General features: G+C 72.2%; 45 protein-coding genes and 1 pseudogene (1 of these 46 only partly in view). 21 read left to right on the top strand and 25 right to left on the bottom strand.

Annotated elements, in window-relative coordinates; genetic code table 11:
• Positions 1-1,060 carry the 5' portion of a YibE/F family protein gene (locus ACZ6WH_RS21095; RefSeq protein WP_469729896.1) on the bottom strand. It extends 338 nt beyond the left edge of the window, so only the first 1,060 of its 1,398 coding nucleotides appear in the window; it begins with the start codon at positions 1,058-1,060; its stop codon lies beyond the left edge, outside the window.
• Between the two features lie 220 nt (positions 1,061-1,280).
• Here ACZ6WH_RS21095 and thiC point away from each other — a divergent pair, with 220 nt between their 5' ends.
• Complete coding sequence (gene thiC, locus ACZ6WH_RS21090) at positions 1,281-3,086, top strand: phosphomethylpyrimidine synthase ThiC (RefSeq protein ID WP_469729895.1); 1,806 nt, start codon at positions 1,281-1,283, stop codon at positions 3,084-3,086.
• 129 nt (positions 3,087-3,215) lie between these two features.
• On the opposite strand, the gene ACZ6WH_RS21085 is transcribed toward thiC, so the two are convergent.
• The 3 genes from ACZ6WH_RS21085 to ACZ6WH_RS21075 form a co-directional block, all read right to left on the bottom strand.
• A complete protein-coding gene (locus ACZ6WH_RS21085; protein ID WP_469729894.1) occupies positions 3,216-4,310 on the bottom strand; it encodes a hypothetical protein in 1,095 nt (364 codons plus the stop codon).
• Between the two features lie 243 nt (positions 4,311-4,553).
• Positions 4,554-5,834, bottom strand: a complete 1,281-nt coding sequence (locus ACZ6WH_RS21080) for a metallophosphoesterase (RefSeq protein ID WP_469729893.1) — start codon at positions 5,832-5,834, stop codon at positions 4,554-4,556.
• Positions 5,835-6,083: 249 nt separating this feature from the next.
• Entirely contained in the window at positions 6,084-7,184 is a 1,101-nt protein-coding gene (locus ACZ6WH_RS21075) for a LacI family DNA-binding transcriptional regulator (protein WP_399716818.1), read from the bottom strand.
• 414 nt (positions 7,185-7,598) lie between these two features.
• Here ACZ6WH_RS21075 and hisC point away from each other — a divergent pair, with 414 nt between their 5' ends.
• Positions 7,599-8,678 carry a histidinol-phosphate transaminase gene (gene hisC, locus ACZ6WH_RS21070; RefSeq protein WP_469729892.1) on the top strand — a complete coding sequence of 360 codons (1,080 nt, stop codon included), beginning with the start codon at positions 7,599-7,601 and terminating at the stop codon, positions 8,676-8,678.
• 83 nt (positions 8,679-8,761) lie between these two features.
• On the opposite strand, the gene ACZ6WH_RS21065 is transcribed toward hisC, so the two are convergent.
• The gene (locus tag ACZ6WH_RS21065) at positions 8,762-9,130 is read right to left on the bottom strand and encodes a cyclophilin-like fold protein (protein WP_469729891.1); all 369 of its coding nucleotides are present in this window, start codon (positions 9,128-9,130) and stop codon (positions 8,762-8,764) included.
• 300 nt (positions 9,131-9,430) lie between these two features.
• Here ACZ6WH_RS21065 and ACZ6WH_RS21060 point away from each other — a divergent pair, with 300 nt between their 5' ends.
• The 5 genes from ACZ6WH_RS21060 (at position 9,431) to ACZ6WH_RS21040 (ending at position 18,903) form a co-directional block, all read left to right on the top strand.
• Positions 9,431-10,939 (top strand): cytochrome ubiquinol oxidase subunit I, encoded by a 1,509-nt coding sequence (locus ACZ6WH_RS21060; RefSeq protein ID WP_469729890.1) that lies wholly within the window; start codon positions 9,431-9,433, stop codon positions 10,937-10,939.
• Between the two features lie 9 nt (positions 10,940-10,948).
• On the top strand, positions 10,949-11,950 hold the full coding sequence (gene cydB / locus ACZ6WH_RS21055; protein WP_469729889.1) for a cytochrome d ubiquinol oxidase subunit II: 1,002 nt from the start codon (positions 10,949-10,951) through the stop codon (positions 11,948-11,950).
• A 37-nt stretch (positions 11,951-11,987) separates the two neighbouring features.
• Positions 11,988-15,530: a thiol reductant ABC exporter subunit CydD gene (gene cydD, locus ACZ6WH_RS21050; RefSeq protein WP_469729888.1), complete on the top strand. Its 3,543-nt coding sequence runs from the start codon at positions 11,988-11,990 to the stop codon at positions 15,528-15,530.
• 225 nt (positions 15,531-15,755) lie between these two features.
• On the top strand, positions 15,756-17,435 hold the full coding sequence (locus tag ACZ6WH_RS21045; RefSeq protein WP_469730014.1) for a sensor histidine kinase: 1,680 nt from the start codon (positions 15,756-15,758) through the stop codon (positions 17,433-17,435).
• A gap of 214 nt (positions 17,436-17,649) precedes the next feature.
• The gene (locus tag ACZ6WH_RS21040; protein WP_469729887.1) at positions 17,650-18,903 is read left to right on the top strand and encodes a M23 family metallopeptidase; all 1,254 of its coding nucleotides are present in this window, start codon (positions 17,650-17,652) and stop codon (positions 18,901-18,903) included.
• Between the two features lie 78 nt (positions 18,904-18,981).
• On the opposite strand, the gene ACZ6WH_RS21035 is transcribed toward ACZ6WH_RS21040, so the two are convergent.
• Positions 18,982-19,827 (bottom strand): Cof-type HAD-IIB family hydrolase, encoded by an 846-nt coding sequence (locus ACZ6WH_RS21035; RefSeq protein ID WP_469730013.1) that lies wholly within the window; start codon positions 19,825-19,827, stop codon positions 18,982-18,984.
• Between the two features lie 233 nt (positions 19,828-20,060).
• Between ACZ6WH_RS21035 and ACZ6WH_RS21030 the strand changes: the two genes are divergently transcribed.
• From ACZ6WH_RS21030 to pspAB, 3 genes are all read left to right on the top strand, one after another.
• Positions 20,061-20,969, top strand: coding sequence for an LLM class flavin-dependent oxidoreductase (locus ACZ6WH_RS21030; RefSeq protein WP_469729886.1), 909 nt, complete (start codon positions 20,061-20,063; stop codon positions 20,967-20,969).
• A 154-nt stretch (positions 20,970-21,123) separates the two neighbouring features.
• Positions 21,124-22,023: a zinc metalloprotease HtpX gene (htpX, locus tag ACZ6WH_RS21025; RefSeq protein ID WP_469729885.1), complete on the top strand. Its 900-nt coding sequence runs from the start codon at positions 21,124-21,126 to the stop codon at positions 22,021-22,023.
• Between the two features lie 63 nt (positions 22,024-22,086).
• The gene (gene pspAB / locus ACZ6WH_RS21020) at positions 22,087-22,650 is read left to right on the top strand and encodes a PspA-associated protein PspAB (RefSeq protein ID WP_469729884.1); all 564 of its coding nucleotides are present in this window, start codon (positions 22,087-22,089) and stop codon (positions 22,648-22,650) included.
• Positions 22,651-22,759: 109 nt separating this feature from the next.
• Here pspAB and ACZ6WH_RS21015 read toward each other — a convergent pair whose 3' ends face one another.
• From ACZ6WH_RS21015 to ACZ6WH_RS21000, 4 genes are all read right to left on the bottom strand, one after another.
• The gene (locus ACZ6WH_RS21015; protein WP_469729883.1) at positions 22,760-23,218 is read right to left on the bottom strand and encodes a hypothetical protein; all 459 of its coding nucleotides are present in this window, start codon (positions 23,216-23,218) and stop codon (positions 22,760-22,762) included.
• Positions 23,219-23,230: 12 nt separating this feature from the next.
• On the bottom strand, positions 23,231-24,190 hold the full coding sequence (locus ACZ6WH_RS21010) for a MerR family transcriptional regulator (protein WP_469729882.1): 960 nt from the start codon (positions 24,188-24,190) through the stop codon (positions 23,231-23,233).
• Between the two features lie 219 nt (positions 24,191-24,409).
• Positions 24,410-26,209 (bottom strand): SDR family oxidoreductase, encoded by a 1,800-nt coding sequence (locus tag ACZ6WH_RS21005; protein WP_469729881.1) that lies wholly within the window; start codon positions 26,207-26,209, stop codon positions 24,410-24,412.
• The gene (locus ACZ6WH_RS21000; RefSeq protein ID WP_469729880.1) at positions 26,206-27,090 is read right to left on the bottom strand and encodes a M24 family metallopeptidase; all 885 of its coding nucleotides are present in this window, start codon (positions 27,088-27,090) and stop codon (positions 26,206-26,208) included. Before ACZ6WH_RS21000 ends, ACZ6WH_RS21005 begins: the two co-directional genes overlap by 4 nt.
• A gap of 257 nt (positions 27,091-27,347) precedes the next feature.
• Between ACZ6WH_RS21000 and ACZ6WH_RS20995 the strand changes: the two genes are divergently transcribed.
• The 4 genes from ACZ6WH_RS20995 to ACZ6WH_RS20980 are packed head-to-tail and all read left to right on the top strand — an operon-like array spanning position 27,348 to position 30,967.
• The gene (locus ACZ6WH_RS20995; RefSeq protein ID WP_469729879.1) at positions 27,348-28,379 is read left to right on the top strand and encodes an ABC transporter ATP-binding protein; all 1,032 of its coding nucleotides are present in this window, start codon (positions 27,348-27,350) and stop codon (positions 28,377-28,379) included.
• On the top strand, positions 28,372-29,283 hold the full coding sequence (locus tag ACZ6WH_RS20990; RefSeq protein WP_469729878.1) for an ABC transporter permease subunit: 912 nt from the start codon (positions 28,372-28,374) through the stop codon (positions 29,281-29,283). The genes ACZ6WH_RS20995 and ACZ6WH_RS20990 overlap by 8 nt, the downstream gene beginning before the upstream one ends.
• An 11-nt stretch (positions 29,284-29,294) precedes the next feature.
• Positions 29,295-30,191 carry an ABC transporter ATP-binding protein gene (locus tag ACZ6WH_RS20985; RefSeq protein WP_432864532.1) on the top strand — a complete coding sequence of 299 codons (897 nt, stop codon included), beginning with the start codon at positions 29,295-29,297 and terminating at the stop codon, positions 30,189-30,191.
• A gap of 47 nt (positions 30,192-30,238) precedes the next feature.
• Positions 30,239-30,967 carry an ABC transporter permease subunit gene (locus ACZ6WH_RS20980; protein WP_469729877.1) on the top strand — a complete coding sequence of 243 codons (729 nt, stop codon included), beginning with the start codon at positions 30,239-30,241 and terminating at the stop codon, positions 30,965-30,967.
• Positions 30,968-30,991: 24 nt separating this feature from the next.
• Here ACZ6WH_RS20980 and mltG read toward each other — a convergent pair whose 3' ends face one another.
• Positions 30,992-31,861 carry an endolytic transglycosylase MltG gene (gene mltG / locus ACZ6WH_RS20975; protein WP_469729876.1) on the bottom strand — a complete coding sequence of 290 codons (870 nt, stop codon included), beginning with the start codon at positions 31,859-31,861 and terminating at the stop codon, positions 30,992-30,994.
• Positions 31,862-31,895: 34 nt separating this feature from the next.
• Here mltG and ACZ6WH_RS20970 point away from each other — a divergent pair.
• Positions 31,896-32,561: pseudogene (locus ACZ6WH_RS20970) on the top strand (adenosylcobinamide amidohydrolase); the annotation flags it as partial.
• A 53-nt stretch (positions 32,562-32,614) separates the two neighbouring features.
• Here the strand turns inward: ACZ6WH_RS20970 and ACZ6WH_RS20965 are convergent.
• The 11 genes from ACZ6WH_RS20965 to ACZ6WH_RS20915 form a co-directional block, all read right to left on the bottom strand.
• The gene (locus ACZ6WH_RS20965) at positions 32,615-33,925 is read right to left on the bottom strand and encodes a CynX/NimT family MFS transporter (RefSeq protein ID WP_469729875.1); all 1,311 of its coding nucleotides are present in this window, start codon (positions 33,923-33,925) and stop codon (positions 32,615-32,617) included.
• A 142-nt stretch (positions 33,926-34,067) separates the two neighbouring features.
• Entirely contained in the window at positions 34,068-34,778 is a 711-nt protein-coding gene (locus tag ACZ6WH_RS20960) for a FadR/GntR family transcriptional regulator (protein ID WP_432857006.1), read from the bottom strand.
• Positions 34,779-34,955: 177 nt separating this feature from the next.
• The gene (locus ACZ6WH_RS20955; protein ID WP_432857009.1) at positions 34,956-35,777 is read right to left on the bottom strand and encodes an HAD family hydrolase; all 822 of its coding nucleotides are present in this window, start codon (positions 35,775-35,777) and stop codon (positions 34,956-34,958) included.
• On the bottom strand, positions 35,774-37,051 hold the full coding sequence (serS, locus tag ACZ6WH_RS20950) for a serine--tRNA ligase (protein WP_361553150.1): 1,278 nt from the start codon (positions 37,049-37,051) through the stop codon (positions 35,774-35,776). Before serS ends, ACZ6WH_RS20955 begins: the two co-directional genes overlap by 4 nt.
• A 632-nt stretch (positions 37,052-37,683) precedes the next feature.
• Positions 37,684-38,610, bottom strand: coding sequence for a prephenate dehydratase (gene pheA, locus ACZ6WH_RS20945; RefSeq protein WP_469729874.1), 927 nt, complete (start codon positions 38,608-38,610; stop codon positions 37,684-37,686).
• 150 nt (positions 38,611-38,760) lie between these two features.
• Complete coding sequence (efeB, locus tag ACZ6WH_RS20940) at positions 38,761-40,065, bottom strand: iron uptake transporter deferrochelatase/peroxidase subunit (protein WP_469729873.1); 1,305 nt, start codon at positions 40,063-40,065, stop codon at positions 38,761-38,763.
• Positions 40,065-42,179, bottom strand: coding sequence for a copper resistance CopC/CopD family protein (locus tag ACZ6WH_RS20935; protein ID WP_469729872.1), 2,115 nt, complete (start codon positions 42,177-42,179; stop codon positions 40,065-40,067). Before ACZ6WH_RS20935 ends, efeB begins: the two co-directional genes overlap by 1 nt.
• A 13-nt stretch (positions 42,180-42,192) precedes the next feature.
• Positions 42,193-42,651, bottom strand: a complete 459-nt coding sequence (locus ACZ6WH_RS20930) for a copper chaperone PCu(A)C (RefSeq protein ID WP_469729871.1) — start codon at positions 42,649-42,651, stop codon at positions 42,193-42,195.
• Entirely contained in the window at positions 42,648-43,307 is a 660-nt protein-coding gene (locus ACZ6WH_RS20925) for an SCO family protein (protein ID WP_469729870.1), read from the bottom strand. Before ACZ6WH_RS20925 ends, ACZ6WH_RS20930 begins: the two co-directional genes overlap by 4 nt.
• Positions 43,308-43,438: 131 nt before the next feature.
• Complete coding sequence (locus tag ACZ6WH_RS20920; RefSeq protein WP_469729869.1) at positions 43,439-44,233, bottom strand: YcnI family copper-binding membrane protein; 795 nt, start codon at positions 44,231-44,233, stop codon at positions 43,439-43,441.
• Between the two features lie 125 nt (positions 44,234-44,358).
• A complete protein-coding gene (locus ACZ6WH_RS20915; protein ID WP_469729868.1) occupies positions 44,359-45,282 on the bottom strand; it encodes a hypothetical protein in 924 nt (307 codons plus the stop codon).
• 662 nt (positions 45,283-45,944) lie between these two features.
• On the opposite strand from ACZ6WH_RS20915, the gene ACZ6WH_RS20910 reads away from it, so the two are divergent.
• The 3 genes from ACZ6WH_RS20910 (at position 45,945) to ACZ6WH_RS20900 (ending at position 49,875) form a co-directional block, all read left to right on the top strand.
• The gene (locus tag ACZ6WH_RS20910) at positions 45,945-46,430 is read left to right on the top strand and encodes an ATP-binding protein (protein ID WP_469729867.1); all 486 of its coding nucleotides are present in this window, start codon (positions 45,945-45,947) and stop codon (positions 46,428-46,430) included.
• Positions 46,431-46,739: 309 nt separating this feature from the next.
• Positions 46,740-48,998 carry a tetratricopeptide repeat protein gene (locus ACZ6WH_RS20905; protein ID WP_469729866.1) on the top strand — a complete coding sequence of 753 codons (2,259 nt, stop codon included), beginning with the start codon at positions 46,740-46,742 and terminating at the stop codon, positions 48,996-48,998.
• Between the two features lie 154 nt (positions 48,999-49,152).
• Positions 49,153-49,875 carry a TetR-like C-terminal domain-containing protein gene (locus ACZ6WH_RS20900; RefSeq protein WP_469729865.1) on the top strand — a complete coding sequence of 241 codons (723 nt, stop codon included), beginning with the start codon at positions 49,153-49,155 and terminating at the stop codon, positions 49,873-49,875.
• A gap of 135 nt (positions 49,876-50,010) precedes the next feature.
• Here ACZ6WH_RS20900 and ACZ6WH_RS20895 read toward each other — a convergent pair whose 3' ends face one another.
• Positions 50,011-51,486 (bottom strand): aminopeptidase P family protein, encoded by a 1,476-nt coding sequence (locus ACZ6WH_RS20895; RefSeq protein WP_469729864.1) that lies wholly within the window; start codon positions 51,484-51,486, stop codon positions 50,011-50,013.
• 238 nt (positions 51,487-51,724) lie between these two features.
• A complete protein-coding gene (locus ACZ6WH_RS20890; RefSeq protein WP_469729863.1) occupies positions 51,725-53,215 on the bottom strand; it encodes a PP2C family protein-serine/threonine phosphatase in 1,491 nt (496 codons plus the stop codon).
• A gap of 30 nt (positions 53,216-53,245) precedes the next feature.
• Between ACZ6WH_RS20890 and ACZ6WH_RS20885 the strand changes: the two genes are divergently transcribed.
• From ACZ6WH_RS20885 to ACZ6WH_RS20875, 3 genes are all read left to right on the top strand, one after another.
• On the top strand, positions 53,246-53,509 hold the full coding sequence (locus ACZ6WH_RS20885) for a hypothetical protein (protein WP_469729862.1): 264 nt from the start codon (positions 53,246-53,248) through the stop codon (positions 53,507-53,509).
• Positions 53,510-54,222: 713 nt separating this feature from the next.
• Positions 54,223-54,951 carry a bifunctional DNA primase/polymerase gene (locus tag ACZ6WH_RS20880; RefSeq protein ID WP_469729861.1) on the top strand — a complete coding sequence of 243 codons (729 nt, stop codon included), beginning with the start codon at positions 54,223-54,225 and terminating at the stop codon, positions 54,949-54,951.
• Positions 54,952-55,520: 569 nt separating this feature from the next.
• The gene (locus tag ACZ6WH_RS20875; protein ID WP_469729860.1) at positions 55,521-56,381 is read left to right on the top strand and encodes a hypothetical protein; all 861 of its coding nucleotides are present in this window, start codon (positions 55,521-55,523) and stop codon (positions 56,379-56,381) included.
• Positions 56,382-56,565: 184 nt separating this feature from the next.
• Here the strand turns inward: ACZ6WH_RS20875 and ACZ6WH_RS20870 are convergent, their stop codons facing one another.
• On the bottom strand, positions 56,566-57,534 hold the full coding sequence (locus tag ACZ6WH_RS20870) for a DUF5926 family protein (protein WP_469729859.1): 969 nt from the start codon (positions 57,532-57,534) through the stop codon (positions 56,566-56,568).
• Positions 57,535-57,671 lie beyond the last annotated feature (137 nt).

Raw genomic sequence — 57,671 nt, 5'->3', positions numbered from 1 at the left:
GCATCGCCGCGCCGTAGATCCGCCGCCGGCTCGCCGTCGGGTCGGCGTCCCGCAGTTCCCACACGGCCGCGGTCTGGGTGACCGTCACATCGTCCAGCACGCCCAGTGACCCGATGATGATCCCGGCCAGCAGCAGACCGCGGATCTCGATGCCCGGGAAGAGGCTGTGCACGAGACCCGTCTGGTCGTCGGTGTTGCCCGTCAGCTGCGCCCAGCCGGTGAACACCGATCCCAGCAGGCCGATGAGCAGCAGCGACGCGAGCGTGCCGAGCACCGCGACCGATGTCCGGGCGGTCAGCCCGTGGCACAGATACAGCGCGATGAGCATGATCGCGCTGCCTCCGATCACCGCCACGAGCAAGGGATTCGACCCTTGCAGGATGGCGGGCAGGATGAACATCGTGAGCACCGCGAAGCTCGCCGCCAGCGCGACCAGCGCCAGGATCCCGCGCAGCCGGCCGACGACGACCACCGCCAGGGCGAACACCGCTGCCAGCACCCACATCGGGAACGAGCGGTCCACGTCGGTGACGGAGTACTGCAGGTTCCGCGGCGCCTTGGGCGCGTACGCCACCACGACGCCCTGGCCCTCGGTGTAGCGGCGGGAGGCGTCCGGAGTCACCACGGTCTTGAAGCGGTGCCCGGTGTCCTTGCCGCTGGTGACCTCGATGGTCGCCTGCTCGCAGCTCTGCGCCTGCTGCTGCCCACCGCCGGACGAGCCGGACGGCTGCTGTTGCTGTTGCATCTGTTGCTGCTGCTGGGCATTGACGTCCGCGCAGTCCACCTTCGTCAGGCGGACGACACGCGCGGTCTGGGTTTCCTGGTCGAAACCCACCCCGGACGGCTTGTGCGAGGGCGCGCCGCCGGGCCACAGGGCGATCAGCCCCACGCCCACTGCCAGGGCGAACGGGATCAGTACCGCGGCGATGACCTTGCGCAGATGCCGGGAAACGGGGGCCGTGGGGCCATGGCTGTGTCCATGGCTGTGGCCGTGTCCTTGCGGGGTGCCGGACGCAGGGGAATGGCCGTGCGGCTGGTGCTCGGGCTCGTTGGAGGTCACCGCCCGATCATCCAACAACTCACCGGGCCCCCTGTTCACCACGCGGCATCGGCCGCTACCGTGGTGGCACCTTTGCAATCGCGGGAGCTCGGAGCACCGGGCTGAGAGGGCGCTGATCTCCGTCCCAGCGAGGTTTCACGTGAAACCTCAGCAGACGGAAACCGCTGCGTCGACCGCCGAACCTGTTACCGGGTAATGCCGGCGTAGGGAGTGGGTCTTCATGACTCTGCAGGATGCACGCATGCCCTCCGAGCCCAACGAGCGGGCCGAGTCCGCGGGCGAGGCGACCGACGCTGCCGAGACGCAGCAGATCGGCTGGCACAAGGGCTACATCTCCGGTTCGCGCCCCGACCTGCGGGTGCCGGTCCGGAGGGTGCACCTCACCAATGGCGAGCACGTGACGCTTTACGACACGTCAGGGCCTTACACCGACCCTCAGATCGAAACCGACGTCCGCCGCGGCCTCGCGCCGCTGCGGGAGAATTGGATCATCGCCCGCGGCGACACCGAGGAGTACGCGGGCCGGCCGATGCGTCCGGAGGACGACGGCCTCAAGCACACCTCGCCGCGCGGCGGCCTGAAGAACCTCGAAGCGGTCTTCCCCGGCCGGCCCCGGCAGCCACGCCGGGCCCGGGACGGCGCCGTCTCGCAGCTTGCCTACGCGCAGCGCGGCGAGATCACCGCGGAGATGGAGTACGTCGCGGTCCGCGAGAACTGCACGCCCGAGTTCGTGCGGGACGAAATCGCGGCGGGCCGCGCGGTGTTGCCGGCCAACGTCAACCACCCGGAGATCGAGCCGATGATCATCGGCAAGAACTTCCTGGTGAAGGTCAACGCCAACATCGGCAACTCCGCGGTGACCTCCTCCATCGAGGAGGAGGTGGAGAAGATGACCTGGGCGACCCGCTGGGGCGCCGACACGGTCATGGACCTCTCCACCGGGCGCAACATCCACACCACCCGCGAGTGGGTGCTGCGCAACTCCCCCGTCCCGATCGGCACCGTCCCCCTCTACCAGGCCCTGGAGAAGGTCGACGGCAAGGCCGAGCACCTGACCTGGGAGATCTACAAGGACACCGTCATCGAGCAGGCCGAACAGGGCGTCGACTACATGACGGTCCATGCCGGCGTGCTGCTGCGGTACGTACCGCTCACCGCCCGCCGCAAGACCGGCATCGTCTCCCGCGGCGGTTCGATCATGGCGGCCTGGTGCCTGGCGCACCACAAGGAGTCGTTCCTCTACGAGAACTTCGAAGAGCTCTGCGACATCCTCGCGTCGTACGACGTGACGTTCTCCCTCGGAGACGGGCTGCGCCCCGGTTCCATCGCGGACGCCAACGACGAGGCGCAGTTCGCCGAGCTGAAGACGCTCGGCGAGCTGAACACGATCGCCAAGGCACATGGCGTACAGACCATGATCGAGGGCCCGGGACACGTCCCGATGCACAAGATCAAGGAGAACATCGACCTCCAGCAGGAGATCTGCGAGGAGGCGCCGTTCTACACGCTCGGCCCGCTGACCACCGACATCGCGCCCGCGTACGACCACATCACCTCCGGTATCGGCGCCGCGATGATCGCTTGGTGGGGCACGGCGATGCTCTGCTACGTCACGCCCAAGGAGCACCTGGGCCTGCCCGACCGGGACGACGTGAAGACCGGTGTCATCACGTACAAGATCGCGGCACACGCGGCCGACCTGGCGAAGGGCCACCCGGGCGCCCAGGAGTGGGACGACGCCCTCTCCGACGCGCGCTTCGAGTTCCGCTGGGAGGACCAGTTCAACCTGGCCCTCGATCCGGACACCGCCCGCGCGTTCCACGACGAGACGCTCCCCGCCGAGCCGGCCAAGACCGCGCACTTCTGCTCCATGTGCGGCCCGAAGTTCTGCTCGATGAAGATCTCCCAGGACATCCGCCGCGAACACGGCGGCGACCTGGCGATCGACCCGGAAGCGGGCATGGCCGAGAAGTCCAAGGAGTTCGCGGCAGCGGGAAACAGGGTGTATTTGCCGATCGCGGAGTGACCTGAGCGCGGCCACCGCGCACCGCCCGTCCGCCGAGGGGCCCCGGCACGAGCCGGGGCCCCTCGGCGCTGTCCTGCCACAGCCGTCGGGTGGCGCGGCGGCACCCGTGCCGTCCCCGCCCGCCGCTGGTCACTCCGGTTGGTGGTCCGGGCCGCCGTAGTCCGGGCTGGTGAAGTCGGGGCTGGTGAAGCGGGGGCGGACGGCGGCGCGGTGGTCGTCCTCCGGGCCGGAGAAGCGCGGGTGGGTGTAGCCGAGGGGCGGCATGCGGCCGGCGTCCGGGGCGCGGTGGACGACGAAGCGGCCGGCGGCTTCGGGAGCCGCGGAGGACGAGGGCGCGGGCGGATTTCTGTCGGTGTCGCCGTCGGTGGGCTCGGCGGCCGGTGTGCCGGGAGCGACCGGGCCGCCGGGACCGGCCGTCGGGGGCGTACCGGGCGCACGGTCGGCAGCGCCGGCCGAGGCGGCCGGAGTGCCCGGCCGCGGTGGGCTCGCGGGCTTCTCCGCAGCGGAATGGGGGTGCGGGCCCGGGGGCGGTTCCGGTGCCGTCAGGGCCTCCAGCAGGAACGGGCGCAGGCCGCGTTCGAGGAGGGCCTCGCGCCACTTCTCCCGGGCGCGGTCGACCTCCTGGGCGAGCTCGCTCGGGCGGGAGGCGCGCAGGGACGTGGAGCCGTTCCGGACCGCGGTGACGAGCAGGCCCCCCATCGCGATGAGGATCGTCGCCGCGGTCAGACCGGCGAAGGCCCAGCCGACGCTGATCAGCGGCTGCGCCAGGGCCTCGTCGGGGCTGACGGTGTGCAGGGCGTAGCCGATGAGGAGGAAGAGGACCGCGGCGATGCCCGCCAGGACGGGCGCGAGGACCGTGACCATCGCGGCCAGCCCGGCGCCCGTGGCCTCGGCGACCTCGCCCATCGCGGCGAGGTTGACGCCGCCGCCCGCGCCGTTCCCACTGCCCTCGCCCGGTTCGGTACCGGCCGCGGCCGGGCGCGCGGACGCGGGCGAGCGCAACTCCGCGCGCAGCGAGACGTAATGCTGGTACTCGGCCGTCGCGCACGCGGCGATGGCGGTCGTGGCGCTGAGCGCCATGGTGCGCAGCTGCTCAGTGTTGAGGCGCATGCCTGTCGCGGCGAGATCCGGGCGGTCGGCCGCGGCGCGCAGAGCCTCGTCGAGGGCCCGCCGGAATTCCTCGCGGTCCTCGTTCAGCAGGTGCGGAGCGCTGTTCATGTGCATCCCCCGATGCTCCGTAGGGCCGTACGGGCCGGTATGAACCGGGCAGTTGGCGGGAAACGGAGGAGAGCCTGCTACGGATAGACCGATGGTAGAGCGCGCCCTGTCCGGCGTGACAGAGGATTTCGGAAATTCGCTCCGCCCGTGACAAGCCTTCCCCGGCCGTCCCCCGGCCCGTCTACTGTGGCCACGCTCAGCCCCCACCCGGCCGGTTACCGGCCTGCGGTACCCATGCCCCGATACGGGTCAGGCAGTCAGGGGGAGCTGAACGACCAGCAGCTTTCCGGCCATCGTGACGCCGCCGTCCATGGCGACCGCGAGCCCGTCGGCGTACACGTGCGGCTCCTCGACGGCGACGCCCTCGCTCTCGCCGTCCTCGGTGCCGACCTCGCCGAGGAGGTACGGGATGGGGCTGTGCCCGTGGACGATGCGCTCGCCGCCGTACGTGCCGATCAGTTCGAGCACGGCCTGCGGGCCGGACTCGTCGCGGAACGCGAACCGCTTGGTCAGCTTGCGGAAGAGGTCCCAGACCTCGTTGGCGTCGCTGCGGGTGAGGACGTCGTGGACGGCGTCGTTGACCGCCTCGATGGAGTCGCCGTAGTCGAGGTACGCGGTGGTGTCGGAGTGCACCAGGAGGTGTCCGTCCTCCTGCGTCATGGCGTCCAGCCGGGCCATCCACTGCAGGTGGTGGTCCTGGAGGCGGTCCATGTCGGTCTTCTGGCCGCCGTTGAGCAGCCAGGCGGCCTGGAAGGAGGCGGTGCCGGCGCCGGACTGCACGGGGGTGTCGCCGAACCGCTTGGCGCCGAGCAGCAGCAGCTCGTGGTTGCCCATGAGGGCCTTGCAGTAGCCACCGGCCGCCGCGGCCTCGGCGGACAGCTGCATGACCAGGTCGATGACGCCGATGCCGTCCGGGCCGCGGTCGGTGAAGTCGCCGAGGAACCACAGCCGGGCGTTGCCGGCCGCCCAGTGGCCCTCGGCGTCGATCAGGCCCTCGGCGAACAGCGCCGCACGCAGCTCGTCGTAGTAGCCGTGCACGTCGCCGACGACGTACAGCGGGCCGCCCGCCTCGCCCTCGCCGACCTGCTGGAGGTGGAGGGCGGGGTGATCGACCAAGGTGTCGGTGTACGTGACGGGGGTGCCGTCCGGGCCGACCACGGGGAGGTCCCGCTCGGTGGGGGTGTAGTCGGCGGGCAGCTGGTCCGGCGGCGGGGCCTGCGCGCCGGTGCCGTAGGTGAGGCGGGCGTACGGCCGCGCCCTGGTGCGCACGCGGACCTCGGGGTCGAGGCGCTCCTGGGATGCCGCCTGCCCGTCCTGGGGAGCCGGCGCTTGCTGCGGCGGGACGTATCCGTCCCGCGGGGCCTGGCGGGGGTGCGGCACGTACCCGTCGTGCGGGACGTACTGCTCCGGCGGCGCGTACCCGTCCTGCGGGGCGTACGCGTCCTGGGGGGCGTACGCCTCCTGCGCGGGGCCGCTCGGTGCGGCCCCGGGTGTTCCAGGAGGAACGGGCGCAGGAGGTTGTGCCGCCATGGTCCGCACCATGGGTCCCAGACCGGCCCCCTGAGTCATCGACCCCTCCACCGTCGCGCCGCCGTGCACCTCGCGGACCTTGCCTGGTCGACGGCGGTCCGTGGTGTCGTGCGCCCATCATAGGAACGCCGCTCGCGGCTTGTGACGCACCAGGGGGTGGTCAATCGTTCTGAGCCCGGCGTTCGCTGCTGTTTTCTCCCGGCTTCGCCCTGTTTTTCCCCTCGCGGCCGTGGCCGTCCGGCGGAATGCTCAGTCGCCGGACGGGCCGCGCGGTGGGCTGACCGTCGTACGTGGGGACCTCCGTTGGGACGAGGTGCGCACGATCAGGTCGGTCGGTATCACCTGCTCGACGGGGCGCCCGCTGTCGAGCCCTTCGATGGCGTCGATGAGGAGCTGGACGACGGCGGTACCGATGCGCCGGGGTTTCAGGGAGAGGGTCGTGATGGGCGGCTCGGTGCTGGCGTAGACGGTGGATTCGCTGCAGCACACGAGCAGGAGGTCGTCAGGGACCCGGAGACCGTAGCGGCGTGCGGCGGCGAGGAGGTCGGTGCCGTTCGGGTCGAAGAGTCCGTAGACCGCGTCCGGGCGGTCCGGGCGGGCCAGCAGGCGGTCGGCGGCGACGGCGCCCGCACACGGGTCGTGCGCGGGATAGGACTCGTAGACCGGGTCCTGGCCGACCCGCTCGCACCACTGGAGGTAGGCGGTGGTGGACAGGCGGGTGTAGGTGTCGGTGGTGGTGCCCGTGAGGAGGCCGATGCGGCGGGCGCCGGCGTCGGCGAGATGGTCGAGGAGGCCGAGGACGGCTGCTTCGTGGTCGTTGTCGACCCAGCCGGTGACGGGGAGGGTGCCGCCGGGACGGCCGTCGGAGACGACGGGGATGCCGTGCCGGACGAGCTCGGTGACGACCGGGTCGCCGTCGGCGGGGTCGATGACGACCGTGCCGTCCAGGGCGACGTTGGACCAGACGTCGTGACGGGAGGTCGCGGGCAGGATGACCAGGGCATAGCCACGGGCCAGTGCGGCGGAGGTGGCGGCGCGCGCCATCTCGGCGAAGTACGCGAACTCGGTGAAGGTGAAAGGTTCATCCCCGTACGTCGTGACGGTCAGGCCGATCAGCCCTGACTTGCCTGTACGGAGCGTGCGGGCGGCTGCGGAGGGGCGGTAGCCCAACCGGTCGGCCACCTCGCGGACGTGGCGACGGGTGGCGTCCGGAAGCCGGCCCTTGCCGTTGAGCGCGTCGGAGACAGTCGTGATGGAGACACCGGCTGCGGCGGCCACGTCCCGGATGCCTGCCCGCCCCAACCGGCGTCCGGTCGACCGGCTCACCTGGTGCTTCCCTGCTGCTGTCATGGCGAGCCGATAGTAGGGCTCGGAGGGGGCCATCGCGGGGCTTCCTTATGCGCTGTCGAAAGGCACGTTTCTGCATGCCGAAAGCCCGTCAATCTCCTTTGAATGGAAGGACGTTGAAGGTCAGAGCATGATTCTGCTCCCTGATCGATACCGTTGACCTGCACATTGCGCCAGGTATCGAAGAGGTCTCAAGTCACCTTCACGGGTGATGCGCGCCACGGCGTGAGCCACCGGCGCGTGACAGAGCGGGAGGCGCTCCGCAAAGGCCTTACGCCCTGAGCTGGGCATGTCGCCGGTATATGACGTGCGCATGCCCATGAGAAGGCCGGACGTGGAAGCCCCTACGCCGCGCGGCTCAATCCTCATAAGGTGTGCAGTATTGGTGACGAGCGGGACGGTCGAGGAGGACCTGCGGTGAGCGAGAAGACCCCGAAGCTGCGTGCGGCGCTGGACGGCGTTCCCACCTACAAGCCCGGGAAGCCGGCCGCGGCGGACGGCCCGGTGGCGTACAAGCTGTCCTCCAACGAGAACCCCTATCCGCCGCTGCCGGGCGTCCTGGAGAGCGCGGTGGCCGCGGCCGGGGCCTTCAACCGGTACCCGGACATGGCCTGCACCGGCCTGATGGCGGAGCTGGCGGAGCGGTTCGGCGTGCCCGCCGAGCACCTGGCGACCGGCACCGGCTCGGTGGGCGTGGCCCAGCAGCTGATCCAGTCGACGGCCGGGCCGGGCGACGAGGTGATCTACGCCTGGCGCTCCTTCGAGGCGTACCCGATCATCACCCAGGTCTCGGGCGCCACGTCCGTGCAGGTCCCGCTGGACGAGAACGAGGTACACGACCTCGACGCGATGCTCGCCGCGGTCACCGAGCGGACCCGGCTGATCTTCGTGTGCAACCCGAACAACCCCACCGGCACCGTGGTGCGCCGCGCTGAGCTGGAGCGCTTCCTCGACGCCGTGCCCTCGGACGTGCTGATCGTGCTGGACGAGGCGTACCGCGAGTTCATCCGCGACGCCGACGTGCCGGACGGTATCGACCTCTACCGCGACCGCCCGAACGTCTGCGTGCTGCGGACGTTCTCCAAGGCGTACGGGCTCGCCGGGCTGCGGGTCGGCTTCGCGATCGCGCACGAGCCGGTCGCGGCGGCGCTGCGCAAGACGGCGGTGCCGTTCGGCGTGAGCCAGCTCGCGCAGGAGGCGGCGGTGGCCTCGCTGCGGAGCGAGGAGGCGCTGCTGGAGCGGGTGGAGGCGCTGGTGGCCGAGCGGACCCGGGTGGCCGGGGCGCTGGCCGAGCAGGGTTGGACCGTGCCCGAGTCGCAGGCGAACTTCGTGTGGCTGCGGCTGGGGGAGCGCACGGTGGACTTCGCGCGCGCCTGCGAGCAGGCGGGCGCCGTGATCCGGCCGTTCGCGGGCGAGGGCGTGCGGGTCTCGATCGGCGAGACCGCGGGCAACGACATCTTCCTGCAGGCGGCGGAGGCCTTCCGCAAGGAGCTGTGAGCCGCGGAAGCATGCGCGCGGCGGGTGGCCGCGGTCCTCAGGGGCCGCGGCCACCCGTCTTTTCCGGGCCAGGGGGCCGTGGCTCAGACGCGCTCGACCCGGATCGGGTCACCGTCGCGGACCGTGGCGAGCCGGCGCGGGTCGCCGTCGACGCTGCCGAGCAGGTTGCAGGGGGAGGCCAGGCGGCGCTCGTCCCCGCGGGAGATGGGCGTCGGCCCGTACGGCAGGGCGAGGGCGTCGCCGTCGGTCCAGAACGCCACCGTGCCGGGGTCGACGACCTGCTGCGCGTCGGCCTCCCGGGCGGGTGAGACGGGGGTCGTGAAGTAGACCTCCTCGCCCCAGGTGTGGGCGGTGGAGGCGATCGGGAGCGCGTCTTCCAGGGCGGCGGCGGTCGGGGTGTCCGCCAGGGTGGCGGTCAGGTGCCCAGCGGGCCATGAGATGCGTATCTGCATGGCGCTGAATTCAACAATATGTTGAAGAAGAGCGGAAGGGGGGCCGACGGATTTCGGCGCGTACACGTTCACTAACGGCATCTCCGGGCCGCTACGGTCAGGCCGTATCAGGGATTCCCCGGCCACGGAATACCACGTGACCGCAGTCACGTACCCCCCACGGGAGCTGTCCGAAAGTCATGGGAGATAATTGCTTGTGAATGTGAACGCGTTCACAAGCACCTCCCCTTATGTCCCTCTTTATGTAGGACAAAAGGGGCAGGGGTGTGGCGAGAACGGCGACCGTAAGGAGACATCGACGTGGAACTGGCGTTGGCGCCAGAGACTCTGGCGCGATGGCAATTCGGCATCACGACCGTCTATCACTTCCTCTTCGTGCCCTTGACGATCTCTCTCGCCGCCCTGGTGGCAGGACTGGAGACGGCGTGGGTCCGCACGGGCAAGGAGCGCTACCTCAAGGCGACCAAGTTCTGGGGCAAGCTCTTTCTGATCAACATCGCGATGGGTGTCGTCACCGGCATCGTCCAGGAGTTCCAGTTCGGCATGAACTGGTCCGACTACTCGCGCTTCGTCGGTGATGTCTTCGGCGCCCCGCTCGCGTTCGAAGCCCTCATCGCGTTCTTCTTCGAGTCCACCTTCATCGGCCTCTGGATCTTCGGCTGGGACAAGCTGCCCAAGAAGATCCACTGCTTCTGCATGTGGATGGTCTCGATCGGCACGATCCTGTCGGCGTACTTCATCCTCGCGGCCAACTCCTGGATGCAGCACCCCACCGGCTACAAGCTCAACAAGGCCACCGGGCGCGCGGAGCTGACCGACTTCTGGAAGGTGCTGACGCAGGACACCACCCTGGTCGTCGTCTTCCACACGCTCACGGCCGCCTTCCTCGCGGGCGGCGCCTTCATCGTCGGCATCGCCGCTTTCCACCTGATGCGCAAGAAGCACATCAAGGTCATGCGGACGTCGCTGCGGCTCGGTCTGGTGACGCTGGTCGTCTCCGGTCTGCTGACCGCCGTCAGCGGCGACCTGCTGGGCAAGGTCATGTTCCAGCAGCAGCCGATGAAGATGGCCTCGGCCGAGGCGCTGTGGGACGGGCAGGCGCCCGCACCCTTCTCGGTCTTCGCCTACGGGGACGTGGCAAAGGGGCACAACACCGTCGAGGTGGAGATCCCCGGCCTGCTCTCGTTCCTCGCCCACGACGACTTCTCCTCGTACGTGCCCGGCATCAACGACGTGAACAAGGCCGAGCAGGAGAAGTACGGGCCGGGCGACTACCGGCCCAACATCCCGGTCGCCTACTGGGGCTTCCGCTGGATGATCGGCTTCGGCATGTCCTCCTTCGCCCTCGGCGTGGCCGGCCTCTGGCTCACCCGCAAGAAGTTCTGGCTCTCGCAACGGCTGCGGACGGGCGACGACGAAGTACCGCATCTCGCGCTGACCAAGGACAGGGCGCTCGGGGACGGGCTGGCCAAGTGGGCCTGGCGGCTCGCCGTGGTCACCATCGGCTTCCCGCTGATCGCCAGCTCCTGGGGCTGGATCTTCACCGAGATGGGCCGTCAGCCCTGGGTCGTCTACGGCGTCATGCGCACCTCCGACGCGGTCTCCCCCGGCGTCTCCCAGGGCGAGGTGATCACCTCGATGGCCGTCTTCACCACGCTCTACGCGATCCTCGCCGTGGTCGAGGTCAAGCTGCTCGTCAAGTACGTCAAGGCCGGACCGCAGGAGCTGTCGGAGTCCGACCTCAACCCGCCCACGAAGATCGGCGGAAACGACAGCGACGCCGACCGGCCGATGGCCTTCTCGTACTAGGAGGCAGCTGTGCACCTTCACGACGTCTGGTTCGTCCTCATCGCCTTCCTGTGGACCGGGTACTTCTTCCTCGAAGGATTCGACTTCGGGATCGGCGTGCTCACCAAGCTGCTCGCCCGTGACCGGCGCGAGCGGCGAGTCCTGATCAACACCATCGGCCCGGTCTGGGACGGCAACGAGGTCTGGCTGATCTCCGCGGCGGGCGCGACCTTCGCGGCCTTCCCCGAGTGGTACGCCACGCTCTTCTCGGGCTTCTACCTGCCGATGCTACTGATCCTGCTCTGCCTCATCGTGCGCGGCGTGGCCTTCGAGTACCGCCACAAGCGGGACGAGGAGCGCTGGCAGAACAACTGGGAGAACGCGATCTTCTGGACCTCGCTGCTCCCGCCGGTGCTGTGGGGCGTGATCTTCGGCAACATCGTGGGCGGTGTGAAGATCGACGCCGACAAGAACTACGCCGGGACCCTGCTCGACCTGCTGAACCCGTACGCGATCCTCGGCGGCCTGGCCATGCTGGCGCTGTTCACCTTCCACGGCGCGGTCTTCGCCTCGCTGAAGACGATGGGTCCCATCCGGGAGCGGGCACGCGTCACGGGCTCGTTCCTCGGCATGATCGCCATGGGGCTGGCGCTCGTCTTCATGGTCTGGACACAGATCGACCAGGGCGACGGCAAGAGCCTGGTCGCCCTGGTCGTGGCAGCGGTCGCGCTGCTCGCCGCGCTGGTGGCGAACATGTTCGGACGCGAAGGCTGGTCCTTCGCCTTCTCCGGCGTCACCATCGCGGCCCTGGTCGCGATGCTGTTCCTGACGCTCTTCCCGAACGTCATGCCGTCCTCGCTGAACGAGAGCTGGAACCTCACGGTCAGCAACGCCGCATCCAGCCCGTACACCCTGAAGATCATCACCTGGTGCGCAGCCATCGCGGCCCCGCTCGTGATGCTCTACCAGGGCTGGACGTACTGGGTGTTCCGCAAGCGCATCGGCACCCAGCACATCGCCGACGCGCACTGATCCCCTTCCGTTACGTACGCCAGGACGGATGTTTCACGTGAAACCGATCGACCCGCGCCTGCTTCGGTACGCCCGCGCCACCCGTTTCTTCCTTGCCGCGGTGGTGGTGCTCGGGCTTGCCGGGGCCGGCCTGGTCATCGGCCAGGCGATGCTCATCGCCGAGGTCGTCGTCGGGGCGTTCCAGCGCGATCTCTCGCTCGACGACCTGACCACACCGGTCCTGCTGCTCGCGCTGGTCTCGGTCGGCCGGGGGCTCGTCTCCTGGCTGACCGAGCTGGCCGCGCACCGGGCGAGCGCCGCGGTCAAGTCCGAACTCCGCACCCGGCTGCTGGAAAAGGCGACCGGGCTCGGCCCTTCTTGGCTCGGAACCCAGCGCACCGGCGAGCTGACCACCCTCGCCACCCGCGGCATCGACGCACTCGACGACTACTTCGCGCGCTACCTCCCGCAGCTCGGACTCGCGGTCGTCGTCCCCGTCGCCGTGCTGGTCCGCATCGTTACCGGCGACTGGATCTCCGCCGCGACCATCGTCGTCACGCTCCCCCTCATCCCGCTGTTCATGATCCTCATTGGCTGGGCGACCCAGTCGCGGATGGACCGGCAGTGGAAGCTGCTGACCCGGCTTTCGGGGCACTTCCTCGACGTCGTCGCCGGCCTGCCCACGCTCAAGGTCTTCGGCCGGGCCAAGGCCCAAGCGGGCGCCATCCGCACCATCACCGGCGAGTACCGCCGAGCCACGCTGCGCACCCTGCGCATCGCCTTCCTGTCCTCCTTCGCGCTGGAGCTGCTCTCCACGATCTCCGTCGCGCTGGTCGCGGTCGGCATCGGCTTCCGCCTGGTCAGCGGCGAAATCGACCTCTCCACCGGTCTGATGGTGCTGATCCTGGCGCCCGAGGCGTACCTGCCGCTGCGGCAGGTGGGCGCGCAGTACCACGCGGCGGCCGAGGGCCTGGCGGCCGCCGAAGAGATCTTCGCGGTGCTGGAGACCGAGGCGGAGGCCGGGCACGACGGGACGCGCGAGGCGCCCGCCGGTACCGGGATCACCGTGGACGGCCTCGTCGTACGCCACTCCGGGCGCACCGAACCCTCGCTGCCGGAAACCTCGTTCGAGGTGGCGGCAGGGGAGACGGTGGCGCTCACGGGGCCGTCGGGCGCCGGCAAGACCACCCTGCTCAACGTTCTGCTCGGCTTCACGACGCCCGCGGCCGGGCGGGTGCGGGTCGACGGCGTGGACCTCGCCACGCTCGCGCCCGACAGCTGGCGCCGCCGCGTCGCCTGGGTCCCGCAGCACCCCTACCTGTTCGCCGGCACGGTCGCCGAGAACGTACGGCTGGCCCGCCCGGACGCGGACGACGAGGCGGTACGGGCCGCGCTGCGCGACGCCGGTGCGCTCGACTTCATCGACGCCCTCCCCGACGGCCCGGACACTCGCTTGGGCGAGTCCGGCGCAGGCCTCTCCGCCGGCCAGCGCCAACGCCTCGCACTAGCCCGCGCGTTCCTGGCCGACCGCCCGATACTCCTGCTCGACGAGCCCACGGCAAACCTGGACGGCGAGACGGAGGCATCGGTCGTGGACGCCGTAAGCCGCTTGGCCAAGGGCCGCACAGTCCTCCTCGTAGCCCACCGCCCGGCCCTCATCACGGCAGCCGACCGGGTCATTCACCTCCCCGGCCACCCCAACGCACCGGCACCAGCCGCGACTACGGAAGGGACCGGGGCGGAGGGGGTGGTCGTCGGACGTAAAGCGAAGCAGTCCGACGACCACCCCCGGAGCCCCGGCACCGGCCACGAGGCCGTGGCGGGTCCAGGGGCTCGGCCCCTGGCCCGGCTCAGGGCGCTGGCCCGAGCGCACCGCTCCCGCTTCGCCCTCGCGCTACTGCTGGGCAGTTGCGCACTGGGCAGCGCCGTAGGCCTCATGGCCACCTCCGGCTGGCTGATCTCAAGGGCCTCGCAGCACCCCCCGGTGCTCTATCTGATGGTCGCGGTCACGGCGACCCGCGCGTTCGGCATCGGCCGGGCCGTCTTCCGGTACGCCGAGCGGCTGGTCGCGCACGACGCGGTGTTCCGGATGCTGTCGGACGTCCGGGTGGCGGTCTACCGGCGGCTGGAGCAGCTCGCCCCCGCCGGCCTGCGCGACCGCAGCCGAGGCGACCTGCTGTCCCGGCTGGTGGCCGACGTGGACGCCGGACAGGACTACTTCCTGCGCTGGCTGCTGCCCGTGGGCGCGGCCGTCGTGGTCGGCGCCGGATCGGCGGGCTTCACCGCCTGGCTGCTGCCGGAGGCCGGCGCGGTGCTCGCCGCCGGCCTGCTGCTGGCGGGCGTCGCCGTGCCGCTGGTCTCCGCCGCGCTGGCCCGGCGGGCCGAACGACGGCTGGCCCCGGCGCGCGGCGCCCTCGCCGCACGCGTCGTGGACCTCCTCACCGGTACGGCCGAACTGACCGTCGCGGGCGCCCTGCGGGAGCGGCTGGCCGGCACCCGCAGGGCGGACCGCGAACTCACGGCGGTCGCTTCCCGGTCCGCCGCGGCTGCCGGTGCGGGCGCCGGGCTGACCGCGCTGCTGACCGGGCTGACCGCCGCGGCCGCCGCGGTCGTCGGCGTGCAGGCCGTGCACGACGGACGGCTGAGCGGGGTGAGCCTGGCGGTGGTCGTGCTGACGCCGCTCGCCGCGTTCGAGGCGGTGGCCGGGCTGCCGCTCGCGGTGCAGTACCGGCAGCGCACCCGCCGTGCCGCCGAGCGGGTCTTCGAGGTGCTGGACGCACCGGCGCCGGTGCGTGAGCCCGACGCGCCCGAGGAGCTGCCGGAGTCGCCGTTCCCGCTGGTCGTGAGCGGGCTGACGGCCCGCCACCCCGGGCAGCACCGGCCGGCGCTCGACGGTGTGGGCTTCACGCTCGCGCCGGGCCGCCGGATCGCGGTGGTCGGCCCGTCGGGCTCGGGCAAGACCACCCTCGCGCAGGTGCTGCTGCGCTTCCTGGACCGGGAGTCCGGTACGTACACACTGGACGGGGTCGACGCGCAGCAGGCGGCGGGCGACGAGGTACGGCGGCTGGTCGGGCTGTGCGCGCAGGATGCCCACCTCTTCGACAGCTCGGTGCGCGAGAACCTCCGGCTGGCCGATAAGGGGGCTGCGGAAGCCGACCTGTGGGACGCGCTGGAGCGGGCCCGGCTCGCCGACTGGGTACGCGGGTTGCCGGAGGGCCTGGACACGCTGGTCGGCGAGCACGGTGCGCGGCTGTCCGGCGGGCAGCGGCAGCGGCTGGCGCTGGCCCGCGCACTGCTCGCCGACTTCCCCGTGCTCGTGCTGGACGAGCCGGCCGAACATCTGGACCTGGCCACCGCCGACGCGCTGACCGCCGACCTGCTGGACGCGACCAGCGGCCGGACCACGGTCCTGATCACGCACCGGCTCGCGGGGCTGGAGGCGGTCGACCAGATCCTCGTACTCGACGAGGGGCGCGTGGTGCAGCGCGGCCCGTACGAGGAACTGGCAGCGGCCGACGGCCCGTTCCGCGGCATGCGGGACCGGGAGCGGGCGGCGGACGCCCGGTACACCGCGGGGGCGGCCGCCGCACCCCGCTCGTAGCCCCGCTCTCCGCCCCGTGGCACCGTGCTCCGTACGTACCGTCGGCACACCCCGGAACGGTAATCGCGACTTTCCAGGGCAAAAGGTACTTACTAGGCTCGGGGCATGGCAGCCACGGCAGGACCAGCGAACGGACCCGGGGCGGCGGAAGGCCCCGTGCCGGAGGACTTCGTGCCGGAGGACTTCGTGCCGGAGGACTCCGTGCAGGGGGCCGAAGCCGACACGATGGACGCGGCCACGGAGGCCACCCGCAGCCTCCAGGGGATCTCGCCCGAGATCACCGCCCGGCTGCCGCGTCTGCTGGAGGCCATGCGGACCGTGGGTGCCGGGCTGGACCTGCACGTCACCCTGGACCGCATCGTGGAGACCGCGGCGGAGCTGGCCGATGCCCGGTACGCGGCCATCGGCATCGTCGACCAGGCCCGGGACGGCCTGTCGGACTTCGTGACGTACGGCGTGACCGCCGAGGACCACCGGCGCATCGGCGCGCTCCCCGATGGCCACAAGGGCCTGCTCGGCGCGCTCATCCACGATCCCCGGCCGCTGCGCCTGGCCGACCTCACCCAGGACCCGCGCGCGGCCGGCTTCCCGCCCGGGCATCCGCCGATGCGGACGTTCCTCGGGGTGCCGATCCGGGTCCAGGGGGAGATCTTCGGGAACCTCTATCTGACGGAGAAGCGCGGCGGCGGCGAGTTCAGCGAGGGCGACCTGCACACGCTGCGGGTCCTCGCGACGGAGGCGGGTCTCGCGATCGGCAACGCCCGGATGTACGCGGCGGCCCGGCAGCGCGAGGCCTGGATCGACGGCGCCGCCGCCGTCACCACCGCGCTGCTCGCCGGGAGCGACGTGGACGAGTCGCTGGCCGTCGTCGCCGAACAGGCCCGGCGGCTGGCGGACTCCGCCGCCGGGATCGTGCTGCTGCCGGTGGAGGACGGCGGGCTGGAGATCGTGGCCGCGGCGGCGGACGAGCCGGCCCGTCTCATGGGAACGCAGATCCCGCCCGACAGCCCGGTGACCGCCACCCTCCTCGCCGGCGAACCGGTGTTCGTCGAGGACTCGGCGACCGATCCCCGCATGATCACCGAGGTCGCGCCGTACTTCGGGCCCAGCATGCTGCTGCCCCTGAAGAGCGGCGGCCGTGTCCTCGGCACCCTCGCCACCCCCAGGGCGCGCGGCGCCCGGCAGTTCACCCCCGCGGAACGCACGCTGGCCGCGCAGTTCGCCGCGCAGGCCGCACTGGCGCTGGTCCTCGCGGACGCGCGCCGCGACCGCGAGCGGCTGGCCGTCTACCAGGACCGCGACCGGATCGCCCGGGACCTGCACGACCTGGTCATCCAGCGGCTGTTCGCCACGGGAATGATGCTGGAGAGCGCGGCCCGCAGGGCCGTGGTGCCCGAGGTGCGGCAGGGCGTGGGCAAGGCCGTGGACGAGCTGGACGTGACGATCCAGGAGATCCGCACCGCCATCTTCGCCCTGCAGCAGGGGCCCGCCGAGGCGCCCTCGGGGCTGCGTACTCGGGTGCTGCGCGAGATCGGTACGGCGGCGGTGCCGCTGGGCTTCCAGCCGTCGGTGAACTTCGTCGGCCCGTTGGACGCCATGGTCGGCGAGTCGACCGGCAAGAACCTGGTCGCCGCGCTCCGCGAGGCGCTGTCCAACGCCTTCCGGCACGCCCACGCCTCCCGGATCGAGGTCGTCGTGGACGCCACGGCCACGCTGCCGGACGGACGGGACGCGGTACGGCTGACGGTCGCCGACGACGGTGTGGGCATTCCGGAGGGCGGCCGGCGCAGCGGCCTGAAGAACCTCGCGCGGCGGGCCGAGGCGCTGGGCGGGTCCAGTACGTACGGGCCGGGGCTCGGCAAGGAGGGGGCGGGCACGATGGTGACGTGGGAGGCGCCGCTGTGAGGCGCGGCGCCGGATCGGCGGCTCCCCCAGGTGGCCGGACGGCTGTGCTCCGTTCGGTGGCTTACGGTCCGGGGCCGGAACCGCGCTCCGCGGTCCGGCGTCCTGATCGCGCAAATATCGGCCCATGCATCCAGGTCTGTCGTGCGGTCAGGAGGCCCGCGCGCCGCGACGGGCACCGGCGGCCCGGTCGCGGGCCCGTCGGCGCGGTGCCGTCGTGTGCGCCTTCACGATCATGCTGGGCGGGCTGCTGCCCGGCGGACTTCCTCCGGGCGGCGCGGCCGTCGCTGCGGCCGCCGCTGCCACCGCGTACGAAGGCGCGGCGGCGCGGCCGGGAGGCACGGCGCAGCGGGCGCACGCGGTACCGGCGGCCGGTGCGGCCCGCCACGAGCGGGCGGCGCGGCGGGGCGCCGTGGTGCCGCAGGGCGGCGGTGCGCGGTACGAGAGCGGCGGGCCCGGTCACGTCGTGGGGCGCGGGCGGTCCGCCCGGCTGGCCAGGGCGCGCTTGGAGGTGCTGCGGCTCGGCGTGGCGGCGGGCAGGGCAGGACGGTCGTACGAGTACGGGCTGCGGGCCGCCAGGGCCGAACGGGTCCGGGCCCGGCAGCTGACCGAGCGGCTGCGCAGGGAGCGCCGCACCGCCGCTGAGCTGCGCCGTACCGCCGGGCAGATCGCGGCCCAGCAGTACCGCACCGGCAGCGGGCTCTCCTTCGCCGTGCGCACGCTGACCTCGGCCGCCCCCGAGGAGGTGCTGCGGGCCCACCGGCTGGCCGAGCACCGGCAGCGCGCCCTGGCGGCACGGGCGCGTACGGCGCTGCGCGCGAGCCGGGCCCTGGCGGCGGGGAGCGCGGCGGCGGCCGGCCGCACGCAGGTGCTCGACGCCCGGAAGCAGCGGCTGGCCGGGGAGCGGGAGCGCATCGGGCGCAGCCTGGACCGGGCGCGCGGCCGGCTGTGGCGGCTGGTGGCCGGTGCGGCGGAGTCCGGTACGGCGGCGGCCGGCAGCTGTGGCGGGCCGTCGGAGGGGGTGTCTTCGGCCGCCGGGGCCCTCGCGGTCGCCGCCCCGTCCGCGCGGGGGTGGACCCGGCCCGTGACGGGGTACGCGCTGTCGGCCTCGTTCGGGGGCGCGGGCGCGCACTGGGAACACCGGCATACGGGGCAGGACTTCGCGGTGCCCGTGGGCACGCCCGTACGGTCCGTGGGCCGGGGCCGGGTGACCACGGTGGAGTGCGGCGGCCCCTTCGGGATCAACGTGGTGGTGCGGCACGGGGAGCACACGTACACGCAGTACGCGCATCTGTCGGCGGTGCTGGTGCGCCCGGGGCAGCGGGTACGCGCCGGGCAGCCCCTCGCACTCTCCGGGAACACCGGCAACTCCACGGGGCCGCACCTGCACTTCGAAGTGCGGCGCGGCCCCGGTGTGGACACGGCCGTCGAGCCCCTGCGCTGGCTGCGGAAGCGCGGTGCAGGGGTGTGAGGTCCCGCGGGCCCGGGGCCCTGTCTGCCCGGACGCCGTCCTACGGGGGCCGTCCGGTCATGGCCCTACGGGCGGCGGTCAGCCGCAGGTCCGCTCCCGCAGCAGCTTCTCGATCAAACGTTCGATGATGGCGGCGACGCCGTCCTCGTTGTTGCCCGCCGTGCGGTGCGTGGTCGCGGCCAGCACGTCCGGGTGCGCGTTGGACATGGCGTACGACGTGCCCGCCCAGGCCAGCATCTCGATGTCGTTCGGCATGTCACCGAACGCCACCACCTCGTCCGGGGCGATGCCCCGTTCGGCGCAGCAGCGGGCGAGCGTACCGGCCTTGCTGACGCCCGCGCCGCTGATCTCCAGGAGCGCGGTGGGGCTGGAACGGGTGAAGGACGCCAGGTGCCCCGCGGCCTCACGGGCCAGCGCGAGGAACGCGTCCGGGTCCAGCTCGGAGTGGTGCGCGAGGACCTTCAGGACGGGCTCGTCCGCCTTCTCGAACTCCTCGCCGAGCAGCTTCTCCACCGGGGCGATCAGCGCGCCCGGGTCGAGGTGGAACGGCGGGTACTGCGGCTCGTAGTGGATGCCGCCGGTGCGTTCGACGGCGAACGACGTGCCCGGGGCTGCGGCGCGCAGCGCCTCCACGACGGCGACCGCCGCGTCCCGCTGCAGCGCGCGCACCTCGACGATGCGGCGGCCGCGGTGCAGGTCGACGACGGCGGCGCCGTTGGCGCAGATCGCCAGGCCATGGCCGTGCACGTGGTCGCTGACCACGTCCATCCAGCGGGCCGGCCGGCCGGTGACGAAGAAGACCTCGATACCGGCCTCCTCTGCGGCGGCGAGCGCCGCGATCGTCCGTGCCGAGACGGTCTTGTCGTCGCGCAGCAGGGTGCCGTCGAGGTCGGTGGCGATCAGCCGGGTGCGGCGGCCGGGCAGCGGCGGCGCCGGGACGGGCCGTGGCTCGGGCGGCCGGGGTGGAGCGGATGGCGGCGGCGCCTCGGATGCCGGCGTCCGCGCGGATGACAGCGGCGGCTCGGCGGAGGGATCGTCTGTCACAGGGCCATCAGTCACGAGGCCATCTTCCCGCATATGCGCGCACAGGCGTGCGCCGGGGCGCGCGCATGAGCTTGACAGGGCCGGTCGGCGCGTCCAGCCGTAGGCTCGGAGGCATGCTACTGAGCACCGTGATTCTGCCCGTACGACGCTGGTCCGAAGGCGGGCGGGAGGTGTGGCAGCACGCCGAGGAGCTGGGCTTCCATGCCGCGTACACCTACGACCACCTGTCCTGGCGGGTCCCCTTCCGGGACGGCCCGTGGTTCGGCGCCGTGCCGACGCTGACCGCGGCCGCCGCCGCGACCTCCCGCCTGCGCCTGGGCACCCTCGTCACCTCGCCCAACTTCCGGCATCCGGTCACCCTCGCCAAGGAGCTGATCTCGCTGGACGACATCAGCGACGGCCGGATCACGCTCGGCATCGGCGCGGGCGGCAACGGCTTCGACGCGCATGCGCTGCTCGGCAGCGACGAGGAGCCGTGGACGCCGCGCGAGCGCGCCGATCACTTCGCCGAATTCGTCGCCCTGCTGGACCGGCTGCTCACCGAGGACGCCGTCACGTACGAGGGCGAGCACTACAAGGCGCACGAGGTGCGCAACGTGCCCGGATGCGTGCAACGGCCGCGGCTGCCGTTCGCGGTCGCCGCCACCGGGCCGCGCGGCCTGCGGCTGGCGGCGCGGTACGGCCAGGCGTGGGTCACCACCGGTGACCCCAAGGTGTCCGCCTCGGGCACCCCCGAGCAGTCGCAGGCGGCGATCGCCGGCCAGATCGAGCGGCTGGGCGCGGCCTGCGAAGCGGAGGGGCGGGACACCGGGAAGCTGCCCAAGATCCTGCTGACCGGTTTCACGCCGGACCGGCCGCTGGACTCGGTCGACGCCTTTGTGGACTTCGCCGGCCGCCATGGGGAGCTGGGCATCGACGAGATCGTGCTGCACTGGCCGATCGAGGGCACGATCTTCGAGGCCGATCAGTCGGTCTTCGAGCGGATCGCGGCGGAGGCGCCGGCCCAGCTCGCGGCCGGCTGAGCCGGCACAGCTCGGAGCCGGCCGCGCCCGGGCGCCGAAGGGATCACCGTCCCTTTGCCTCGCCAGGAGGAACCGAACAGGGATCTGGAGGGAGAATCGGGACAGAGGCGTCGTCGTACGGACGGTCGGCTGGGCCGTCCGGCTGGAGGACACCATGGCTCGGACCCGATTCGCCCCGGACCGCGGGCTGACCTCGCGCATGGTCGTGACGATGTTCTTCATCGGCCTGCTGTACGTCGTGGTCGTCGGCGCGCTGGTGGTACTGCTCAAGGGCGCGTGGCTGATCGTGCTGGTGATCACGGGCGCCCTCTTCATCGCTCAGTTCTGGTTCAGCGACCGCATCGCGGCGTTCGGCATGGGCGCCCGCGAGGTCACCCCCGAGCAGGCGCCCGAGCTGCACGGCGCCGTCGACCGGCTGTGCGCGCTCGCCGACATGCCCAAGCCCAAGGTCTGCATCGCCGACAGTGACCTCCCGAACGCCTTCGCCACCGGGCGGAATCAGCGGAACTCCCTGATCTGCGCCACCACCGGACTGCTGCGCCGGCTGGAGCCCGAAGAGCTGGAAGGGGTGCTCGCGCACGAGCTGTCGCACGTGGCGCACCGCGACGTGGCGGTGATGACCATCGCCTCGTTCCTGGGAGTGCTGGCCGGGGTCATCACCCGGGCTGCGCTGTGGAGCGGGGTGGGACGCAGCAACCGGGACAACAACGCGGCCATCGCCGTCCTGATCGTCACGGCCGTGAGCGCGGTGGTGTACGTCATCAGCTTCCTGCTCACCCGGCTGCTGTCCCGTTACCGTGAGCTGTCCGCCGACCGGGCCGCCGCGCTCCTCACCGGGCGGCCGTCCGCGCTGGCCGCCGCGCTCACCAAGGTCACCGGGCAGATGGCCCGGATCCCCACCCGCGATCTGCGCCGGGCCGAGCCGTTCAACGCGTTCTACTTCGCCCCGGCCTTCTCCAAGGAGAACGCCGTCCAGCTGCTGTCCTCGCACCCGACGCTGGAACAGCGCCTGGACCAGCTCGGCCGCCTCTCCGCCCAGCTGGGCCGGCCGTGAACCGGGCCGGAACCATCGGCTCAGTACCGGCCCGCCTCTCCCTCAGCCCCTAGGAGCCACTCGATGGGTTTTCTGGATGTGATCCTCGGCCGCAGCAAGCCGGTACGCCCGGACCTCGACCAGCTCTTCGCGCTGCCCTCCGCCGCGATCACCCTGCAGGCGGCAACGGGATTCACGCCGACGGGCCGGGGCTCGGTCTGCTTCGCGAGCGTCGAAGGCGGGGCGTTCGCCCGCATCCAGGCCGATGTGCGGGAGCTGCTCGGCCCGCCGGTGGAGTACACCCAGGACCAGTACGGGTACACCTGGCTTCTCGCCCAGCACGCCCCCGAGGACACCGCGGGCCTGGTCAACGACCTGCACGCGGTCAATACCTCGCTCCAGGAGGCCGGCTTCGGCCCGCAGCTGCTCTGCTCGCTGATCGGCTTCCGCGACGAGCGCGACCGCTCGCTCGCCCTGGTGTACCTCTACAAACGCGGCACGTTCTATCCCTTCGCGCCGCTCCCCGGAGACGGCGAGAAGCGTGACAACCCGCTCGAACTTCAGATGCGGTCCCTGCTCGCCGACGATCTCGCCGTTGAGAAGGATCTGAGCCGCTGGTTCCCGGTGTGGGGCGCGCCAGGGCTGTGACGCGAAGTGTGCTGCTTTGTTTCACGTGAAACACGATGTCCCGTTTCACGAGAACCTCCTGTTTCACGTGAAACATCTGTCGCGCCTGTCGATCACAAGCCGCTCGACGTCATGACCGCACCCGGGAGCTGAGCCAGGGAGTCAGATCGACCCCGGTGATCAGCTCCTTGTACGTCTCGTCACCGGGGAGTGGCACCACCAGCCACCAGCCGGGCGGGAAGAAACGGCCCTTGACGTGGGCGAGGTCGCCCAGCACCGCGTGCAGAAAGGCCGGGACGGAGTCGCGGGGCAGGTCCTGGAAGGGGATGCCCTCGACGGTCACGGTGGCGTCGTCCTCGGAGAACACCTCGATCGTGATGCGCGGTCGGCCACCGGTCAGTTCGACATACGCCTCGTGCGGCAGCGAGCCGTCCGGGTCGGCGACGACGAACGCACCTGCGGAGAGCCGGCGGCCGGAGCGGTCGGCCCCGATGTCGTGGGTGACCTCGATGTCGCGGCCGTACGCACGGGCGGCTTCACGAACGGCGTCGACGACGGCTTCGGTGCTGGGCAGATGCGGACGGTCCATGGGGTGATGATCTCACCGGGCGGGCCCCGCGCCGCGGTCCTCGTCGGCATCGGGCGCAGCGGGTGCGGCGTCCGCGATCAGCGCGTCCATTCGGCGGGCGCTCACCTCGTGCTCGGTGGCCGCGGTGACGAACGCCGCGACACCCGCCGGTCCGACCAGGTCACGGACGGACTGCACGGTGGCGGCCGGCAGCGGGACGTGCTCGGCGGCGGTCCGCTCGGGGGGCTCGCTGTGCAGGTGGTGACGGAGGTAGCGGCTCGCCAACGACCGCATGGCGCGGGCCAGTTCGGCGTCCACCGTCTGCTGGGCCAGCGGTCGCAGCCGGCGGACGAGACCCGCCGCCTCCTCCGCCTCGGCGTCGCTCGGCGGATGGTCGAAGTACTGCTGGAAGACATGCTCGGTGGTGAAGTCCAGGAAGCGGGAAGCTATGTGCTCCACCTGCACCCGCAGCTCCCGCAGGTGCCCCGAGATGGCGGGCAGCGGCACCCCCGCGGAGTGCAGTTCGGCCGCGACCGCGAGCTCCTGCGGGCTGGGCACCAGGAACTCCTCCGAACTGCCCGGCACCGGTTCCAGGACTCCCAGCTCCACCGCGTCCGCCACCGCCGCCTCGTCCGGGGTGCCGCCGAAGGTCGCGTCCAGCTCCCGGCGGGTGATCCGGCCGGTCTCCTCGTCCGTCCAGGGCCCGTCGATCTCGGCGACCAGCCCCAGCACCCCGCTCAGCCCGCGCCCCGAGTCCCAGGCCTCCAGCAGGTCCTTGATGCTGGCCAGGGTGTAGCCGCGGTCCAGCAGGTCCGAGATCTGCCGCAGCCGGGCGAGGTGCGCGTCACCGTAGACGTTCGCCCGTCCCCGCCGCTCCGGCTTGGGCAGCAGCCCACGGTCCTGGTACGCGCGGATCGTACGGACCGTGGTGCCGCTCCGGTGCGCCAGCTCCTCGATGCGGTACTCGGCCGCCGGGCGGTGCTGCTCGGTCACTGCGGTGCTCCTCACGAGATGGCCCGCGCCGCCCGGCCCGTTCCCCCGGCGGCCGGGGTGGCGCGGGGAAGTGGGCGAGGTACAGGGCCGTCCTGCGCGGAGCCCGTTCCTGCGAGGGATGGTACGGCTGCCCGCGCCGGCGCGACCAACGCCCGGCACCGGTCGCGCCACCCCGGCTCGCGACCCCGCACGGGCCGCCCTACCGACACGCTCGCTCCCCTACAGCGGCTCGATCCTGGCCAGCGCGCGCAGGGCACGCGGCGCGAAGCGGGAGAGGGCGCGCGACCCACGGGCCTCCGGGGTGACGGGCACGACCGCCTGATTGCGCACCACCGCGCGCAGGATGGCGTCCGCGACCTTCTCGGGCGGGTAGTTGCGTATGCCGTACAGCCGGGCGGCCTTGGTCTGACGGCGCTTCTCCTCCTCGGGCGAGACCCCGGCGACGTGCGAGGTCGAGGTGATGCTGGTGTTGACCAGACCGGGGCAGATGGCGCTGACCCCGATGCCCCGGCCGGCCAGCTCCGCGCGCAGGCACTCGCTGAGCATCAGCACCGCCGCCTTGGAGGTGCTGTACGCCGGCAGGGTCTTGGAGGGCTGATAGGCGGCGGCCGAGGCGGTGTTGACGATGTGGCCGCCCTGGCCGCGTTCTGCCATCTGCCGGCCGAAGATCCGGCAGCCGTGGATGACGCCCCAGAGGTTCACGTCCAGGACCTTCTTCCAGTCCTCGGAGGTGGTCTCCAGGAAGGAGCCGGACAGGCCGATGCCCGCGTTGTTCACCAGGACGTCGACGATGCCGTACTCGGCGGCGACCTTCTCGGCGAGCTTCTCCATCGCGGCCTCGTCGCCGACGTCCACCGCCTCCGCCCAGGCGCCGCCGGCCCCGATGAGCCGAGCCATGTCGGCCGTACGGGCCGCGCCCTCGGCGTCCCGGTCCACCGCGACCACCCGCGCGCCGGCCTCGGCGAACGCGAACGCCGTCGCCCGCCCGATGCCGCTCGCCGCGCCCGTGACCAGCACCAGTCGGCCGCCGAACCGGTCCGCGTACCGTCCGCGCGCGGCGACCTCCTTGGCCGGATCGCCCTCCTCCTTGGCCGTGACGAACTCCTCGATCCAGGCGGCCAGCTGGTCCGGGCGGGTGCGCGGCACCCAGTGCTTGGCGGGCAGCGTGCGGCGGGTCAGCTGCGGCACCCACTGCTCCAGCTCGTCGTAGAGCCGCTCCGAGAGGAAGGCATCACCGGTCGGCGTGATCAGCTGGACCGGGCAGTGCGCGTACGCGTCAGCCCGCGGGCGGCGCAGGCGGGCCCGGACGTTGTCCCGGTACAGCCAGGCGCCGTGCGCCGCGTCGGTGGGCAGCGAGGCCGTGGGGTAGTCCCCTGCCGGGACCTTCTCGACGCGCTCCAGGATCTTCGGCCAGCGCTTCCCCAGCGGGCCCTTCCACGCCAGCTCGGGCAGCGCGGGGGTGTGCAGCATGTAGACGTACCAGGACTTGGCGCCCTGGTTGAGCAGCTGGGCGGCGCGGCGCGGGGTGGGGCGGGCCATGCGCTTCTTGATCCAGTGCCCGAAGTGGTCCAGGGACGGGCCGGACATCGAAGTGAAGGAGGCGATCCGCCCCTGGGTGCGCTGGACCGTCACGAACTCCCAGGACTGCACCGAGCCCCAGTCGTGCCCCACCAGATGAACGGGCCGGTCCGGACTGACGGCGTCGGCCACCGCCAGGAAGTCGTCGGTCAGCTTCTCCAGGGTGTACCCGCCGCGCAGCGGCTGCGGAGCCGTGGACCGCCCGCAGCCACGGACGTCGTACAGCACCACATGAAAGCGCTCCGCCAGCAGCGGCGCGACCCGCGACCAGACCTCCTTGCTGTCCGGATAGCCGTGCACCAGCATCACCGTGGGCCGGGCCGGATCGCCCAGCTCAGCGACGCACAGCTCCACGCCGCCCGTCGCGATCCGACGCTCCCGCGCGCCTTCCAGTGCCGTGCTCACGCTTGCCTCCCCGCTCTCGCCGACTGCCTTGCTCACGCCGCCTTCTCCTCCTGCCAGCGCCGCACGTGCGGCAGGTCGTCGTCCAGCCAGAAGGCGCTCTCCTCGGGGTCCCGGGAGTCGGTGACGACCAGGATCTCCTCGAACTTCGCGCCCACGCCCCGGAATCCGAGGTGTGGTTCGACCGCCCACAGCCCGGGCCGCGGCGGGTGGTCGGAGAAGCGGTACGGGCTCCACAGGGGGGACCAGCCCTCGCGGTGGCCGTGCAGCGCGTCGGACGCGAGCCCCTTGAGCGACTGGGTGCCGAACCCGAACAGCGTGGGTGACCAGCGGCGTTGACGCACCCGGTCGACCTTGTGCGCGATCACGCCGAAGGGATAGGCGCGGTGCCGGTTGGCGTATCCCTGGCGGATCATGAGCCGTTCGACGTCCTCGTAGATCTCGCGCAGCGTCCGGCGCTCGCGGACCTCGCGCAGGATCAGTTCGCGGTGCGCCTCCAGGTCGGCGAGCAGCCGGTCGTGCAGCGGGCTGAGGCCGAGGCAGCCGGAGTACCCGATGTCGGCGGTGCAGCCCTGGTACACGGGGGCCATGTCGAGGATGAAGGGCATCCCCGGCTCCAGCACCCGGTCGGTGGGGAAGAACTGCAGCGGGACGCGGAAGTTCGCGAAGGCCGTACGGTCGCCGAACCAGGCGAAGGGCAGGTGGAACCAGTCGGTCACGCCGCGCTCGCGCAGCCAGCGGCGCTGCATGCGGGCCGCCTCCCGCTCGGTCACCCCCGGCTTCAGCTGGGCGGCGACCGCTTCGGCGCAGGCGTACGCCAGCCGCTGGACCTCCCTGAACCCCCGCAGGTCCGCGCTCGTCGCCGAGACTCCGGGCCTGCTCCTGGTCGCTGCTGTGCTCGCGGTCGCTGCTGTGGTCATCGCCAACCGTTCCGTCGCGGTACGTGCGCGTAACTTGACACTGATGAATGTGACAATGGTCGACGGCTGCGTCAAGGGTCCGTCACCGGCCTGTGGAAAACTTCCCCGCCGGCCACGGATGATCACAAGGCCGGCTGCCGACCGTCCGCGCCTCGGCTCCCCGCACGACCCCCTACGGGGAGCTACGCCTGGAGTCGGAGAAACATCCAGCCGTCTGGGGTGACGCCCGGTGTGGCGGGCGACACTACCGTCGACGTGTGACTGTGATCGCGACCGAAAGCCTCAGCAAGCGGTACCCGCGGGTGACCGCCCTGGACCGGCTCTCCGTTGACATCGCCCCCGGCGTGACCGGCCTGGTGGGTGCCAACGGCGCCGGAAAGTCCACCCTGATCAAGATCCTGCTGGGCCTGTCGCCCGCCAGCGAAGGCACCGCCGCGGTCCTCGGCCTGGACGTGGCCACCGAGGGCGGTGCCATCCGCGAGCGGGTCGGCTATATGCCCGAACACGACTGCCTGCCGCCGGACGTCTCGGCGACCGAGTTCGTCGTCCACATGGCGCGGATGTCCGGGCTGCCGCCGACCGCCGCCCGGGAGCGCACCGCCGACACCCTGCGCCACGTCGGCCTCTACGAAGAGCGCTACCGCCCCATCGGCGGCTACTCCACCGGCATGAAGCAGCGGGTGAAGCTCGCCCAGGCGCTCGTCCACGACCCCCAGCTGGTCTTCCTGGACGAGCCCACCAACGGCCTGGACCCGGCGGGCCGCGACGAGATGCTCGGCCTGATCCGCCGCGTCCACCGCGACTTCGGCATCTCCGTGCTCGTCACCTCGCACCTCCTCGGGGAACTGGAGCGCACCTGCGACCACGTCGTCGTCATCGACGGCGGCAAGCTGCTGCGCTCCTCGGCCACGGACGAGTTCACCCAGGCCACCACCTCGCTCGCCATCGAGGTCACCGACTCCGACGCGCACCCGGACGGGCTGCGCGCGCTGCGCGAGGCGCTGACCGCGGCGGGCGCGGTGACCGGCCCGGCGTCCGGCCCCGGAGACGGGCACCCGGCCGCCACGGGCCGCCTGCTGTACGTCGAGGCCACCGGTGAGGAGACGTACGACCTGGTCCGGGACACGGTCGCCGAACTGGGCCTCGGCCTGGTCCGCATGGAACAGCGCCGGCACCGCATCGCGGAGGTCTTCCGCGACCGCGCCGACGACCGTGACACCGCCCCGGCCCCCAGGGACGAGCGCCCCGCAGCCCACGAAGCAGCCCCCGCAGGAGCCCCCGATGCCTGAGTCCACCACCGTCCCCGCGGGCGGCCCGGGCCCCGCCGCCTCGATCCACGACATCGGCTACCGCCACTACGACGGCGCCCGGCTGGGCCGTGCGTACGCCCGCCGCTCGCTCTTCGTACAGAGCCTGCGCGGCGCCTACGGGCTGGGCCGCTCGGCGCGCACGAAGGTGCTGCCGATGATGCTGCTGGCCGTGATGTGCGTACCGGCCGCGATCCTCGTGGCGGTCACCGTCTTCACCAAGGCGCACGACCTCCCGCTGGAGCCCACCCGGTACGCGATCTACCTGCAGGCCGTCATCGGCCTGTTCCTGGCCGCGCAGGCGCCCCAGTCCGTCTCCCGCGACCTGCGCTTCAAGACCGTGCCGCTGTACTTCTCACGACCGATCGAACGGGCCGACTACGTGGCGGCCAAGTACGCGGCGATGAGCTGCGCGCTGTTCCTCCTCACGGCCCTGCCGCTGCTGATCCTGTACGTGGGCGCGCTGCTGGCGAAGCTCGACTTCGCCGAGCAGACCGAGAACTTCGGGCAGGCACTGGTCTCGGTGGCGCTGCTCTCGCTGCTGTACGCCGCGATCGGCCTGGTCATCGCCGCGCTGACGCCGCGCCGCGGCTTCGGCGTCGCCGCCGTGATCGCCGTCCTGACCATCCCGTACGCCGCGGTCACCGCCGTCCGGGGCGTCGCCATCGTCCAGGGCAACACCGACCTCGTCGGCTGGCTGGGGCTGTTCTCCCCGATCACGCTGATCGACGGCGTGCAGAGCACCTTCCTGGGTGCGGCCAGCGCGGCGCCCGAAGGGATCGGCCTGTCCACCGCCGCCGGTTCCGTCCACCTCCTCGTCGTGCTGGGCCTCATCGCCGGCTCGCTCGCCCTCCTGATGCGCCGCTACCGGAAGGCCGGACTGTGACCACGATCGACATGCGCAACGTCTCCCGCTGGTTCGGGAACGTGGTGGCCGTGAACGACATCACGATGACCATCGGTCCCGGGGTGACCGGACTGCTCGGCCCGAACGGCGCCGGCAAGTCCACGCTCCTCAACATGATGGGCGGCTTCCTGGCGCCCTCCGGCGGCAGCGTCACCCTGGACGGCCGCCCGACCTGGCGGAACGAGGCCATCTACCGCGACATCGGCATCGTGCCGGAGCGCGAGGCGATGTACGACTTCCTCACCGGGCGCGAGTTCGTGCTCGCCAACGCCGAACTGCACGGCCTGGGCCGCAAGGAGGCGGCCCGCGCGCTGGCCACCGTCGACATGGAGCACGCGCAGGACCGGCGCGTCTCCACGTACAGCAAGGGCATGCGGCAGCGCGTGAAGATGGCGTCCGCACTCGTGCACGACCCGTCGGTGCTGCTGCTCGACGAGCCGTTCAACGGCATGGACCCGCGCCAGCGGATGCAGCTCATGGAGCTGCTGCGGCAGATGGGCGAGGAGGGCCGCACCGTGCTGTTCTCCTCGCACATCCTCGAAGAGGTCGAGCAGCTCGCGTCCCACATCGAGGTCATCGTGGCCGGACGGCACGCCGCCTCCGGCGACTTCCGCCGCATCCGGCGCCTGATGACGGACCGGCCGCACCGCTACCTCGTACGGTCCGACGACGACCGGGCGCTGGCCGCCGCGCTGATCGCCGACCCCTCCACGTCCGGCATCGAGGTCGACCTCGAAGAGGGCGCACTGCGCATCCAGGCCGTCGACTTCGGCCGCTTCACCACCCTGCTGCCGCGCGTCGCCCGCGACCACGGCATCCGGCTCCACACCGTCTCGCCGTCGGACGAGTCGCTGGAATCGGTCTTCTCCTATCTCGTAGCGGCCTGAAGCCGTCCCGAAGCGGTCGCATACGACCTGAAAGGAGCCCTGACGCGATGTCATCGCTCTTCCACCCCACCGTCGCCCGGCTGACCTACCGGGCGCTGCTCGGCCGTCGGCGCGCCGCCATCCTCATCGCGCTGCCCGTCATGCTGCTCGTCATCGCCATCGCGGTACGGGCCCTGACCGGCGCCGACGACGCCACCGCCAACACCCTCCTGAGCGGCTTCGCGCTGGCCACGATGGTGCCGCTGGTCGGCGTGATCGCCGGCACCGGCGCGATCGGCCCGGAGATCGACGACGGGTCGGTGGTGTACCTGCTGGCCAAGCCCGTACGGCGGTCGACGGTCATCGTCACCAAGCTGCTCGTCGCGATCGGCGTGACGGTCGCGTTCTCCGCCGTGCCCGTACTGATCGCCGGCTTCGTGCTGAACGGCAACAGCCAGCAGATCGCGGTCGCCTACGCGCTCGCCGCCGCGGTCGCCTCCGTCGCCTACAGTGCCCTCTTCCTGTTCCTCGGCACGGTCTCCCGGCACGCCGTCGTCATCGGCCTGGTCTACGCGCTGGTCTGGGAAGCGGTCTTCGGCAACCTCGTCCCCGGGGCACGCACCCTGAGCGTCCAGCAGTGGGCACTCGCGCTGGCCCAGAAGGTGGGCGCCGAGGGCGCGATCACCTCGGACGTGGGCCTCGTGCCCGCCGTCGTGCTGCTCATCGTGGTCACCGGCGCGGCGACCTGGTACGCGGCCCGCCGCCTCAAGTCGCTGACGCTGGCGGGCGAGGAGTAGCTCCCGCTGCCCCTCAGGGACCGCCTATCCGCTGCTCTTCTGGGCCTCGTTGAACTCCCGTACGTTCTTGCGGTGGTCTTCGTAGTCGGCGGTGAAGCGGGTGTCGCCGGGGCGCACGGTGACGAAGTACAGCCAGTCGCCCTTCGGGGGCGAGATCGCGGCCCGCGTCGCGTCCTGCCCCGGATTGCCGATCGGCGTCGGCGGCAGCCCCTTGTGCCGGTAGGTGTTGTACGGGCTGTTGGTACGGGTGTCCGCGTGGCTGGTGTTGAGGGTGGAGCGGCCCAGGCCGTAGTTCAGGGTGGAGTCCATCTGGAGCGGCATCCCCCGGTCGAGCCGGTTGCGGATGACCCGTGCGACCTTGCCCATGTCGTGCGGGGTGTCCGCCTCGGCCTGCACGACGGAGGCCGCCACGACGGTCTCGTACGCGCTCAGGCCGCCGGGCCGGGCCGTCGGGGGCAGGCCGTCCGCCGCGTACTTCTGGCGCGCGGTGTTCACCATGAAGGACAGCAGGCTCTTCGGGGTGGTCTCCTCGTCGACCGGATACGTGGCCGGGTAGAGGTACCCCTCCGGGTTGCCCTTCGCCTCGGACGGCAGCCGCAGCCGGTTGGCCGGATTCCGGGCCTCGGCGGCCCTCTTGGCCGCCTTCCGGGTGGTCCCAGGGGCGACGCGGAGCGCCTTGTCGATGGCGGCGTACGCCTGGGAGGCCCGCCGGCCCTCGGGGAGGGTCAGTTTCTCGGCCCGTGCGTCCTGCTCGTCGCCCGGCAGGAGGACCAGCAGGAGCACGACGCCGACGACGAGGACGGCGGCGCCCGCGGTCAGGAGGAGCCGTCCCCGCCGGGTGACGCGTGCGCTGCGCCGGCCACCGGAGTGCTGCGTATCGTGCACATCGCTCATGAGGGCAAGGTAGGGCAGACCATAGGGTGCGTGAGTGACCACGCAGATACCGCCGCTCGCGGTGCGCACCTTTCGGCACCGCGACACCACCGACGGCCAGGACCTGCCCGCGCTTCTGTGGCGGCCGGGCCCGGGGCACCGGATGATCTCCAGTGCGGTACTCGGCGGCGGTACCGGTCCTCGCTCCTGGGTGCTCAACGCCCAGGTCGCGCACGGTTATACGCGCCGTGACCCGCAGGCGCACCTCGCGGAGATCGCCGCGGCGGCGGGGGCGACAGGGCCCGGGGTCGGCATGATGACGGCCGCGGACATCCTGTCCACCCGCGCGTCGGCGTACGACGAGGGTGCTCGGGCGCTTGTCACGGCGGGCACCGGGGTGCGCGGGTGGGCCGCGACGGAGGACACGGTGTGCGGCGCGGCGGGCTCCCCGTACCGCCCCGGCACGATCAACATCCTCGTGGCGCTGCCCGTGGCACTGGGGGACGCCGCTCTGGTCAACTCCGTGATGACGGCCACGGAGGCGAAGGTGCAGGCGCTGCTCGACCACGGGGCGGACGCCTCGGGCACGCCTACGGACGCGGTGTGCGTCGCCGCACGGGTACCGCGGCCGGGCGAGCCCGTGGAGGAGTTCGCCGGGCCGCGCTCCCTCTGGGGCGCGCGGCTGGCACGTGCCGTGCACGAAGCGACGCTGCGCGCTCTGCAACAGGAGCGGGGCGGCCCCAGGAAGGAGACCGCCCCGCTGCCCCAGGAAGGTCAGGCGCCGATCCGGCGGTCCCGGCCGGCCCCCAGCCCCAGCAGCACCAGCCCCGCGCAGACCACGAGCAGCAGCACGATCGGCAGCGTCCAGCCGTCCGTCACCTGGTGCACCGCGCCCAGCGCCAACGGGCCGACGGCGGCCAGCAGATAGCCCCAGGTCTGGGCCATGCCCGACAGCCGTGCTGCGGTGTGCGGGTCGCCGGCCCGCAGCACCATCATGGTCAGCGCGAGGCCCAGCGCACCGCCCTGCCCGACCCCGAGGAGCGCGGCCCACACCCACGCACCGGCCACCGGCGCGACGAGCAGGCCCCCGCAGGCGAGCGCCATCAGCAGGGCGACACAGGCCGCCAGCAGCCGCTGCCGCCGCATCCGGCCGGCCAGTACGGGCACCACGAACGAGCCGGCCATCTGCACCAGCGTGCTGAACGCGAAGACCAGCCCGGCCTGCGCCTTGTCCATCCCGTGGTCGGTGAAGACCGTCGGCAGCCAGGCGATGGCCACGTAGGCGATCAGCGACTGCGACCCCATGAAGAGCGTGACCTGCCAGGCCAGCGGCGAACGGCCGAGCTTCGGACCGGTCTCGACGGTGTGCTTCGGGGTGGCCGCGGCCACCCCGTGCCGCGCGCCGCGCCGGGCGATGACCACCTGGGGGAGCCAGACGCACGCGGCGATTGCGGCCAGCAGTCCCCACGCGACCAGCGAGCCCTGCCAGCCGCCGAGCGCGTTCTCCAGCGGCACGGAGGTGGCGGCGGAGACGGTCGCGCCGAGGATCATCGCCGTCGAGTACAGCGCGGTCATGGGCGCGGCCCGGTCGGGGAAGTCGCGCTTGATCAGCCCGGGCATCAGGACGTTGAGCAGGGCTATGGACCCGCCGACCAGCGCGCAGCCCACGAAGAGCGCCACCAGCGGCGGCGCGACGCGGACGACGATGCCGGCGCACAGCAGGAGCAGCGCGCCGAACAGGACGGTCTCGGTGCCCCAGCGCCCGGCCAGCTTCGGTGCCACGTAGGAGCCGAGGCCCATGAAGACCAGCGGGATCACGGTGACCAGGCTGCTGGCGGTGGCGTTCAGCCCGAAGTGGTCGCCGATCTCGCCGAGCAGCGGGGACACCCCGGCGAGCGCGGCCCGCATGTTGAGGGACGCGAGGACGATCCCGAGGAGCAGCAGGGCGGGGTGCGTCCGCAGCCGGCGGCGGGCCGTGGCGAGCGGCGGCGCCGGCGTCAGGTCCTCCTCGGCGTCGATCAGCGGCGTGCCGTCGTGCGACGGCGTACCGGCGGCCGGCGGGGCTTCGGGGCGGGTCCCGGGCATGGTGGGGTGACTCTCCTGTCCGTGGGGATGGGTCCGGTGCTCGGCGCGGCCGGACGGCGGCGGCCATCGGGGCTCCCGTACGGGCCTACGGGCCGCGGGGCTGCCGGTACGGTCGCGGGGACGCGTACGCACGCGGCGTGGCTCACCGTTCGGCGAGCAGCGCCTCCACCGCGCGTTTCGGCCGGTCCAGCAGCGTGCGGGCGGCCGCCTCGGCGGCGTCCGGGTCGCCCGAGGCGATCGCCTCCAGGACGGCGTGGTGGTCGCCGTGCAGCAGCTGCGGCATCTCCCGGTCGCCGAGCCCCGAGACCAGCGCCTCGCGCACGGAGCTGCTGAACCACTCGTACGTGGCGCTCAGCGCCGCGTTGTGCGCGGCGCCCACGACGGCCTGGTGGAACGCGATGTCGTGGTCCGCGTAGCGCTCCAGGCTGCCGGCCGCGGGGCGGCCCTCGGCGTCCTCCAGGGCGCGCTGTGCGTCCAGCGCGGCCCGCATCCGCTCCAGGTCCGCCGGCTCGTGCCGCAGGGCCGCCAGCCGGGCGGCCTCCGTCTCCAGCGCGATGCGCACTTCGAGGACGTCGCGCACGCCCGACCGCTGTACGCCGCGCATGATCGCGGCGGGATCGGCGGCGGAGACCACGAACGTGCCCTCGCCCTGGCGGGAGCGGAGCATCCCGGCGTGCACCAGCACCCGTACGGCCTCGCGGACGGTGTTCCGGCCCACCTGGAGCTGCTCGGCGAGCGCGTGCTCGGTGGGGATCCGGTCGCCGATCCGCCACTCGCCGGCGCTCAGCTGCGCCCGTAGCGCGTCGACGACGGTGTCCACCAGCGACTGCCGCCCGGCGGCCTGCAACGTCATGCCCGCTCCTCGCCCACTCGCCATATTCACCCGGTTGCCCAGTCATCCTACAACCGAGCTCACTCGGCAGTTGTCCACAGGAGGTTGTGGAAAACTGCGGGCGGGGTCGCCCACCGGCCAGACTGTGACGTCCGGACAGTGATGTCGGACAGCCGGACAGTGATGTCGGACAGGGGGTCAGACAGTGACGAAGCGCTCCAGCACCGCCGCGATGCCGTCGTCCGCGTTCGAGGTGGTGATCTCGTCGGCGACGGCCTTCAGTTCGTCGTGCGCGTTGGCCATGGCCACACCGTGCGCGGCCCAGCCGAACATCGGGATGTCGTTCGGCATATCACCAAAGGCGATGGTGTCGGCGGCCTTGACGCCCAGCCTGCGGGCCGCGAGCGAGAGACCGGTGGCCTTGCTCAGCCCGAGGGGCAGCAGCTCGACGATGCCGGGCCCGGCCATGGTGACGCCGACCAGGTCGCCCGCCACCTCCCGGGCGGCCGCGGCGAGCGCGTCGTCCGAGAGCTCCGGGTGCTGGATGTAGACCTTGTTGATCGGGTCGGTCCACAGGTCGGCGACGTCGTCGACCAGGACGTTCGCCAGCGGGCCCTCCTGGACGCGGTAGCCCGGGCCGACCACGACGGAGCCGTCCAGGCCGTCCTGGCTCGCCGCCAGGTACAACGGGCCCACCTCCGCCTCGACCTTGGCGATCGCCAGGCCGGCCAGCTGCCGGTCCAGCGTCACCGACGTCAGCAGCCGGTGCTCGCCCGCGTGGTAGACCTGCGCGCCCTGTCCGCAGACCGCGAGGCCGTTGTAGCCCAGGTCATCGAGTATGTGCCGGGTCCAGGGCACCGCGCGGCCGGTGACGACGATGTGCGCGGCACCCGCCGCGGTGACCGCGGCGAGTGCCTCACGGGTGCGCTCCGAGACGGTGTCGTCGGGACGCAGCAGCGTGCCGTCGAGATCCGTCGCGACGAGCTTGTACGGGAACGCGGAGGCAGCAGGAGAGGTCACTTGGCGACGGGCTCCAGGACTTCCCGGCCGCCCAGGTACGGACGCAGCATCTCGGGGACGCGCACGGAGCCGTCCGCCAGCTGGTGGTTCTCGAAGAGCGCCACGATGGTGCGCGGCACGGCGCACAGGGTGCCGTTCAGCGTCGCCAGCGGCTGCACCTTCTTGCCGTCGCGCATCCGGACCGAGAGCCGGCGCGCCTGGAACTCGTCGCAGTTCGACGCGGAGGTCAGCTCGCGGTACTTGCCCTGGGTCGGGATCCAGGCCTCGCAGTCGAACTTGCGCGAGGCGGAGGCGCCCAGGTCACCCGTGGCGACGTCGATCACCTGGAAGGGCAGCTCCAGGCCGTTCAGCCACTGCTTCTCCCACTCCAGGAGGCGCTTGTGCTCGTTCTCCGCGTCCTCGGGCGCGACGTACGAGAACATCTCGACCTTGTCGAACTGGTGCACGCGGAAGATGCCGCGGGTGTCCTTGCCGTACGTACCGGCCTCGCGGCGGAAGCACGGCGAGAAGCCGGCGTAGCGCAGCGGCAGCTTGTCCGCGTCGACGATCTCGTCCATGTGGTACGCGGCGAGCGGGACCTCGGAGGTGCCGACGAGGTAGTAGTCGTCCTTCTCCAGGTGGTACACGTTCTCCGCGGCCTGGCCGAGGAAGCCCGTGCCCTCCATGGCGTGCGGACGGACCAGGGCCGGGGTCAGCATCGGCGTGAAGCCGGCCTCGGTGGCCTGCGCGATGGCGGCGTTGACGAGCGCGAGCTCCAGGAGTGCGCCGATGCCGGTCAGGTAGTAGAAGCGCGAGCCGGAGACCTTGGCGCCGCGCTCGACGTCGATCGCGGCCAGCGCCTGGCCGATCTCCAGGTGGTCCTTGGGCTCGAAGCCCTCGGCACCGAAGTCGCGGATCGTGCCGTGCGTCTCCAGGACCGTGAAGTCCTCCTCGCCGCCGACGGGCACGTCGGGGTGGACGAGGTTGCCCAGCTTCAGCAGGAGGGACTGGGTCTCCTCCTTGGCCTGGTCCTGCTCGGCGTCGGCGGCCTTGACGGCGGCGGACAGCTCGCCGGCCTTCTTCAGCAGCTCGGCCTTCTCGTCGCCGGAGGCCTTGGGGATGAGCTTGCCGAGCGACTTCTGCTCGGCACGCAGCTCGTCGAAGCGGACGCTGGAGGTCCTGCGCCGCTCGTCGGCGGAGAGCAGCGCGTCGACGAGCGCGACGTCCTCTCCACGGGCGCGCTGGGACGCGCGCACACGGTCGGGGTCCTCACGGAGCAGGCGAAGGTCAATCACCCCACCAGGCTACCGGGGCCCGGGCGGGGCGCTCGACGCGATATTCGCCGCCGAGGCAATTTGTCCGGTTTGGAGTTGTTTTTGTGGTGTTCTGAGAAGGCGGGGAATTGCGGGAAGGAATTCCCCGGCGGAGTCGCCCGTGCGCCTCCGGGGCGGCTGTCGGAAGAGTGGCGCGGGAGTGGTCCGGAGGTTGCCGCGACGCTTCGGCCAGGTATTCCGCCGGGGCGTTCGGGCCTGTGTGAGCGGGGAGTTGGCGGGCTGTGCACAGCCACTTTTCCACAGCTTCGGGGGGCTCCGGAAAAGTTATCCACAGGCTGTGTGTGGTTGCTGTGGAAGTCAGAAAGGGAGAGTCCGTTTCCTGAATCCCGGGCGAAGAAATCCTTGCCGAAACCCGCTTCCGGTACTCTTTCGTGTGGGATTTGCTCGCTCTAAAGGATTGTTCCTGGGAATTATGCTGACGAGCCCCCCGCTGGGCGGCTGTGACCGCCTGTGGACGGTTGTGGGGTCGGTAGGGCGATTTGTCGACTGTGCGACGCGCCAGAATCGACTTGTCCCCAGGCCGAGAACGGGGCCTGTGGATAACTCTGTGGACAGTCCTGTGGGCAACCTGGGGACAACTGCGAGGGGCCCGGTCAGGCCCGCCCGTCCAGGCACCGGGTCAGCCAGTCCGACGCCTCCAGGAAGGCGTCGTCGGCGGTCTCGGGACGGACCTCCGACACGACCTCGTCCGCGCGCGGGTAGGAACCGAGGAACCGCACGTCCCGGCAGATCCGCTTCAGCCCCATCAGCACCTCGCCCACCCGCCGGTCGGTGAGGTGCCCCTCGCAGTCCACGGAGAAGCAGTACTGGCCGATGCCGTCACCGGTCGGCCGGGACTCGATCCGCATCATGCTGACCCCGCGGCCGGCGAACTCCTGCAGCAGCTCCAGCAGCGCACCGGGGTGGTTCTCGCGCAGCCACAGCACGACCGAGGTCTTGTCGGCGCCCGTACGGGCAGCGGGCCGCGCGGGGCGGCCGACCAGGACGAACCGGGTCGCCGCGTTCTGCGCGTCGTGAATGTCGGTGACCAGCGGCGTCAGGCCGTACGTGGCGGCCGCGAACTCGCCGGCGAACGCCGCGTCGTACCGGCCCTCCTGGACCAGCCGCGCGCCGTCCGCGTTGGACGCCGCCGACTCCCACACCGACTCCGGCAGGTGCTCGCCGAGCCACTTGCGCACCTGCGCCTGGGCCGCGGGGTGCCCGGTCACGGTCTTCACGTCGGACAGCTCGGTCCCGGGGCGGGCCAGCAGCGCGAAGGCGATCGGCAGCAGCACCTCGCGGTAGATCATCAGGTGCCCGCCGGCGGCCAGTTCGTCGAGGGTGGTGGTGATGCCGCCCTCCACGGAGTTCTCGATCGGCACCAGCGCGCCTGCCGCCTCGCCCGCGCGGACCGCGTCCAGCGCGGCGGGTACGGACACCATCGGCACCAGCTCGCGCGTCGCCGCCTCGGGCAGGGTGCGCAGGGCTGCCTCGGTGAAGGTGCCCGCGGGCCCGAGATACGTGTAGCGGCTGGCCGACATCCGTTCACTCCTTCTCCGGGGCTCGCTTCTGTCCCGGGTCCCTTACCGTACTCGCCCGCCGGAGGCCGTCAGGCGCCGGCGACGCCCGCCCGCCGTCGCCGGCCGTCCCCATACCGCCCGGAGCGGCCGCGCGGGGCGGCAGGCGGCCGCTCAGCCCTCCAGCAGCGGCTGGCCGACGTACCCCGACGGCTCCACCGCCGGTACCGCGTACAGCCCGCTCGCCTCGTGCCGGAGGAACGGCGAGAGGGCGTCCCCGCGGTCCAGCTTCCGCTGGATCTGGGTGAAGGCCCGGAGCGGGTCGGCCTGCCAGGCCATGAAGAGCAGCCCGGCGTCCGGGGCGCCGTCGTCGCGGAAGCCGTCGTGGTACGAGAACGGGCGGCGCAGCATCGCGGCGCCCTGGTTGGACTCGGGCGCCGCGATACGGGCGTGCGCGTCCGCCGGGATGACCGGGGAGCCGTCCCTGCCGGTCTTGTTCAGGTCCATCGGGGTGTGCTCGTCGCCGCCGGACAGCGGGGCGCCGTCGGCCTTGCGGCGGCCGATCACCCGCTCCTGTTCGGACCGCGACTTCTTCTCCCACGAGTCCAGCAGCATCCGGATACGGCGCAGCACCACGTACGAGCCGCCGCGCATCCACTGCTGGTCCGCGTCGCGCCCCACGAAGACGCGCTCATCGAAGTCCTTGTCGGACTGCTTGGGGTTGTTCGTGCCGTCGACCTGGCCCATCAGGTTGCGGGTGGTCATCGGCTGCGCGGTGGCCCCGGGGCTGCGGTTGAAGCCGTTCATCTGCCACCGCAGCCGCGCGGTCTCCCCGGCCTCCTTCTGCAGCGCGCGCAGCGCATGGAAGGCGACCAGCGCGTCGTCGGCGCCGACCTGGATCCACAGGTCGCCGTTGCTGCGCTTCGGGTCCAGCGCGTCGGCCGAGAAAGGGGGCAGCGGTTCGAGCTGCATCGGGCGCCGCGCGGTCAGCTCCGTACGGCCGAAGAAACTGTGGCCGAAACCGAAGGTGACGGTGAGGGAGGCGGGCCCCGCGTCCAGCGCCACCCCGCTGTCGTCGGCGGGTACCTCGCCGGCCATCAGCTTCTCGGCCAGCGCGGACCAGCGGCGCATCAGGCCGGCGGCTGCCTTGCGCCCCGCACTCGGGGCCAGGTCGAACGCGACCAGATGGCAGCGGGCCTGCATCGGGGTGGTGATGCCCGCCTGCGGCGCCCGGCGGTCGGCGCGGAACGCGACCTCGGACGCGCCCAGCGTGCTGAGCTTCGGCGCGTCGTCCTGGGCCGCCACGGTGCCGAACGCGCCGCCCGCGCCGCCGACGACGAGTCCGGCGGCCCCGGCGGCGCCGACCGTACCGAGGAGGCGGCGGCGGGAGAGCGCGCCGGGTGCGGCGTCCGCGCCGGACGCGGCGGAATCGCCGGCGGCCTCGGCCGCCCCGGCCGTCTTGGTGGAGTTCTCGGTCATCAGTTGATCTTCACGTTCCTGGTCTCGGTCACCTGATCGATGTCGGAGGTGCGGACTACAAGGGAGAGCTGCCAGGTGCCGGCCGTCGGCAGCTGCACGCCCCGCGCCGTCCAGTGTCCGGTACCGCTGTGTTCGAGCGTGGCCGGGAGCGGGCCGAGGTTCTTGGCCTTCGAGGTGAAGGAGACCCGCACCTCGGGGACGTCGCGCGCGGCACCGTCCGGGCCGGAGATCCGCAGGTGCAGGACGTTGGCCTGGCCGGTGCGCGCCGGGTCCAGGTCGAGCCGCGCGGTGCCCTTGCCCTTGGGGCCCAGCGTGTCGAAGGGCACGGTCACGGAGACCGGCCGGGCGGCCTCGGCGAACTGGCCCGAGTCCCGTACGGCCTGCTCCGTGCGGGCCGGTTCGGTGGAGGTGAGGACGGTGGTCACGGCCAGCAGGACGACGGCGATGCCGGCCTCGGTGAGCACGGAGCGGCGCAGCCCGTACCGCACGGGGTCGGCGTCCCGGACGCGCTTGCGCCGGGCGTCGGCGACGGCGGCCCGCTGCCGGGCGAGCTGCGCGGCGCGCTCGGGGGAGGGATCGGCCTCCTCGGCGGTCGCCTTCCCGGCGGCGGCCGCTTCCGCGGTCACCTCCGCCCCGGATTGCTCCGCCCTGGCTTCCTCCGTGGCGGCCTCCGCCGCCGTGGCCTGCTCCGTGGCCGACGAGGCCACCGGTACGGGTTCGGGAGAGCCGCCCTGGGCCGGTACGGCCCCCGTGCCGCCGTCGCCCGGTACGGCCCCCGTGCCGCCCTCGTCGCCCGGTACGGCGGCAGCGGCCGGCTCGGCGAGCCGCCCCGTCCACCGCCGGGACACCCACGCGACCCCGACGAGCACCACGACCAGGCCGACCTTGATCAGCAGCAGCTGCCCGTACGAGGTGTCCGTGAGCGCCCGCCAGGTGCCGACCTGACGCCAGGACTGGTAGACGCCGGTGACGACGAGGTTCAGTACGGCGGCGAAGGCGAGGCGGGAGAAGCGCCGCACGGCCGCGCCCTCGAGGGCCGGGCCCCGGTACAGGGAGACCAGCAGGGCGGTCAGCCCGCCGAGCCACACGGCCACGGCCAGCAGGTGCACCACGTCCACCGGCATCGCGACCGCGGTCTGCAGGCCGGTCGAGGCGTGCTCGGCCATCGCCCAGGTCGCGGCGAGCCCCGCCGCGACGACCGCGCCGCCGACCCCCAGCCCGAAGGCGAGGTCCTTGCGGCGCTTCGTGTCGCCCTCCTCCTCGGCACGTGCGTACGCGCCGAAGAGCACCGCCATGAAGAGCGCGGCCGCGGCGAGCAGCAGCACCCTGGAGACCAGCGCGCCGCCGGGCTTCGTGGTCAGCACCGCCTTGAGCCCGCCGAGGTCGAGTACGTCGGCGAGATCGCCGGACCCGGTGTACGGGGCGCGCAGCAGGAGCAGCACGATGGTGGCCACGGTGAGCGTCGCCCAGCTCCACACCACCAGCCGCTGGACGGGGCGGTGGCGAGCCGCCGACGGCCGGCAGGCCAGCACGAAGCACGCGCCGCCCACGAGGAGCGCGAACGCCGCGTACGCCACGTACCGCGCGATGCCGTACAGCGCGCCGACCAGCCCGCCGCCGGCCTCCTGCTGAGGCACCACGGCGGCGGACTTCGAAGGGGCGCCCACGGAGAAGGTGAACGCGCCGGAGACCGGGTGGCTGTCGGCCGACACGGCCTGCCAGGCCACCGTGTACGTGCCGTCGGGGAGGCCGGGCGGCAGCCCCGTGCCGTACTTGACGGTGCTGCCGCTGCACAGGTCGAGCAGCTTGCCGCGGTCGATGCGCTTGCCCTTGGGGTCCAGCACCCGGATGGAGTCGTCGCCCATCGAGACGCCTTCGGAGAAGGACAGCGTGACCTGTGGGGGCGCCTTCTGCAGCACCGCTCCCTGCGCCGGCGAGCTGTCCGTCAGCGCGGCGTGCGCGGACGCCGGCGCGGCGCCGCCCAGCAGCGCGCCGAGCAGCGCGGCGGCGAGGACCAGCAGGCGCAGCGCCGCGGCGGTCCGGCCGCGGCGCGGTACGGCACTCGGGCCGGGCCTGCGGGCCCCGGCCGTGGCGCGGGGAACGGTGAGCGTCATGGCGTAACTCCCCCTACTGGTGCCCGGCGTGCTGCGGGTTGTAGTTGGTGGCCTTGACCGGCATCTCGGCCTTGATGGGCTTCGCCTTGTCGAAGCGCAGCTCGACGGAGACCTTGTCGCCGTTCTCGGGCTTCTTCTTCAGCGCCATGAACATCAGGTGGTTGCCGCCGCGGGAGAGCTTCAGCTCGCCGTGCGCGGGGATGTCCAGGGACTTGACCTGCTCCATCTTGGCGCCGACGGTCCGGTGGATCGTCACGTCGTCGGAGAGGTCGCTGGTCACCGAGGTCAGCTTGTCGGGGGTGTCCCCGGTGTTCTTGACGACGAGGAAGCCGCCGGCCATGTCCTTCATGACGGGCTGCGGCATGTACGCGCCGGAGACCTTCAGTTCGGGAGCGCTGTCCCCGCCGCAGCCGGCGAGGGTGAGGGCGGCGGTGGCGGCGAGCGCGGCGGCGCATGCGATACGGCGGTTCACGGGTTCTGCCCCTTGATGATCTTGGGAAGGGCGTGGGCGTAGTCCTCGGCCCCCGCGTCCTTCATGCCGAGCCAGTGGATCCTGTCGTCCTTCGGGGAGGCCATCAGGACCTGCAGCCCGTGGTCGACGATGATGTCGCCGTTCTTCTTCTTGACCGGCTTGGAGACGCCGACGTTCACGGCCGAGGCGGCGCCCTGGATGGTGTCGAAGTCGCCCGTCAGGCCGACGATGTCGCCGCCGAAACCGTTCAGCCAGGACTTCAGCCGCTTCGGGGTGTCCCGGTCCGGGTCGGTCGTCACGAAGACGATCCGCAGCTTCTTCTGCTCCGCCTTCGGCAGCTGCTTGCGCGCCACGTCGATGTTGCCCATCACGGCCGGGCAGGCGTCGGGACAGTGGGTGTAGCCGAAGTAGATCAGCGTCGGCCGCCCCTTGGTCTCCTCGATCAGGTCGTACTTCTTGCCGTCGCTGTCCGTGAGGACCAGGTCCGGCTTCTCCATCGGCTCGTCGAGCGTGACGACCGGCTTGGACTGGGTGCCGGAGACGCTGGCGGCGGGGCCGTTGGCGCCGTCGCTCCCGCTGTCGCTGCCGCAGGCCGTGAGGGTGAGGGCCGCGGCGGCCACGAGGGCGGCGGCCGCGAGCTTGGGTGTTCTGCGCATTACTGAGTGATATCCCGTATGTCCGTTGGTGGTGCCGACCGGGGTGGGCCACCGGCCGGGAACGCCGGGCCGGTGGCGTGCTGTGGCGGCCGGATCGCGGGCCGGCCGCCACAGGTGCTGCGGGGGCCGGTTCAGCTGGTGCGGCGGCGGCCGGCGAGCACGCCGAAGCCGACGCCGGCCACGCCGACCACGATGCCGATCACGCCCAGGACGCGCGCGGTGTTGTCGGTGCCGCCGTCGGCCGCGGCCGTGGTGCTCTTGCCGGCGTCCGTGCCGCCCTTGTCGTCCTGGGCGCCCGCGGTGTCCGTACCGCCGCCCTGCTCCGCGTGCTCGGCGTCGACGAGCTTGAGGACCGGCGCGGGGTTCTCGGGCTCCGGCGCGCCCTCCTTGGCGGGCTCGATCCAGCGCACGACCTCCTTGTTGTCGTACGTCTGGAGCGCCTTGAAGACGAGCTGGTCGGTGTCCTCGGGGAGCGCGCCGAGCGAGACCGGGAACTGCTGGAACTGGCCGGGCTCGATCTTGCCGCCGGTCCAAGTGATCTTGGTGACCGCCTCGGTGAGCTTCTCGCCGTGCGACTCGATCGGCTTGTCCAGCTTGGACTTGGTGACCTTCACGTCCCAGCCCGGCACCGGCTGCGGCATCGCGGACGCCAGCGGGTGGTCGGCGGGCAGGTCGACCTCCAGCTTCACGGTCGAGGCGTTGTCCCGCTCGTTGGGGACCTTGAAGTCGACGGTCGCGTAGTCGCCCTTGGCGGCCTGCCCCGGCTGCACGCTGACGTGCGCGAAGGCGGGCCCGGCGAGCAGCAGGACGACGCCCGCCGCGGCACCGCCGACGACGGGGAGCCGGCGCAGCGCCGTACGGCGGCGGGCGGGAGCGGTGGCCGGGATGGCGGCCGGGGCGGTGCTCGACAGCGTGGTGTCCGACATGACGGAACACTCCTCAGACAGGAGAGAAGGAAGGCTGATGGTGGCGCGCGTGCGGCGACGGCACGTCAGCCCTCCGGACCCCGTCCGGGAACCCGTCCTGCGGGCATACGTGAGCTGCGTGTGCGTCAGGCCGCGAGGGCGAAGTGGGGCGGCCCCCGCCTGACCACACTGTGCTGCAGCGTGAGCTCTTCGGGCCCGGCTTTGTCATGCTCGTACGAAACGGAGGCGCGCGGAGTAGGGTCCGCGGCGCCCAGCAGCCCTGCGCACAGGGCGTGTACGAGGCGCAGCGCGGTACGCAGCGCGCTCATCGACGCGGCGGCCGTGGCCTCTCGCGCGGCGGGCGCGGACAGCCGTACCAGCCGCCACAGCGCGGCCTCGCCGCGGCGCAGCAGCCAGCCCGCGGCGAGCGCCGCGAGCAGGTGCCCGAGCAGCATGGGAAGCGACGGCAGCAGCCCGGTCAGCGAGCCGAGACCGAGGTGCTGGGCGGCCGCCGACAGCCCGCCGCCCGTACCGGTCGCACCCTGCGCGGCCATGTCGTGTGCGGCCATGCCCTGCCCGGTGGTGCCGTGGGCCATGGCGGCGTGCGCCGTCGAGCCCTGTGCGGCGTGAGCACCGGCGGCTCCTCCCGCGGGGCCGATCCCGGCGTCCGCGAGCATCTCCCTGGCCTGCGTACCCGTGAGGCGCGTCGAGCCGAACCCGCAGGTCATCTGGCGGGCGAGCCCGATCGCCGCACGGTCGCTCAGCCCGTGCACGCCGTCGGCCGGCAGCCGTACCGCCAGGCCGCGCTGGCCCAGCATGAAGAGGGCGTGCAGAACGAGCTGCCCGAAGGCGAGCGCCACGGCGATCCCCGGAAGCGAGCGTTCGCGGCCCGCAAGAGGTACGGCGACGGCCAGCACTCCGAGGCAGCCCGCGCCCAGCGTCCACAGAGGGACGGTGGCGCAGGAACCGATCATGTGCCCCGCGGCGGCCAGCGCGACGCAGGCCGCGGTGAACACCGCGGCCCTCAGCAACCGCAGATCGGCCGCGGCGCGCCCCTCGGGGGAAGTCATGACGGCCGCCATCATCCCACTGCACGTACCGGACGCATACGGCAGGGCGGACGGTCCCGGACAAGGGGGCGGACGGTCCCGGACAAGGAGAGGCCGCGGGCGGGGCGTTGCGGGGGCACCCCGCGGTGATGGTGCCGCTCCGTGGTGGCCGGCGCCGGGAGACGGGTAGGGGAAAGGGGACGGCTGGGAGAGGCGGCGCGGGGCGCCGTCCAGAGGCCGTAGCCGATTCCGGACATTCCGGCGGCCCGCCCGGGGGTGTTCCGAGGGTGGCTACAGATATGCAGACGGCCGGGCCGCCGCGCTTCTCATCCGTACATGCGCAACCGTTCGCACTTCGACAATCAGTAGAAAGATGCAAACGGTCGTAGACGGACAGTAAGCGGTTTCAAACGGTCACTCGACCTGGGCTGCGACCAGGTCGTGACCAGGACCGTCCGCCCCGACGCGCTCCGGAGCCCCCACAGATCCACGGAAGATCGGCCGGAGTACCGCTACCGCAATTGCAGGGGCGCACGAAGGGGCGCGCCCATGGGCCTTTTACACCGGTACGCTCAGTGGCCGCGTCCGCCGAATGGGCGGAGTCACGTCAAACCCACGCTTACCGACCATGGAGCGCGGCAATACGTATCGATATGTCGAGCCGCGGCCAGGAGGCTGGAGCGATGAGCATCTGGTGGTCCCTCCATCTTCGGCGGGAGGCAGCGAGCGTGCCGCTCGCGCGCCGTCTGCTGCTGGGGACGATGGAGACCGCGGGCGTCGACCCGGACGTCTGTTACGACCTCTCGCTCGCCCTCACCGAGGCCTGCGCGAACGCCGTCGAGCACGGCGACGGCACGGCCGAGGAGTACCGCGTCACCGCGTTCATCGACGGTGACACGTGCCGTATCGAGGTCACGGACTCCGGGCCGGGGTTCCACGACCGGGCCGCCGGCCCCGGGTCCCCTGAACGTTCCCCTCGGACGGAGCCCGCACCGCCCCGCCGACACGCCCCCGCCCCCGCTCAGGCCGAGCACGGACGGGGGCTCTTCTTGATCGAGGCCCTCACCGACCAGGTCCGCTACCGCAACCGCACGGGACGCCGGGGCGCCGTGGTCAGCTTCGACAAGGTCCTCAAGTGGCGCGAGGGCGCGCTGCTCCAAATGCCGTGACGTTTCTCCAGGGGCGGGGCCGTGTGGTGGCGCGGGTGCCCCGCCGTTCGGCGGTGCGGGTGCGGGTGCGGGTGCGAGGCCGTGCCGCAGTGCCGATGCGGGGCCGTGCCGCAGTGCCGGTGCCGGTGTCGGTGCGGGGCCGTGCCGCAGCGCCGGTACCGGTCCCGCTTCCGTTGCCGGTCCGCCCCACAGTGCGGGCTTCGTCGGTCCGCCCCAAGGTGCGGGCTGGCTTCCCCAATGCCCAGGCCGGTGTCAGTCTCGTGATCTACGCTGAACTCCCGTGCGGTACACGGCGGGAGGGGGAACGGTGTGAACGGCGGCGATCCCGGTACGGGCGGCGGTACCGGTACGGGCGGCGCTCCCGGTGCGGGCAGTGTCCCCGGCACCGGCGGCAATGACGCCCGGGCGATCGGTCATGGCCGGGTCTACCAGGCGTCCGGCGACCAGCACATCATCGAGCACCACCATCATGGCCCCGAGGGCGGTGGCGGCGGGCCGGGCGGCACCGGTGGCGGTGGCAGTGGCGGTGCGTGGTCCGGCCTGGACTCCGTCCGCTGGCCCTCCGTGGGCCGCGCCCCCACGGTCCTCCGCGACCGTACCGACCTGATGGACCGCCTCCGCGCCGGCGTCGCGCCGGGCGCCGGGGGCCAGGTCTACGTCCTGCACGGTCTCGGGGGCTGCGGCAAGACGGCCGTGGCGTACACGCTCTTCCAGCACGCGACGTCCCAGGCGGGCCGCGTCGGCCTGTGGGTGAACGCCTCGGACACGGCGTCTTTGCGTACGGGCATGCTGGCGGTGGCGGCCGACCGGGGTGCGGGCGACGGCGAACTGACCGCGGCCCGCAGCGGTCTGCGCGCCGCCGCCGACCTGGTCTGGGACCACCTGGACCGCTCCGACCGCCCCTGGCTCCTCGTCCTGGACAACGCCGACGACCCGGCGGTCCTCCGTGACGGCGGCTGGCTGCGCACCAGCCCCCGGGGAACGGTCCTGGTCACCACCCGCCAGGCGGCCCGTCACTGGTGGCCCGGCGCGGAACTCCTCCAACTGGGCGTCCTCCCGAAGGCCGACGCCGCCCAGGTCCTCTGCGACCTGGCCCCCGAGGCCGGCACCCTGGAGGAGGCCGAAGCGGTGGCCGAACGCCTCGGCCGCCTCCCCCTGGCCCTGACCCTCGCCGGCGGCTTCCTCGCTCACCAGGTCATCGACCCATGGACGATGACCCAGTACGGCGCCAACCTGGAGGGCGGGGAGGGGCTGGACCCGATAGAGCTCTTGGACCAGGGGGCCGAGGCCACCGGGGGCGGCGACTCCCGCCACCTGGTCAGCAGCACATGGCAGTTCTCCCTGAACGCGCTGACGTCACAGGGCCTGCCCGAGTCGGTCACGCTGCTACGGCTACTGGCGTGCTGGTCGGGGGACCCGTTGCCACTGTCGGTGCTGTCCGGCCTCGACATGGGCGAAGCCCTCCCGGCCCGCCGTGTCGAAACGGCCTTACGGGGCCTTCTCGACCAGTCGCTCACCGAGGTTGTGCCGGGCACCGTGCGGTGCCTGCGGACGCACGGGGTACTGCTGGACAGCGTGTGGCGAGAGGCAACGACTGAGCAGCGCGAACGGCTGGCCGTATCGGCTGCGAAGCAGCTGCTGTCCTTGCTCCCAGAGGTCCCGGAGCGTGGAAAGTTGGCCCCGTGGGCCAGCCTGCTAGTACCTCACGCGGTCGCATTGCTGCGGCGAGTCGCCGACACACCGCAGGTGTCCCACTCGACGGCGGAGGCCGTCGCCGAATCGTTGCTGCGATTGGTGCTCTCCCTACATCGGGGCGCTGATTACGCGGCTGCGCTAGCACTGGCCAAGCAGGCCATCGGACTGAGCACGCCGCGATTGGGCGAGTCTCATCCGGTAACTCTGCGACTGCGTGAGCGGTTGGGGCGTGCCCTCTGCAGGTTGGGGCGGTTCGAGGAGTCTGAGGCCGTTCATCGTGGCGTTCTTGCCGACTGCGAGGAAGCGTTGGGGCGAGATTCCCTGGACGCGATGACGTGCTGCCTGGGCCTGTTCCACGCGCTGAACGCACAAGGACGAGGCACGGAGGCACGACCGCTCGCTCTGCGTGCACTGGCAGGACGTTCCTCGACGCTCGGACCGGTACATCCCCTGACTCTGCTCGCGCGGTCGAAGGCGTTGACCGTCAGGAGCGGGCCGAGCGCCGATGATGACATCGCCGCAGGGGCAGCGCTGATCGATACCTGCCATGCAGATCTGGGACCGGATCACGGAATCACACTGAGCAGTGAGCTCAATTTTGCGGCGGCCCTATTTGCCGCGGGGCAGTACTGCAAGGCACTGCCCGCTGCCCGCCGCGCCCTCGCGTCGTATGTCAGGTGCTGCGGGCCCGAGTATCTGACCACTCTGAACGCGAGGATGCTGCTGAGCCGCATCCTCAACGCGCTGGGAGAACACGCTGAGGCCGTGGACAACGTTGCAGCGGTCTTAGCGGGTCGGATCCGAACACTCGGTCCCGATCACCCCTGGACTCACAAGGCACAGGAGCGACTCGAGCTGTTCCGCAACGCGTAAAACGCGCCCCGGGCGCACCCCCATGCCGAGTCCCCCGTGCTCGGCGTCCCCCGGTGGGTGCGCCTCAGGGCGCAGGCGCTAACGCGAAGTGACTCGCGTTAGCGATCTGGACAATACTTCGTGTGATCGATCGCTGGCAATCCGGAGTGCCTTCATGAGCACCACGCAGCACCCCCCGGGCAGAACCCGCCCCGGGGGCCGTACCGCGCGTACACGGGACGCCGTGTTCGCCGCTGTCTTCGACGAACTCGGTGAGGTGGGGTTCGCGGGACTGTCCATGGAGCGGGTCGCCCAGCGGTCGGGCGTGCACCAGGCGACGATCTACCGTCGATGGCGCTCCGTGGAGGGACTGGTCTGCGGGCTGCTGACCCAGCGCAGCGCCGACGTCATCCCCATCCCCGACTCCGGCTCGCTCTGCGGAGACCTGCGCGCCCTGGCCCGCGCCATCGGCGCGTTCTACGAGGACAGGCGCAACCGCGCGATGATAGAAGCCGTCGTGTCGGCGGCCGCCCGCGATCCGCGCGCGGAAGAGGTACTGCGCGACTTCTTCGAAGACCGGCTGGGCGTGGCAGGCGCTCTGGTACGGCACGCGATCGAACGCGGCGAGCTGCCCCCGGGCACGGACGCGCCGGCGGTGGTCGGCGCCCTGGGCGCGCCGTTCTACTACCGGATGCTGGTGGTGCGCCGCCCGGTGGACCTGGAACTCGTGGAGTCCGCCACGTTCGCCACGTATGCCGCGGCGAAGGCGGGAGCGTACGTCCGTACGGAGAGCCTCCGCGATGTACCGGTGGCGCGTGCGGGGGCGGGCGGAAACGTGCCGCGGCCGCGCTCAGGGGAGTCAGGCGACTCGGAGGCAGGAGACTCAGGGGACCAGTGAGCGGGCCGTTCCCCGTCTCACGAACCCGTCTCGCGATCCCGCTTCGTCAGGAACGCCCGACGGCCGGCGCCCCGCCAAGAAGGCGGAGCGCCGGCCGTCACCGGGTGGGTGGGCGTTCGGGAACGCCGGGAGAGGTCAGCCCTTCAGGCCGGCCATCCACTCCTCGACCTCGTCGGAGCGGCGCGGGAGCGCCGACGACAGGTTCCGGTTGCCGTCGGCCGTGACGAGGATGTCGTCCTCGATGCGGACGCCGATGCCCCGGTACTCCTCCGGCACCGTCAGGTCGTCGGCCTGGAAGTACAGGCCGGGCTCGACGGTCAGGACCATGCCCGGCTCCAGCGTGCCGTTCACGTACGACTCGGTGCGGGCGGCCGCGCAGTCGTGGACGTCCAGCCCGAGCATGTGCCCCGTGCCGTGCAGGGTCCAGCGGCGCTGGAGCCCCAGCTCCAGTACGCGCTCGACCGGCCCCTCGACCAGGCCCCACTCCACCAGGTGCTCGGTGAGCACGCGCTGCGCCGCGTCGTGGAAGTCGCGGAAGCCGGCGCCCGGCTTGACCGCCGCGATGCCCGCCTCCTGCGCCGCGTACACCGCGTCGTAGATCTTGCGCTGGAGGTCCGAGTACCGGCCGTTGATCGGCAGCGTGCGGGTGACGTCCGCGGTGTACAGGGAGTTCGTCTCGACGCCCGCGTCGAGCAGGAGCAGGTCGCCGGAGCGGACCTCGCCGTTGTTGCGGACCCAGTGCAGCGTGCAGGCGTGCGGCCCGGCCGCGCAGATCGAGCCGTAGCCGACGTCGTTGCCCTCGACGCGAGCCCGGAGGAAGAACGTTCCCTCGATGTAGCGCTCGGAGGTCGCCTCGGCCTTGTCCAGGACCTTCACGACGTCCTCGAAGCCGCGCACCGTCGAGTCGACGGCCTTCTGCAGCTCGCCGACCTCGAAGTCGTCCTTCACCAGGCGCGCCTCGGAGAGGTATACGCGCAGCTCTTCGTCGCGCTCGGCGGTGACCTTGTCGGTCAGCGCCGCCTCGATGCCGGCGTCGTGGCCGCGTACGACACGGACCGGCCCGGTGGCCTCCGTCAGCGCGGCGGCCAGCTCGCGCACGTCCTTGCAGGGCATGCCGTACAGCACCTCGGCCTCGCTGAGGCTGTGCCGGCGGCCGACCCACAGCTCGCCCATGCCGTTCAGCCAGAACTCGCCGTTCTCGCGGTTGGAGCGGGGCAGGCGGTACAGCGTCGCGTCGTGGCCCCCGGCGCCCTCCGTGCCGCCGTCGCGCGGCTCCAGGACCAGGACGCTGTCGTCGGTCTGGTCGCCGGTGAGGTAGACGTACTCGGTCGCGGCGCGGAAGGAGTACTCGGTGTCGTTGGAGCGGGTCTTGAGGTTGCCCGCGGGAATCACCAGGCGCTCGCCGGGGAACCGGCGGGAGAGCGCGGCGCGCCGTTCGGCGGCGTGGGGAGCCTGCTCGACGGGCTGGAGGTCGCGCAGTTCCGTGTCGGCCCAGCCGGACGTCATGTTGTCGGCGAGCTCGTCGGATACGCCCGGGTAAAGGCCGTTCTTGCGCTGCTTGATCGGCTGCTCGTCCTCGTCCGGGGTCTCCGGAGTGAGCTCGTCGGCCACGGTGCCTCCTCGTCGTTATTGGACGCTTTCCATCGTATGTGCGGATGGAAAGCGGTCCAGGGGGAGGAAGCTGTGACTTGTCAGGCACTCTGCCCTTGGGACGGATGACCTCCGGTCCATGTCGGGTCTGGCGATCTTTGTGTGGGTTTACCTATCGACCTGCCTGCCTGCTTACCCGCTTACCCGCTTACCCGCTTACCTGTTTCCCTGGTCCTCCAGGTCCGCGGCCTGCTCCAGGTCAGGGCTCGAAGCGGGCCGCCAGCAGGACGACGTCCTCGGGTGAGGTCTCGTCCGTGAGGCCCTGCGGCAGCATCGCGCGTACGAGGTGGTCGACGACGGCCTCCGGGTCCTCCCGTACGGAACGGGGCAGGGCGGCCGCCGCCGCGTGCAGCCGTGCGAAGGCCCGGTCGACAGGCTCGCCGGAGCGGTGCAGCAACCCGTCGCTGTAGAGGAGAAGGGTTTCTCCGGGCGCCGGCTCCAGCTCCACGCTCGGCGCCTCCCAGCACGAGAGCATGCCCAGCGGCGCGGACAGCGTGGTCTCCACGAACTCCGTACGGTGCTCGCCGACGATCAGCGGCGGGCAGTGGCCTGCGCCGGCCAGCACGATCTTCCGGGCCGGCGGCCCGCCGAGCGGATCCGTCACCGGCGGCTCGGCGAACGCGAACAGCGCGGTCGCGCTGCGCGCCGGCTCGGTCAGCCGCAGCAGGAGTTCGAGGTCGGAGAGGACCGCGACGGGGTCCTCGCCCTCCATGACGGCGTACGCGCGCAGCGCGGCCCGCAGCCGTCCCATGGCACCCACGGCGCTCGGTCCGGAGCCGGTGACGGAGCCGACGGACAGGCTCAGGGCGCCGTCCGGGAGCGGCAGCGCGTCGTACCAGTCGCCGCCGCCCTTCGGGCCCGTCGCGTGCCGTACGGCGAGCCGGACGCCGGGTACTCGGGGGAGCCGGGCGGGCAGCAGTTCCGCGTGCAGGGCCCGCTCCGAACGGCGCCGGCGGTCCAGCTCGACCAGACGGGAGAGGTGCGCGGCGGCGTACGAGCGGTACAGGGCGAGGAGCCGGCGCCCGCGTTCGGTGGGCTCGGCGGGCCGGTCGTAGAGCCAGACGGCGACGCCGAGGGGGCGGACGTGGGCGGCACCGGCTCCGGCGGGACGGCGCTGCCCGGGTGCGGCGGGATGCGCGCCTTCGTAAGGCGCCGCCCCCAAGGGCGCTGCTTCGGAGGCGCCTACGGAGCGGGCGCCCGCTGCGCTCTTCTCGGGGAGCGGTTCGACGAGCAGCGGTACGGCGTAGCTCGCGGCGTAACCGAGGCGGGCGGCGACTTCCCGCAATCGGGGGTCGAGGCCGGGCTCGGCGGCGAGGTCGGGCTGGGACAGCTCGTAGAGCCCGAAGGAGGCGGCGGCAGGAGAGCCGGGAGGGCCGGGAGGGCCGGGAGGACCAGGAGGAGCGGGGGGATCGGGAGGGCTGGGAGCAGCGGATGGGGCGGGAGGTCCGGCGGGGCCGGGAAGGGCCTCGGCGGGGGCAGGGGGCCCCGTAGCCGAATCCGCGGGGGCGTCCGCCGAGGGGCCGGCCGATCCCGTTCCGTGGGCGGTCGCCCCGGTCGGCCTCGCCACATGGCTGGTCGACGCGCCCGACGACCCCGCCCCAGTGCTGCTCGCGCCGTCCCCCGGTACCGCCGCACCCGGTAGCGCCGCATTCGGTGCCGCCGCCTCGTGGCCGTCGAGCAGGCGGCCCACCGGTGTCGCGCGGCGCGGGACCGTCTCCAGGTGCCCGAGATCCGCGAGGCCGAGGCCAAGACCGACGGTGGTGTCGGGGCCCAGGCCGTCCGGCGGTTCGAGGGTGACCAGGCCCCGGCGCGCGCCGACGAGGAAGGCGCCGGCGCGGAGGAACTCATCGAGCGCGCCGTCGAGGGTGTCGGTACGAGCCAGCCGTTCGGTGAGGTCGTGGAGGGTGGTGAGGTCGGCGAGCCAGGCGGCCAGCCGTTCGTGAACGGCGGCCGGTTGAGTGGCGGAAGAAGTTTCTGGGGCTGAGGGGGCCGCAGTGTGCGCCGGGCCGGTGAACGTGGGCTCGATTCCGGCCACTTTCGGAGCGTGGGGGACTGTCATGGCCTGCGGCTTACGTCGGTCTGGGCGTCGTCCCAGGTGAGGCCGTCGGCCAGGGGAGTTGACTGTAGCGGAATGCGAGCAATTGTCTTATTTGCCCGCCAGTTGGTTTCGCTCAATAGCATCGCAAACCCCCATGTCATGCTGCTCCGCTATCAATGGGTCCACATGTACACGCAGCGATGTTGCGTGTCCAGCACTGTCCTGGTGAGGATTATGGTGTCAGTGTGGCCAAGAGATTGGCCGAAAAATAGCCCCTTGAAGGTCAATTTGCGGTCGACTGACGGCGATCAACAGCGCGTCATCTCCACCATGGGGGTACGTACTCGGATAGGTGCGGGGCCAGTTGGGGCCGTGCCGGAACTCTCCGAAGGGCGCGGGCGTCTTACGCGGTGACGACCGGGCCGCACCCCCACGTGGCGGGATTGCACCACAGGACAGCAAGCGCCATGCGCGCGCCACCCCCCGCCATGTTCCACGCTCGGCGTACGGCGTGATGCGCTGCCTTGTACGCGCAGTGACGAATGATCCACGTGGTGTGATCCGCGCTCGGTGCGGCGGCGCGCACCGCACAGCGGCATGAACCTGCATGTAGTGCGATGGACATGGCCCTCGGCGTTTACGGAAAGGAACGAGCGCTCATGCGCGAGATCCTCGGAAGGCGACGCAAGTTCCAGCTCCGGCGCGGTGGAAGGTCGGCACTGCTCGGCGCGGCGCTCCAGTGCGCCACCGAGTGGCACTGGCCCGTCCTCCCCGGCGTCGGCCTCCGCTCGGGCGGCAGGACCGCCAAGGGGGCGCAGCCTGCCCTCAGGGGGGCGCAGCAGACGCGGCCCTGCGGCTGTCCCGACCCGGACTGCGCGGTGCCCGGTGCGCACCCCTTCGACCCCGGCCTGCTGGCCGCCACGACCGACGCCCGGATGGTGCGCTGGTGGTGGACGAAGCGCCCGGACGCGCCGGTCGTGCTGGCCACGGGCGGCAAGGCGCCGTGCGCGGTGAGCCTGCCGGCCGTGGCGGGTGCCCAGGCGCTCGCCGAGCTGGACCGCACAGGCGTGGCGGTCGGCCCGGTCGTGGCCACCCCCACCCGCTTCACGCTGCTGGTCGCGCCGTACTCCCTGCCCGAGCTGGGCGAATTGCTGTACGCGCAGGACCTGGTGCCCAGCTCGCTGCGGTTCCACGGCGAGGGCGGTTACGTCGTACTGCCACCGTCGGAGACCGGCGCGGGCAAGGTGCGCTGGGAGCGCCCGCCGGCCCCGCGCGCCTCCGCGAAGCGCTCCGGCGCGCCCTGGCTGCCGGACGTCGCCACGGTGGTGGACGCGCTGGTCGAGGCAAGCGCCGGCGCCCCGGGCGGCGGCAGCCGACTCGCGTTCTGACCCCTCTCCGGCTCCCTCGGGCTCCTCGAACCCCGCCCCCCTCGGCGACCTCGGGGCAGCACCCCCCACCCACGGACAGGTGTCCTCAGCTCCCAGGGGAGGCCCTGTCTGCTCCCCGGCTGACGGCTGTAGAGGGCGGCCGTCGTGGACGGTCGTAGTGATCGGCAGGCGTTGCCGTGACGGCTCTGCGTCTTCGTGGCTTCGTGGGTACGCGGCCTCAGCGCCGTCGGCCTCGCGGCTCCCCTCAGTCACCCCCTCATCAGCGACACGGCGCGCCGGAGATTCACTCGTACGGGTGTGAGGCAAGCGTCCATCCATGGGAAACGGGTGCGCAGCCCCCGAGAGGGCGCCCCTTCCCCGATATGTTCGGCCCACCGTCAAGCCGTTCGGGGTGCCCGGCGGCTCTCCGCATTCGTGGCGGAGGCCCACCGGGCACCCCGAAGGCCTAGTCAGAGCCCGTGAGCGGTCCCGTACTCCGGCCCCCGTTCCCCGTTCCGCGGGACCCCGCGCCGGGGCCCCGGACGCCGGTCACAGCGACCGCCGCGGACTCTCAACCGCAGGTGGTCCCCATGGTTCGCGAGTCGAACGTCCGCATGATCGCGCTCGCGAGCACCATCGCGCTCGCCCTCACCCTGCCGCTGGCCGCCGCCATCGCCGGCCCGTCCGGGCCCGGCGACCCGGCGCCCGCCGCGAAGCCCTCCGTGTCGCCGCAGCTCCGCGGCGACGCCGCCGAGCGGGCCGCCACCGCGGGGGACGGTGACCGGCCGCCCGGCACCCCGCGAGGCACCGCCCAGGACGCCCCACTGCCCGGCCACCCCGGCCCCGCGGGAGCGGGAAGCAGTGAGGTGCGGGCGGGCGGCCGGCTCGGCACCCCTGGCGGTGACCGGCCCGGCGACCTGCTCACCGGTCTCGGCCTCCGCGAGGGCGCGGGCCACGCTGACGGCCGTACCGCCGTCTGCGGGCCCGAAGTCGGCTCGCCGCACGGCATCAAGGCACAGACCTGCGTACTGACCATGAGGGGCGGCGCCGAGGGCAGCACGAGGGACGGCGCCGAAGGGCGCACGGGGGACAGCGCCGAGGGCCGCACGGAGGAGGGCAGTGCCGGGGGCCGTACAGGGGGCAGCGCCGCGCGGGGTGCTGAGTGGGGTACTGAGGGGCAGACCAAGGCCGTCCTGTACTACCGCAACACCTCGGGCGCCCCGTTGCGCGCCGTGCTGACCCTGATGCGGCCCGACGGCCGGACCGTACAGACGCACTGCACACTGCCGGCCACGGGTGAGCCGGGGAGCTGTGGGACGCCGTCCGGGGCGACCGTACGGGGGGACGCGCCGTACTCGGCGGTCGCGGAGGTCGCGGACGTACGGGGTGACCGGCTGCTGCTGAGGGCGGGGAGCAACTCCGCGCCGCCCGGGGCGGGTTCGGGCCGCTGAGCGAGTCCGGACATGGAAGCGCCCGGTCGCTGGCGACGGGGGATGCACCAGCGACCGGGCTCCTAGAACGGTAACAAGAGATCGGCCGTTCGCAAATTCGATCGCGGAATTCCGGACGCCTATTTACCGGTGAGTACGGCCAGTGTGACAGGAGTCACGGAAAACGTTTCCGGTGTGGTTACTGTCAGCTCAGCGTCACCTGACGGTTGGTGAGCCCGCCGCGCGCCCGGCGCTCGGCGGGCGTGAGCGGCGCGTTCGCGGCGAGTGCCTCCGCCAGCCGCTCGCCGAACTCCGTGGTCGGCTTGGTGATCTCCTCGGCCGTCAGATCCGTCGGCAGGTCCCAGACCGGTACGACCAGGCCGTGCGCCCGGAACGAACCGACCAGCCGGGTTCCCTCGCCCAGCGAGGAGGCGTCCGCGGCGTGCAGTCGGGCGAGCGCGTCCAGCAGCTGCTCCTCGGGGTGGTCCATCACCCAGCGCAGGTGGTTCTTCTCGCCCGCGTCGCACCAGTACGCGCCGGCCAGGCCCGCCAGGCGGGCGGTCGGGATGGCGGCCGCGTTGGCCCGCTCCAGGGAGGCGGCGACCTCGCCGGTGGCGTTCTCGGCGTCCTCGATCCAGAACTCGAAGCCGCTGTGCACGGTGGGCTCGAGGGACGCGGCCGGATCCAGCAGATCCTGCAGGCGCGGACCGTCGGCGGGCGCCCGGCCCGCGGCGACCGGCGTACCCGGGTCGGCGGCCAGCGCGCGCTGCAGGGTGTCGGCGAGGTCGCGGCTGAGGTCACCGGAGGCGGTGTCGTTCTGCAGGCCGAGCAGGATCGAACCGTCGTCGCGGCGCAGCGCGGGCCAGGCCATCGGCAGTACGGTCGCCAGCGTCACCGAGGGCACGCCCTCGGGCAGCCCGCCCTTCAAGGACAGCTCGGCGGTGGCGGCGGGCACCAGTTCGCGCAGCGCCACCCAGTCGCACTCGCCCGACAGGCCCTCGAAGGGGCGCTGCACCAGCTCGGTCACGGCGTGCGCCGCGGCCCTCCCGTGGCAGGCCTTGTAACGACGGCCCGACCCGCAGGGGCAGGGCTCGCGGGCGCCGACGACCGGCACCTCGCCGTCCGTGATCTGCGGGGTGACGGCCTTGGTCTGGGGACGGCGCTTCTTGCCCATGCGAGGGGTTCTCCTGGTCGTTCCGAGTCGTTCCGACGCGTGTCGGCGCGAGCCTAGGGCATGTGCCGCGCCAACGCCCGGCCCCCGAAGCCGCGCCGGACGCGGGCGCCTCTATGGGGGCCTCCACGGCTGTCTCT

It is taken from the genome of Streptomyces sp. NPDC050806 (genome assembly GCF_055586425.1).
This window is presented reverse-complemented; position numbering and strand designations above follow the sequence as displayed.

Excerpts from the sequence above, each read along its gene's own strand:
- ACZ6WH_RS21065 (WP_469729891.1), bottom strand. The coding sequence starts at position 9,130 with ATGCAGATACGCATCTCATGGCCCGCTGGGCACCTGACCGCCACCCTG.
- ACZ6WH_RS20870 (WP_469729859.1), bottom strand. The coding sequence starts at position 57,534 with ATGGGCAAGAAGCGCCGTCCCCAGACCAAGGCCGTCACCCCGCAGATC.
- ACZ6WH_RS20910 (WP_469729867.1), top strand. The coding sequence starts at position 45,945 with ATGAGCATCTGGTGGTCCCTCCATCTTCGGCGGGAGGCAGCGAGCGTG.
- htpX (WP_469729885.1), top strand. The coding sequence starts at position 21,124 with ATGGCTCGGACCCGATTCGCCCCGGACCGCGGGCTGACCTCGCGCATG.
- ACZ6WH_RS20900 (WP_469729865.1), top strand. The coding sequence starts at position 49,153 with ATGAGCACCACGCAGCACCCCCCGGGCAGAACCCGCCCCGGGGGCCGT.
- ACZ6WH_RS20980 (WP_469729877.1), top strand. The coding sequence starts at position 30,239 with ATGTCATCGCTCTTCCACCCCACCGTCGCCCGGCTGACCTACCGGGCG.
- mltG (WP_469729876.1), bottom strand. The coding sequence starts at position 31,861 with ATGAGCGATGTGCACGATACGCAGCACTCCGGTGGCCGGCGCAGCGCA.
- ACZ6WH_RS21080 (WP_469729893.1), bottom strand. The coding sequence starts at position 5,834 with ATGGCGGCACAACCTCCTGCGCCCGTTCCTCCTGGAACACCCGGGGCC.
- ACZ6WH_RS20875 (WP_469729860.1), top strand. The coding sequence starts at position 55,521 with ATGGTTCGCGAGTCGAACGTCCGCATGATCGCGCTCGCGAGCACCATC.
- ACZ6WH_RS21085 (WP_469729894.1), bottom strand. The coding sequence starts at position 4,310 with ATGCACATGAACAGCGCTCCGCACCTGCTGAACGAGGACCGCGAGGAA.
- ACZ6WH_RS20985 (WP_432864532.1), top strand. The coding sequence starts at position 29,295 with ATGCGCAACGTCTCCCGCTGGTTCGGGAACGTGGTGGCCGTGAACGAC.
- efeB (WP_469729873.1), bottom strand. The coding sequence starts at position 40,065 with ATGACCGAGAACTCCACCAAGACGGCCGGGGCGGCCGAGGCCGCCGGC.
- ACZ6WH_RS21030 (WP_469729886.1), top strand. The coding sequence starts at position 20,061 with ATGCTACTGAGCACCGTGATTCTGCCCGTACGACGCTGGTCCGAAGGC.
- ACZ6WH_RS21000 (WP_469729880.1), bottom strand. The coding sequence starts at position 27,090 with ATGACCACAGCAGCGACCGCGAGCACAGCAGCGACCAGGAGCAGGCCC.
- pheA (WP_469729874.1), bottom strand. The coding sequence starts at position 38,610 with ATGTCGGCCAGCCGCTACACGTATCTCGGGCCCGCGGGCACCTTCACC.
- ACZ6WH_RS20915 (WP_469729868.1), bottom strand. The coding sequence starts at position 45,282 with ATGACTTCCCCCGAGGGGCGCGCCGCGGCCGATCTGCGGTTGCTGAGG.
- ACZ6WH_RS20880 (WP_469729861.1), top strand. The coding sequence starts at position 54,223 with ATGCGCGAGATCCTCGGAAGGCGACGCAAGTTCCAGCTCCGGCGCGGT.
- thiC (WP_469729895.1), top strand. The coding sequence starts at position 1,281 with ATGACTCTGCAGGATGCACGCATGCCCTCCGAGCCCAACGAGCGGGCC.
- ACZ6WH_RS21075 (WP_399716818.1), bottom strand. The coding sequence starts at position 7,184 with ATGACAGCAGCAGGGAAGCACCAGGTGAGCCGGTCGACCGGACGCCGG.
- ACZ6WH_RS20960 (WP_432857006.1), bottom strand. The coding sequence starts at position 34,778 with ATGACGTTGCAGGCCGCCGGGCGGCAGTCGCTGGTGGACACCGTCGTC.
- ACZ6WH_RS20920 (WP_469729869.1), bottom strand. The coding sequence starts at position 44,233 with ATGTCGGACACCACGCTGTCGAGCACCGCCCCGGCCGCCATCCCGGCC.
- ACZ6WH_RS21045 (WP_469730014.1), top strand. The coding sequence starts at position 15,756 with ATGGACGCGGCCACGGAGGCCACCCGCAGCCTCCAGGGGATCTCGCCC.
- ACZ6WH_RS20925 (WP_469729870.1), bottom strand. The coding sequence starts at position 43,307 with ATGCGCAGAACACCCAAGCTCGCGGCCGCCGCCCTCGTGGCCGCCGCG.
- ACZ6WH_RS21015 (WP_469729883.1), bottom strand. The coding sequence starts at position 23,218 with ATGGACCGTCCGCATCTGCCCAGCACCGAAGCCGTCGTCGACGCCGTT.
- ACZ6WH_RS20965 (WP_469729875.1), bottom strand. The coding sequence starts at position 33,925 with ATGCCCGGGACCCGCCCCGAAGCCCCGCCGGCCGCCGGTACGCCGTCG.
- ACZ6WH_RS20935 (WP_469729872.1), bottom strand. The coding sequence starts at position 42,179 with ATGACGCTCACCGTTCCCCGCGCCACGGCCGGGGCCCGCAGGCCCGGC.
- pspAB (WP_469729884.1), top strand. The coding sequence starts at position 22,087 with ATGGGTTTTCTGGATGTGATCCTCGGCCGCAGCAAGCCGGTACGCCCG.
- ACZ6WH_RS20990 (WP_469729878.1), top strand. The coding sequence starts at position 28,372 with ATGCCTGAGTCCACCACCGTCCCCGCGGGCGGCCCGGGCCCCGCCGCC.